The sequence below is a fragment of the Microvirga sp. RSM25 genome (genome assembly GCF_044784385.1).
In the GTDB taxonomy this organism is placed as follows: Bacteria; Pseudomonadota; Alphaproteobacteria; order Rhizobiales; family Beijerinckiaceae; genus Microvirga; species Microvirga tunisiensis.
The window spans coordinates 5,014,062-5,071,732 of sequence record NZ_CP173039.1; the positions used below are offsets into that span (position 1 = coordinate 5,014,062).

General features: G+C 61.7%; 51 protein-coding genes, 1 tRNA gene, 1 other RNA gene and 6 pseudogenes (1 of these 59 only partly in view). 41 read left to right on the forward strand and 18 right to left on the reverse strand.

The genetic code is table 11. The features are described from left to right. From ACD578_RS23785 to ACD578_RS23805, 5 genes are all read left to right on the forward strand, one after another. A protein-coding gene (locus tag ACD578_RS23785; RefSeq protein ID WP_404289089.1) for a hypothetical protein crosses the window boundary here: on the forward strand, nt 1–873 show its 3' portion. Its footprint begins 513 nt before the window's first position; only the last 873 of its 1,386 coding nucleotides appear in the window; its start codon lies beyond the left edge, outside the window; it ends in the stop codon at nt 871–873. Between the two features lie 120 nt (nt 874–993). Further along, a complete protein-coding gene (locus tag ACD578_RS23790; protein WP_404289091.1) occupies nt 994–2,802 on the forward strand; it encodes a type I secretion system permease/ATPase in 1,809 nt (602 codons plus the stop codon). Further along, a complete protein-coding gene (locus ACD578_RS23795; protein ID WP_404289093.1) occupies nt 2,802–3,830 on the forward strand; it encodes a biotin/lipoyl-binding protein in 1,029 nt (342 codons plus the stop codon). The genes ACD578_RS23790 and ACD578_RS23795 overlap by 1 nt, the downstream gene beginning before the upstream one ends. Then, on the forward strand, nt 3,761–4,150 hold the full coding sequence (locus ACD578_RS23800) for an HlyD family efflux transporter periplasmic adaptor subunit (RefSeq protein ID WP_404289095.1): 390 nt from the start codon (nt 3,761–3,763) through the stop codon (nt 4,148–4,150). Before ACD578_RS23795 ends, ACD578_RS23800 begins: the two co-directional genes overlap by 70 nt. Before the next feature lie 737 nt (nt 4,151–4,887). Further along, nucleotides 4,888–6,000 carry an NADH:flavin oxidoreductase/NADH oxidase gene (locus ACD578_RS23805; RefSeq protein ID WP_404289097.1) on the forward strand — a complete coding sequence of 371 codons (1,113 nt, stop codon included), beginning with the start codon at nt 4,888–4,890 and terminating at the stop codon, nt 5,998–6,000. Between the two features lie 78 nt (nt 6,001–6,078). Here ACD578_RS23805 and ACD578_RS23810 read toward each other — a convergent pair whose 3' ends face one another. From ACD578_RS23810 to ACD578_RS23850, 9 genes and pseudogenes are all read right to left on the reverse strand, one after another. Next, nucleotides 6,079–7,440, reverse strand: coding sequence for an NAD(P)/FAD-dependent oxidoreductase (locus tag ACD578_RS23810; RefSeq protein WP_404289099.1), 1,362 nt, complete (start codon nt 7,438–7,440; stop codon nt 6,079–6,081). Nucleotides 7,441–7,686: 246 nt separating this feature from the next. Continuing rightward, a complete protein-coding gene (rocF, locus tag ACD578_RS23815; protein ID WP_404289101.1) occupies nt 7,687–8,637 on the reverse strand; it encodes an arginase in 951 nt (316 codons plus the stop codon). Between the two features lie 203 nt (nt 8,638–8,840). Beyond that, nucleotides 8,841–9,005, reverse strand: coding sequence for a DUF1427 family protein (locus tag ACD578_RS23820; protein ID WP_404289103.1), 165 nt, complete (start codon nt 9,003–9,005; stop codon nt 8,841–8,843). A gap of 3 nt (nt 9,006–9,008) precedes the next feature. After that, nucleotides 9,009–9,251, reverse strand: coding sequence for a DUF1427 family protein (locus tag ACD578_RS23825; RefSeq protein ID WP_404289105.1), 243 nt, complete (start codon nt 9,249–9,251; stop codon nt 9,009–9,011). 1 nt (nt 9,252) lies between these two features. Next, nucleotides 9,253–10,074: an alpha/beta fold hydrolase gene (locus ACD578_RS23830; protein WP_404289108.1), complete on the reverse strand. Its 822-nt coding sequence runs from the start codon at nt 10,072–10,074 to the stop codon at nt 9,253–9,255. Beyond that, entirely contained in the window at nt 10,071–11,729 is a 1,659-nt protein-coding gene (locus tag ACD578_RS23835) for an MFS transporter (RefSeq protein ID WP_404289110.1), read from the reverse strand. The genes ACD578_RS23830 and ACD578_RS23835 overlap by 4 nt, the downstream gene beginning before the upstream one ends. Beyond that, complete coding sequence (locus ACD578_RS23840) at nt 11,726–12,151, reverse strand: DoxX family protein (protein ID WP_404289112.1); 426 nt, start codon at nt 12,149–12,151, stop codon at nt 11,726–11,728. The genes ACD578_RS23835 and ACD578_RS23840 overlap by 4 nt, the downstream gene beginning before the upstream one ends. Before the next feature lie 10 nt (nt 12,152–12,161). Next, nucleotides 12,162–14,032: pseudogene (locus tag ACD578_RS23845) on the reverse strand (amidohydrolase). Between the two features lie 193 nt (nt 14,033–14,225). After that, nucleotides 14,226–14,903 (reverse strand): hydrolase, encoded by a 678-nt coding sequence (locus tag ACD578_RS23850; protein ID WP_404294009.1) that lies wholly within the window; start codon nt 14,901–14,903, stop codon nt 14,226–14,228. A gap of 199 nt (nt 14,904–15,102) precedes the next feature. On the opposite strand from ACD578_RS23850, the pseudogene ACD578_RS23855 reads away from it, so the two are divergent. The 23 genes and pseudogenes from ACD578_RS23855 to ACD578_RS23965 form a co-directional block, all read left to right on the forward strand. Next, nucleotides 15,103–15,465 (forward strand): annotated as a pseudogene (locus ACD578_RS23855) (VOC family protein); the annotation flags it as partial. Nucleotides 15,466–15,471: 6 nt separating this feature from the next. Further along, complete coding sequence (locus tag ACD578_RS23860; RefSeq protein WP_404294011.1) at nt 15,472–16,071, forward strand: VOC family protein; 600 nt, start codon at nt 15,472–15,474, stop codon at nt 16,069–16,071. An 87-nt stretch (nt 16,072–16,158) separates the two neighbouring features. Then, a complete protein-coding gene (locus ACD578_RS23865) occupies nt 16,159–17,082 on the forward strand; it encodes a helix-turn-helix transcriptional regulator (RefSeq protein ID WP_404289114.1) in 924 nt (307 codons plus the stop codon). Nucleotides 17,083–17,451: 369 nt separating this feature from the next. Next, nucleotides 17,452–17,835: pseudogene (locus ACD578_RS23870) on the forward strand (ABC transporter substrate-binding protein); the annotation flags it as partial. A gap of 59 nt (nt 17,836–17,894) precedes the next feature. Next, entirely contained in the window at nt 17,895–18,425 is a 531-nt protein-coding gene (locus ACD578_RS23875; protein WP_404294061.1) for an ABC transporter substrate-binding protein, read from the forward strand. 8 nt (nt 18,426–18,433) lie between these two features. Further along, nucleotides 18,434–19,195 carry an ABC transporter permease gene (locus ACD578_RS23880; protein ID WP_404289116.1) on the forward strand — a complete coding sequence of 254 codons (762 nt, stop codon included), beginning with the start codon at nt 18,434–18,436 and terminating at the stop codon, nt 19,193–19,195. Between the two features lie 11 nt (nt 19,196–19,206). Further along, the gene (locus ACD578_RS23885) at nt 19,207–19,839 is read left to right on the forward strand and encodes an ABC transporter ATP-binding protein (protein WP_404289118.1); all 633 of its coding nucleotides are present in this window, start codon (nt 19,207–19,209) and stop codon (nt 19,837–19,839) included. 5 nt (nt 19,840–19,844) lie between these two features. Continuing rightward, on the forward strand, nt 19,845–21,008 hold the full coding sequence (locus tag ACD578_RS23890) for an ABC transporter substrate-binding protein (RefSeq protein ID WP_404289120.1): 1,164 nt from the start codon (nt 19,845–19,847) through the stop codon (nt 21,006–21,008). Next, nucleotides 20,996–21,958, forward strand: a complete 963-nt coding sequence (locus tag ACD578_RS23895; RefSeq protein WP_404289122.1) for a PQQ-dependent catabolism-associated beta-propeller protein — start codon at nt 20,996–20,998, stop codon at nt 21,956–21,958. Before ACD578_RS23890 ends, ACD578_RS23895 begins: the two co-directional genes overlap by 13 nt. Next, nucleotides 21,955–22,671: an ABC transporter ATP-binding protein gene (locus ACD578_RS23900; RefSeq protein WP_404289124.1), complete on the forward strand. Its 717-nt coding sequence runs from the start codon at nt 21,955–21,957 to the stop codon at nt 22,669–22,671. The genes ACD578_RS23895 and ACD578_RS23900 overlap by 4 nt, the downstream gene beginning before the upstream one ends. Beyond that, nucleotides 22,668–23,472: pseudogene (locus ACD578_RS23905) on the forward strand (ABC transporter permease). Before ACD578_RS23900 ends, ACD578_RS23905 begins: the two are co-directional and overlap by 4 nt. Before the next feature lie 112 nt (nt 23,473–23,584). After that, on the forward strand, nt 23,585–23,716 hold the full coding sequence (locus ACD578_RS23910) for a hypothetical protein (protein WP_404289126.1): 132 nt from the start codon (nt 23,585–23,587) through the stop codon (nt 23,714–23,716). Between the two features lie 126 nt (nt 23,717–23,842). Then, entirely contained in the window at nt 23,843–25,651 is a 1,809-nt protein-coding gene (locus ACD578_RS23915; protein WP_404289128.1) for a methanol/ethanol family PQQ-dependent dehydrogenase, read from the forward strand. Further along, nucleotides 25,632–26,456 (forward strand): substrate-binding domain-containing protein, encoded by an 825-nt coding sequence (locus ACD578_RS23920; protein ID WP_404289130.1) that lies wholly within the window; start codon nt 25,632–25,634, stop codon nt 26,454–26,456. The genes ACD578_RS23915 and ACD578_RS23920 overlap by 20 nt, the downstream gene beginning before the upstream one ends. Further along, entirely contained in the window at nt 26,453–27,013 is a 561-nt protein-coding gene (locus ACD578_RS23925; RefSeq protein WP_404289132.1) for a c-type cytochrome, read from the forward strand. Before ACD578_RS23920 ends, ACD578_RS23925 begins: the two co-directional genes overlap by 4 nt. 7 nt (nt 27,014–27,020) lie before the next feature. Next, nucleotides 27,021–28,025 carry a cytochrome c oxidase subunit II gene (coxB, locus tag ACD578_RS23930; RefSeq protein WP_404289134.1) on the forward strand — a complete coding sequence of 335 codons (1,005 nt, stop codon included), beginning with the start codon at nt 27,021–27,023 and terminating at the stop codon, nt 28,023–28,025. An 83-nt stretch (nt 28,026–28,108) separates the two neighbouring features. Next, a complete protein-coding gene (ctaD, locus tag ACD578_RS23935) occupies nt 28,109–30,034 on the forward strand; it encodes a cytochrome c oxidase subunit I (protein ID WP_404294013.1) in 1,926 nt (641 codons plus the stop codon). After that, nucleotides 30,031–30,666 carry a heme-copper oxidase subunit III gene (locus ACD578_RS23940; RefSeq protein ID WP_404289136.1) on the forward strand — a complete coding sequence of 212 codons (636 nt, stop codon included), beginning with the start codon at nt 30,031–30,033 and terminating at the stop codon, nt 30,664–30,666. The genes ctaD and ACD578_RS23940 overlap by 4 nt, the downstream gene beginning before the upstream one ends. A gap of 4 nt (nt 30,667–30,670) precedes the next feature. Then, nucleotides 30,671–31,021 (forward strand): hypothetical protein, encoded by a 351-nt coding sequence (locus tag ACD578_RS23945; protein WP_404289138.1) that lies wholly within the window; start codon nt 30,671–30,673, stop codon nt 31,019–31,021. 143 nt (nt 31,022–31,164) lie between these two features. After that, a pseudogene (locus ACD578_RS23950) lies at nt 31,165–31,924 on the forward strand (cytochrome c oxidase assembly protein). Continuing rightward, nucleotides 31,911–32,486 (forward strand): c-type cytochrome, encoded by a 576-nt coding sequence (locus ACD578_RS23955; protein ID WP_404289140.1) that lies wholly within the window; start codon nt 31,911–31,913, stop codon nt 32,484–32,486. The pseudogene ACD578_RS23950 and the gene ACD578_RS23955 overlap by 14 nt, the downstream one beginning before the upstream one ends. 84 nt (nt 32,487–32,570) lie before the next feature. Continuing rightward, nucleotides 32,571–32,955, forward strand: a transfer-messenger RNA (tmRNA) gene (gene ssrA / locus ACD578_RS23960). 94 nt (nt 32,956–33,049) lie between these two features. Beyond that, nucleotides 33,050–33,775, forward strand: coding sequence for a hypothetical protein (locus ACD578_RS23965; protein WP_404289142.1), 726 nt, complete (start codon nt 33,050–33,052; stop codon nt 33,773–33,775). Between the two features lie 98 nt (nt 33,776–33,873). Here the strand turns inward: ACD578_RS23965 and ACD578_RS23970 are convergent, their stop codons facing one another. From ACD578_RS23970 to ACD578_RS23995, 6 genes are all read right to left on the reverse strand, one after another. After that, on the reverse strand, nt 33,874–34,593 hold the full coding sequence (locus ACD578_RS23970) for a lysophospholipid acyltransferase family protein (RefSeq protein WP_404289144.1): 720 nt from the start codon (nt 34,591–34,593) through the stop codon (nt 33,874–33,876). Between the two features lie 191 nt (nt 34,594–34,784). Then, nucleotides 34,785–35,087 (reverse strand): 30S ribosomal protein S21, encoded by a 303-nt coding sequence (gene rpsU, locus ACD578_RS23975; RefSeq protein ID WP_404289146.1) that lies wholly within the window; start codon nt 35,085–35,087, stop codon nt 34,785–34,787. An 80-nt stretch (nt 35,088–35,167) separates the two neighbouring features. Then, on the reverse strand, nt 35,168–35,362 hold the full coding sequence (locus ACD578_RS23980; protein WP_152711394.1) for a hypothetical protein: 195 nt from the start codon (nt 35,360–35,362) through the stop codon (nt 35,168–35,170). A gap of 42 nt (nt 35,363–35,404) precedes the next feature. Beyond that, nucleotides 35,405–35,752, reverse strand: coding sequence for a DUF6481 family protein (locus ACD578_RS23985; protein WP_404289148.1), 348 nt, complete (start codon nt 35,750–35,752; stop codon nt 35,405–35,407). Nucleotides 35,753–35,798: 46 nt separating this feature from the next. Continuing rightward, nucleotides 35,799–35,996, reverse strand: coding sequence for a hypothetical protein (locus ACD578_RS23990; protein ID WP_152711392.1), 198 nt, complete (start codon nt 35,994–35,996; stop codon nt 35,799–35,801). Between the two features lie 108 nt (nt 35,997–36,104). After that, nucleotides 36,105–36,314: a cold-shock protein gene (locus ACD578_RS23995; protein WP_152711391.1), complete on the reverse strand. Its 210-nt coding sequence runs from the start codon at nt 36,312–36,314 to the stop codon at nt 36,105–36,107. Nucleotides 36,315–36,787: 473 nt separating this feature from the next. On the opposite strand from ACD578_RS23995, the gene ACD578_RS24000 reads away from it, so the two are divergent. The 11 genes and pseudogenes from ACD578_RS24000 (at nt 36,788) to ACD578_RS24050 (ending at nt 49,747) form a co-directional block, all read left to right on the forward strand. Further along, the gene (locus ACD578_RS24000) at nt 36,788–37,027 is read left to right on the forward strand and encodes a hypothetical protein (RefSeq protein ID WP_152711390.1); all 240 of its coding nucleotides are present in this window, start codon (nt 36,788–36,790) and stop codon (nt 37,025–37,027) included. A gap of 213 nt (nt 37,028–37,240) precedes the next feature. Then, nucleotides 37,241–37,591: a HigA family addiction module antitoxin gene (locus ACD578_RS24005; protein WP_152711389.1), complete on the forward strand. Its 351-nt coding sequence runs from the start codon at nt 37,241–37,243 to the stop codon at nt 37,589–37,591. Next, the gene (locus tag ACD578_RS24010) at nt 37,581–39,077 is read left to right on the forward strand and encodes an ATPase domain-containing protein (protein WP_404289151.1); all 1,497 of its coding nucleotides are present in this window, start codon (nt 37,581–37,583) and stop codon (nt 39,075–39,077) included. The genes ACD578_RS24005 and ACD578_RS24010 overlap by 11 nt, the downstream gene beginning before the upstream one ends. A gap of 2 nt (nt 39,078–39,079) precedes the next feature. Then, nucleotides 39,080–40,168, forward strand: a complete 1,089-nt coding sequence (locus ACD578_RS24015) for a sensor histidine kinase (RefSeq protein WP_404289153.1) — start codon at nt 39,080–39,082, stop codon at nt 40,166–40,168. Nucleotides 40,169–41,588: 1,420 nt separating this feature from the next. After that, nucleotides 41,589–41,686: transfer RNA gene (locus ACD578_RS24020), tRNA-Lys, on the forward strand. A 216-nt stretch (nt 41,687–41,902) separates the two neighbouring features. After that, entirely contained in the window at nt 41,903–42,532 is a 630-nt protein-coding gene (gene nthA, locus ACD578_RS24025; RefSeq protein ID WP_404289155.1) for a nitrile hydratase subunit alpha, read from the forward strand. Beyond that, nucleotides 42,529–43,187 (forward strand): annotated as a pseudogene (gene nthB / locus ACD578_RS24030) (nitrile hydratase subunit beta). The gene nthA and the pseudogene nthB overlap by 4 nt, the downstream one beginning before the upstream one ends. A gap of 4 nt (nt 43,188–43,191) precedes the next feature. Beyond that, nucleotides 43,192–43,557, forward strand: a complete 366-nt coding sequence (locus tag ACD578_RS24035) for a nitrile hydratase accessory protein (protein WP_404294016.1) — start codon at nt 43,192–43,194, stop codon at nt 43,555–43,557. A 379-nt stretch (nt 43,558–43,936) separates the two neighbouring features. Then, complete coding sequence (locus ACD578_RS24040) at nt 43,937–45,925, forward strand: HWE histidine kinase domain-containing protein (RefSeq protein WP_404289157.1); 1,989 nt, start codon at nt 43,937–43,939, stop codon at nt 45,923–45,925. A gap of 592 nt (nt 45,926–46,517) precedes the next feature. Beyond that, a complete protein-coding gene (locus ACD578_RS24045; RefSeq protein WP_404289159.1) occupies nt 46,518–46,769 on the forward strand; it encodes a hypothetical protein in 252 nt (83 codons plus the stop codon). 575 nt (nt 46,770–47,344) lie between these two features. Continuing rightward, nucleotides 47,345–49,747, forward strand: a complete 2,403-nt coding sequence (locus ACD578_RS24050; RefSeq protein ID WP_404289161.1) for a DNA translocase FtsK — start codon at nt 47,345–47,347, stop codon at nt 49,745–49,747. Between the two features lie 131 nt (nt 49,748–49,878). Here the strand turns inward: ACD578_RS24050 and ACD578_RS24055 are convergent, their stop codons facing one another. Genes ACD578_RS24055 through ACD578_RS24065 form a run of 3 tightly spaced genes read right to left on the reverse strand, consistent with a single transcriptional unit; the run spans nt 49,879 to nt 55,324 of the window. Beyond that, on the reverse strand, nt 49,879–53,133 hold the full coding sequence (locus tag ACD578_RS24055) for an error-prone DNA polymerase (RefSeq protein ID WP_404289163.1): 3,255 nt from the start codon (nt 53,131–53,133) through the stop codon (nt 49,879–49,881). Between the two features lie 18 nt (nt 53,134–53,151). After that, on the reverse strand, nt 53,152–54,654 hold the full coding sequence (locus ACD578_RS24060) for a DNA polymerase Y family protein (protein WP_404289165.1): 1,503 nt from the start codon (nt 54,652–54,654) through the stop codon (nt 53,152–53,154). Then, on the reverse strand, nt 54,572–55,324 hold the full coding sequence (locus ACD578_RS24065) for an ImuA family protein (RefSeq protein WP_404289167.1): 753 nt from the start codon (nt 55,322–55,324) through the stop codon (nt 54,572–54,574). Before ACD578_RS24065 ends, ACD578_RS24060 begins: the two co-directional genes overlap by 83 nt. 281 nt (nt 55,325–55,605) lie before the next feature. Here ACD578_RS24065 and ACD578_RS24070 point away from each other — a divergent pair, with 281 nt between their 5' ends. Both ACD578_RS24070 and ACD578_RS24075 read left to right on the forward strand, forming a co-directional pair. Next, nucleotides 55,606–56,235 carry a LysE family translocator gene (locus tag ACD578_RS24070; RefSeq protein ID WP_404289169.1) on the forward strand — a complete coding sequence of 210 codons (630 nt, stop codon included), beginning with the start codon at nt 55,606–55,608 and terminating at the stop codon, nt 56,233–56,235. Nucleotides 56,236–56,523: 288 nt separating this feature from the next. Further along, the gene (locus ACD578_RS24075; RefSeq protein WP_404289171.1) at nt 56,524–57,594 is read left to right on the forward strand and encodes a LacI family DNA-binding transcriptional regulator; all 1,071 of its coding nucleotides are present in this window, start codon (nt 56,524–56,526) and stop codon (nt 57,592–57,594) included. Nucleotides 57,595–57,671 lie beyond the last annotated feature (77 nt).

Here is a 57,671-nt window from a genome sequence, read left to right on the forward strand (position 1 = left end):
TTTGGTGGCTCCGCGACCACTGGAGACGGATCGGGTGGTAATGGTCCTGGTGGTGACGGGTCCTCGGGCGATGTTGCAACCGGTGATTCGGCGGCAACCGGCGGGGCTGGCGGAGCCGGTGGTGCTGGAACCGGCGGTTATGCCTACGGAGGCTACGCTTCGGGTGGTTCCGGTACAGGCGGTGATGGAACCGACGGAACGGGCGGAGCCGGAACAGGCGGCGATGGCACTGGTGGCGATGGCACTGGCGGTGACGGCACCGGCGGTTATGGTGGCGCGGGTGGCGATGGCACAAGCGCCAGCGGCGACGGCACTTCAGGCGCAGGCACCGGCGGCGCTGGCTCAGGTGGCGCCGGCACAAGCGGTGATTCCACCGGTGGCGCCGGCACCAGCGGTGCGGCAACATCCGGCGCTGCTACCGGCGGCGACGGCACGGGCGGCGACGGCGGCGCTGGCACAGCGGCGGCAGGCGATACCGCCGGCGGCGACTCTGCCTCCGGTGCCGCCACGGGCGGTGATACGTCCGGCGGCAACACGGTCGGCGGTTATGCGTCCGGCGGCAATGCCGGCGCCAACGGCGGCACAGCCGGCGGCAATGCCGGAGCGCAGAGCGACAACGACGCCATGTCAGACATCGACTCGACGGCTGGCGGCAATGCCGGAGCCAGCGTGAACCAGGGTGGCGGCGGGACTGCGGCCTCCGATCAGGACATCGGAGACTTCGCGTTCACCCAGGACAACGACTCTGACGCTACGTCCACGCAGGACCAGGCCGTAACAGTCGATCTAGACCAGACGATGGATGCCACGCAGGACGCCAGCCTTGCGTTCACCTTCGACTTCGGTGACTTCGACTTCAGCTTCGGAGTCTAAGCGCCGGAAACGGCAATCCGGGACCGTGACACTCCTGCGGCCCCGGATCGGCGCTCGCGTAATCTGCTCCAGCAGCGCGAGCGCCCGCCCAATCCCGACTGACGCGTCCGGAGACTGTGTATGGCTATGAACTGGATGAAGGTTCGCCACCAGACCGAGGTGGAGCACGCCTTCCGGCTCTGTCGTTACTCGCTGGCCCTGGTCGCGGGCTTGAGCTTCTTCGTCAATCTGCTCGCCCTGACCATGCCGCTCTACCTACTGCAGGTTTACGATCACGTGCTGTCGAGCCAGAGCCTCGACACGCTCTTCATGCTGACCCTCATCGTCATCTTTGCGCTCGCGCTCCATGCGGTCATCGAGGCCCTGCGGCGCGAAATGCTCGCCCGCGTCGGAGCTTGGCTCGAAGAGCGCCTGCAGGCTCCCGTGCTCACCGCTGCCGTGCAGGCGGCGCTGCGGGCCGACCCTGCTGGAGCAGCGCAGGCATGGCGCGACCTTGGCACCCTGCGCCAGTTCTTCGGCGGTTCCGCCTGCACGGCCCTCTTCGACCTGCCGTGGACGCCCATCTTCCTGCTCGCCATGACCATGGTTCATCCGCTTCTGGGTGCGATTGGCATCGTGGCCTCCCTTATCCTGTTCGGCTTCGCTTGGCTCAACGAGACGGTGACGCGCGCTCCCTTCGCCCGCGCCGCTGCAGCCTCCTCTGAGAGCCAGCACCGCTTCGAGTCGCTGATGCGCAACGTGGAAGCGATCACCGCCATGGGCATGCTGCCCGGCGTGGCACGCATCCTGTCCGACGAGCAGGCACACGCCAAGGCGGCTCAGCTGTCGGCGGGAGCGCGCGCCTCGGCGATTCAGGCCTCGGCCCGCTTCGTTCGTTTTCTCGCACAGGTGCTGGTGATGGCGGCCGCCTCGTTCCTGGTAATCCGGCACGATGTCAGCCCGGCTGCGATCTTCGCCGCATCAATCCTGCTCGGACGCTCGCTTGGGCCCGTCGAGGGCGCGATCGGCACCTGGAAGGCCGTCACCAACGTGCGGCTCGCTTATGACCGCATTCGGCGCATCATGCAGGCGGCACCGCCGCCCGTAAAAGGCATGGAACTGCCTGCGCCGAGCGGCCTCCTCGAAGTGGAGCAACTCACCTATGTGCCGCCCGGATCGATTGAACCCATCGTGCGCCGCCTCTCGATGATGGTCTGCGCCGGCAAGGTGCTCGGCGTCGTCGGACCCTCCGGAGCCGGCAAGTCGACACTTGGTCGCCTGATCGCCGGAACCGTGCCGCCGACCACGGGGCATGTGCGCCTCGACGGGGCCGATGTCGGTGTGTGGATGGCCTCTGGCGGCCATCGTTACTTCGGTTACCTGCCGCAGGATGTAGAGCTCTTCGCGGGTACCGTCGCGGAGAACATCTCCCGCCTGTCCGAGGCGAGCTCCTCGGAGGTGATCGCAGCCGCCCAGCTCGTGGATCTCCACGATACCGTCATGCGGCTGCCCAGGGGCTATGACACCCATATCGGCGAAGGCGGGGCGCGGCTCTCCGGCGGCCAACGCCAGAAGCTGGGGCTCGCACGCGCGTTCTTCGGCGATCCGCGTCTGATCATTCTCGACGAGCCGAATGCCAGCCTCGATCCCGAGGGCGAGGAAGCGCTGCGTCGGGCCATCGACGAGATGAAGTCCCGCGGTGCGACGATCATCGTCATCGCTCAGCGTCTCGGGATCCTGTCGGTCGCCGACAGCGTACTCGTGCTCGACAACGGCATGGTCAACGCCTATGGCGAGCGCCGCGAGATCGCCGAGCGGATTGCGCAGGGGCGCACCGCGATCAGAGTCGTACAGCAGGCGAAGTCGAAACCGGAAGCACGTATGCCGAAGGTCAATGACGGGCCGATGATCGCCGCGCCGAGCCAGCAGGCCGACAAGGGAGCTGCGTGATGGCCAGGACATCTCCTGTCATCGACCTGTCCGATGTTCTGCCGCCGCCGCCGCTCACACCATTCAAGCGGATCCGGTGGCTGACGGCGATCGCCTTCGGGCTCGTGGCCGTGTTCATCGGCGGCTTTGGAATCTGGTCGGTCACCGCACCGCTGGAAAGCGCCGCCATCGCGTTAGGCTCGATCGAGGCTGAGACGAGCCGCAAGACGGTGCAGCATCTGGAAGGCGGCATCATTGCCAAGATCCTGGTAAAGGACGGCGACGCCGTGAGGGGCGGCCAGCCGCTGATCCAGCTCGATGACACCAGGGCCAAGGCGACCGCGCAGGCGCTTCAGGGCCAGCTGCGCGAGGCGCAGGCCCGCGAGGCGCGGCTGCTGGCCGAACGCGACGGACATGACACCATCCTGTTCCCGCTCCCCTTGCGCCAGACGGCAGGAAAGGACCCCGCGCTCGCCGAGATGCTGGCCGGTCAGGAGCGCATCTTCAACAGCCGTCGCCAGCTTTACCAGTCGCAGTTCGCGGTACTGGTGCAGCGGCAGCAGCAGATTTCGCGCCAGATGTTCGGGCTACGCTATCAGGTTGATGCCGCCAAGAAGCGCGCAGAGATCATCAAGAGAGAGATGGAAGCCATCGCTCCGCTCGTCGCCAGGGGCGTCATTGCCCAGCCGCGCAAGCTGGCGCTCGAACGAGAGCAGGCCGAGATCGACGGACGGCAAGGTCAAGCGCAGGAAGAGATGGCGCGCGCCGAGCAGGGGTGGGCGAAGCCCATGCCCAGATCCTCAAGCTGCGCAGCGATCGGGAGGCTGAGATCGCTCAGAGCCTCCGTGAGGTCCAGGCGCTCGTCTTCCAACTCTCCGAACGCTCCGAGGCTGCTGCGGATGTTCTCGCCCGCACTCAGGTGCGTGCGCCTGAGGACGGTGTCGTCACCGATCTCCGGATCCGGACACCCGGCGGCGTCGTGGCGGAAGGCCAGCCATTGCTTGACCTCGTGCCGAAGCACGACCGCCTCATCGTCACCGCTCAGGTGAGACCCGACGACATCGATGTCGTCCATCCCGGATTGCCGGCCCAGGTGCGACTCATGCCCTTCAAGCACCGCCGTGTTGCGCCGGTCGTGGGCACGCTCACCTATGTATCGGCCGATCGCATGACAGACAAGGCCAGCGAGCGCTCATACTATACGGCGCGTATCCGTCTCAACGAGGATTCGCTGTCTTCGCTACCCGGGGTCGAGGTGATGGCCGGCATGCCGGTCGAGGTCCTGATCAAGACCGGGAAGTTCACCGCAGCCGGCTACCTGCTGCGGCCGGTGATGGACAGCTTCAACCGTGCCTTCCGCGAGGATTAAACCTCATAGGCACGATGTACCCGCGAGGATCTCTCGGCGCTCAGGATCCTATCTGCTGCAAACAGGCGCCTCCACGAAGCAACGGGCTGTGAACAAGAGGCGTTCAGCGGCCGGACTCTCCCGCATGATGAACCGCCGCTGTTTCGGATGAGATGGCTTCGTGCCTTACTCAGCAGCCGAGCGTCCTTCGTTGCTGGTTCCGCGCTCGGCGTCTCGCTTCACCTCGACTGCGTTGTGATGGTCGCCCGCCGCTTCGCTGCGAGTCTGCTCTGCACCTTGGGTCTCAGGCTGCGGTTCCAGCCCCACCTTCTGCTGCTAGCTGTTCCATAGCTGTCACAGCGAGTGGTCACCCGGTCGCCTTGGTAAACCTCGTTTACGAGCATCGTATGGGCGAGCTGGGTTTCAAGCTCGGAGCGGATCAGACGCCGCTCATGCGCCGAGCTCCGGTCGGAAACCAGCCGCCGCAAGGTGATCGGCCACGCTGTTATCAAAGATCACGGGAATGCAGATGCAGTCGGTGAGTGCTAGGATGATTCTCCAACGCACTGAGAAAATATTTACATGATGGTTCCAATGGCTCGGGTCAGCAAAATGGCTATACGGTTGACAGACACGGTTTGCGCTTCCCTCAACCATCAATTCAGGGCCACGCTGGGTCAGACCTTTTCAGCCTGAAGAGCGTTTGAGAGCCACGAGCCCGCACGAAGATATAATCATCCTCACCGAAGAGGCAGTTGATGTCACACGCCAAACTCTTCACACCGTTCCGGATTGGAGATCTCGAACTCGCCAACCGGATCGTCATAGCACCCATGTGCCAGTACTCGGCCGAGAATGGCTGCATGAACGACTGGCACATGATCCACCTGGGCCAGCTTGCGCTCTCGGGCGCGGCGCTCCTGACCATCGAGGCGACGGCAGTTTCGCCGGAAGGCAGGATCACCTATGCGGATGTGGGTCTCTATACCGACGAATGCGAGGCAGCCATGCGACGCGTTCTGGAGGGCATCCGTCGCTGGTCCGATATGCCGATCGCGATCCAACTGAGCCATGCCGGACGCAAGGCCTCCACGGAGGTGCCCTGGAAAGGCGGCAAACAAGTTTCGCCCGATCACGTCAATGGCTGGCAGACGGAAGCACCTTCAGCGATCCCCCACGAGGCTGGCGAGGTGCCTCCAATGGCGCTCGATCAGGAGGGGCTCGCGCGGGTGCGGAATGCCTTTGCCGACGCGGCGAGACGTGCCGCAAGGCTTGGCCTCGGCGCCGTTCAGATCCATGTGGCTCACGGCTACCTGCTCCATCAGTTTCTCTCACCATTGTCCAACCAGCGTGATGACAGCTATGGCGGTTCGTTGGAAAACCGGATGCGCTTTCCGCTTGAGGTGTTCGATGCCGTTCGGGCCGCGTTTCCGACCGAGCGACCGGTAACGGTGCGCGTGTCGGGCACGGACTGGGCCGCAGGTGGTTGGACCATCGACGAGACCGTGGAATTCGCAAAAGCTCTCAAGGCACGAGGGTGCAGCGCGATTCACGTTTCGAGCGGCGGGCTGACACCAGCGCAGAAGATTCCGGTGGGGCCAAGTTATCAGGTGCCGCTCGCCCGCTCCTTGCGATCAGTCGGAATGCCCGTCATCGCTGTGGGTCTCATTACGGATTATGTGCAGGCGGAATCCATCCTCGTCACGGGTGACGCCGATCTGATCGCTCTTGCCCGCGCGATCCTCTACGATCCTCATTGGCCCTGGCACGCAGCGGCCCATTTCGGCGCTGCCGTCAAGGCACCGAACCAGTATCTTCGCTCCCAACCACGGCAATACCCGGATCTCTTCAAGGTTCGGGCAGATGACTGATCGTTGCCAAGGCGAATGGGGACAGACGTTAGTTCTGGTCGTCAAAGCGACACTAGCGAGATCAATTCTGCAGCGGATCTATCGCCAGTCTGCCCTGCCGGATCGCGCCTGATCCTGACTGGAGCTAGGGCTCACCGCGACTGCCGAGGGCAAGGGCCGCACCTTCTCATCCCGAGCCATCTTCTGATTGTCGGGACTATCGACGATAAGGCGCGCTCCTCGCTGATAGGTCAGGTAGTTCCACAGCCAGCTGAACGCCACGACGGCGCGGTTCCGCAGGCCGATCAGGAAGTAGACGTGCGCAATGCCCCAGAACAGCCACCCAATGAAGCCCGTGAGATGAATGGAATTGAGCTTCACCACGGCAGCCTTGCGCCCGATCGTGGCAAGGTCGCCCTGGTGGCGATACCGGAACGGTCCGGGCGATGTCCCGTTTTCGACTCTCGAGGCAATCACGTGGGCCACATAGCGGCCCATCTGCTTGGCTGCCGGAGCAATTCCGGGCACCGTCCTTCCAGCCGCGTCGGCCGCTGACGCGGTGTCGCCGATCACGAAGATCTCGGGCCTGCCCGGAACCGTCAGATTGGGCTCGACCGTGACCCGCCCGGCACGGTCGTGGTCCACGCCGAGCCACTCGGCGGCCGGAGAGGCCACTACACCTGCGGCCCATATGACCGTGCCAGCCTCGATCCGAGTCTCCTCCAGACTGACCCCGTCCTGATCGCAGTTAGTGACCCGGGCTTGGGTCCTGACCTCCACGCCCATCCTCTCCAGCGCCTCATGGGCATATGCCGAAAGATCCTCCGGGAAGGTTGGCAGCAGGCGAGGTCCCGCCTCGATCAGGATCACTCTAGCGGCATGCGTGTCGATCCGCCGGAACTCTGACGGCAATGCATGGTGGGCCACTTCAGCTATGGCTCCGGCCATTTCGACGCCGGTCGGGCCGCCGCCCACGACCACGAAGGTAAGCAGACGGCGTTGTTCGGCATAATCGTCGGTCAACTCGGCGTGCTCGAAAGCGAGAAGGATCTTTCGGCGGATGGCCGTCGCGTCTTCGATCTGCTTCAGTCCCGGAGCAATGGGAGCCCATTCCGGATGTCCGAAATAGGAGTGTGTGGCGCCTGTCGCGAGGACGAGATAATCATACGGGACAGCCACCGTTCCCGCGTGGACGATGCGCACGTCGGCATCGATGCCGGTGACATTGGCCAGAAGCACCGTCGCATTCGTCTGCCGCCTGAGGATGCCGCGGATCGGCCAAGCGATGTCAGCCGGTGACAAGGCCGCCGTGGCGACCTGATAGAGCAGTGGTTGAAAGTAGTGGTAGTTGTGCCGGTCGATGATCGTCACATCGACAGGAGCCCACGCCAGGGACTGGGCCGCCGTCAGCCCGCCGAACCCCGCCCCGACAATCACGACCTTTGGTCTCTCAGCGGTCATAATGGGCCTCGCTTATTTTGTGTAGGAATTGCATGCGTATCAGCACATCCCATGAGCCCAATGGGTGCAGCGGCCCTGATGTTCCGCATTAAATGCAATTTTATTGCGTTTAGCCTCGTCTGTCCAGAAATCCTCCTGGTGCAAAGCCAGTCCGTAAATTGGGCCAGGATTGGCCAAAACAGGATCTGGCACCTTCAGACATCGTCCAGGTATCCTTGGCACTATGCCAAGGAGGCTTTGATAGGTTCACCCGATCTTGGGGGTATAACGGTAGCTCTGGGTCGGACGATCCAGCACCCGCCGTCCCATGAGGCTTGCGACAAGATCGACCATGAGCAGGGCCGTGCGGCCGCGCTCGTCGAGAAACGGGTTGAGTTCGACCAGATCGAGGCTGCCCACGAGATCGCTGTCGTGAAGGATTTCCATGACGAGATGCGCCTCGCGGAAGGTCGCGCCGCCAGGAACGGTGGTGCCGACGCCAGGCGCTATCACAGGATCCAGGAAGTCTACGTCAAGACTCACATGGAGAATACCATCTGCCGCTGCGACACGCTGCAAGAAGGCATCGAGAAGCGAGACAACGCCGTTTTCGTCGATGGACCGCATGTCGTGAACCGTCACGCCCGCACTTTGCAGCGCAGAGCGCTCTGCGGGATCGACACTGCGGATGCCCATCATGCAGACGTTCTGTGGCTTGATCGGAGCGGCAAGAGTGGGGAAGTAACCTGCGAACCCGTCAAGGCCTGTTGCGTAGGCCATCGGCACGCCATGCAGGTTGCCGCTCGTGGTCGTGCCAAGGGTATGGAAATCCGGATGTGAGTCGAGCCATAGAACGAAGAACTCACGGTCTTCTTCCGCCGCACGGCGGGCAAGTCCGGTCATCGAGCCGGCCGAGAGGCTGTGGTCACCGCCGATGAAAATCGGCATACCGTCGCCGCTAGCCTGATAGGCCGCTTCGGCGATAGCCTCGGTCCAGGCGACGGTTTCCGATAGAGCCTTGATGGCAGTGTTCGGATGCTGCAAATCCCGGAGCGGCTTAGGCACGATGTTGCCTCGGTCCTCCACAACATAGCCGAGGTTTTGCAGTTCGGTGAGCAGGCCGGCGGTACGAAAGGCGCTCGGCCCCATATCGCAGCCAAGGCGGCCCGCGCCCTCCTGAACTGGCACGCCCAGAACGATACACGGCTTCGATGTCATTCTGTTCTCCCTCAGGCTCTGCCATGCCGACACGCAGCCATAGTGAGTGGAACAGTAAAGTTTGACAAAAGGATTCTGCCGGCGGATCGCATCGATAAGCCCGAATTATCGTGCGATTCACGGATGGCGTGCGCAGGCGTCTTCTTGCATTGATTGCTCAATGATGGGGCGTGTCGAGCCCAGGAAGAACCAAAGCTCAGTGCTCACCGAACTCCGATGAGCCGTTTTGTGAGCAGGAAGCCGATGGTCATGGCAACCACCAACAGGGCCCCGACAAGCTTGGGCGGGGCAGGAGATGGGATGTCGAACCAGCGGCAGAAGGCTCCGATGGCAAAGGCCATCAGGAGTCCGGCAAGAAGTTCAAGCATGGATCACCCCGACTGCCGTTTCTGCACAATACGCGCAGCCCCTGTGTGGCCATCGGGCCCACCACAGTTTCCCCGCTGGGATGCCTCGCGGTGGGACGCGAGGCGATCCACGATCTCATAGCCGGCCGACATGGTCAGAACGAGGGCTGCTCCCGTGAGAGCCAAAGGTGCCGGAAGAGGCAGCCCAGCAAGACCGCACACGATTCCGACACCGAGCGCAAGGAGCAATCCAAGCAAGACCTTCATTCTAGCCTTTGATGAATGCGAGAACGTCGGCGTTGAACTTGTCCGCTTCGGTCTGCGCCAAGCCGTGGGGGCCGCCCGGATAGATCTTGAGCTGGGCTCCCTTAACGATCTTCGCGGTCTTTTCCGCCGACGCCTTGATCGGGACGATCTGGTCGTCATCGCCATGGATCACGAGCGTCGGCTTGTCGATCTTCTTCAGGTCCGCGGTGTAGTCGACCTCCGAGAATTCACGGACGCAGTCATATTCACCCTTGATGCCGCCCATCATGCCCTGAAGCCAGAAGGATTCACGCAAGCCTTCATTGACCTTCGCGCCATCCCGATTAAAGCCATAGAACGGAATGGTGAGATCCTTGAAGAACTGCGAGCGGTCGCCGCCGGTGTTCTTGCGGATACCGTCGAAGACCTCGATCGGCGTGCCTTCGGGATTGGCTTCGGTCTTCAGCATCAGGGGCGGCACTGCACCGACGAGAACGACCTTCGCGACCCGATCGGAGCCGTGGCGGCCGATGTAATGCGCTACCTCGCCGCCACCAGTGGAGTGACCGATCATGATGATGCTTCTGAGATCGAGCTTCTCAATCAGTTCGGCCAAGTCATCGGCATACTGATCCATGTGGTTGCCGTCCCAGGTCTGGTCCGAGCGGCCATGGCTGCGGCGGTCATGCGCGACGACGCGATAGCCCTGCTGGCCGAAGAAAAGCATCTGGCCGTCCCAGGCATCAGCCATGAGTGGCCAGCCGTGCGAGAACAGAATCGGCTGCCCGGTTCCCCAGTCCTTGTAAAAGATCCTGGTGCCATCCTTCGTCGTGATAGTGCTCATGATGTGCTCTCCTTCTGCTTGTTTTGAAGTTGCTGCCGTCGCGGCTTGTCGACCGCCAGGAAGTGCTGAACCAGGGGAGGGTCCGTGCCCTGGTGAAATCGCCGGGCCTCGGCCTGGATATCCGCGTCGGCCTTCGAGATCCGCTTGTGCTGACGTAGATGTTCGGCCCAGGATTCGACGAAGAACCACTCGACGATGCGTTCGGGATCGGCGGCATCCTCGGAAATGCCCCACGAAGAGGCGCCGTCACGCCAGCGCTCCTCCGAGAGCCGCTCGAGAGCCGCGAGGAAGGCGGCGCGATCTGCCGGCAGGATGCGGTAGGTCACCATGACCATCACCGGCCCCCTGTCATGCGAGATGGGTTCGGCCATGGCCGGTTCAGGCCAGTGCAGCGACGGCGTCAGATCGCCGTCGCCGGTCGGCAGAGGAGCGCGGTGAGCCAGTACGGCAACCACGACAAGACTGAGACCAGCAGCGATCAGAGTGGCATCCGTGCCGATCTCTTGCGCCAGGAAGCCCCAGCCCAGGCTGCCTGCCGCCATCGCGCCATTGAAGGCGGTGAGATAGATCGCGAGACCCCGGCCCCGAATCCAGTTCGGCAGGATCGCCTGCATGGTGCTGTTGAGCGTGGTGAGCATGGCGATCCAGGAGGTCCCGAGCACGAAGGTCGCAATGATCGCGACGATCTCGGAATTCGTCAGGGCGAGAAGGGCCGTCGAGCCGGCGGTCACGAGTGTTGCGGCGAGCACCAGCCGATCCTGTCCGAGCCGGGCGCGGGTCCGCGGCAGCAGGATGGCTCCTGCGATGGCGCCTGCCCCGACGCTGCCGAGCAACAGGCCATAGAAGCCCGGTCCCCCGCCAATCTCCTGTCGCGCCACGATGGGCAGAAGCGCCCAGACGGCGCTGGCGAAGGCGAAGAACAGTACGGCCCGCCACAGGATGCGGTGGAGATCCCTGCTCGCCCGGGCGTAGCGCAATCCGGCGCGCAGCGCCCCGCCGAAATTCTCCCGCAGACCGTCATCCGCGTCCGCTTCGCGTCGCCACCACAGCAGAGCGCCTGCGACGAGGACATAGGTGAGGACGTCGAGACCGTAAACGGCAGCGGCTCCCGCAAAAGCGAGCAGAAATCCACCCAGGGCGGGCCCGATGGACCGCGCAATGTTGATGCCGAGCGAATTGAGCGCCACGGCGCCTTTCAGGTCGGATCGGGGAACGAGTTCCGGCGTGATGGCCTGCCAGGCCGGCGTCGCCAAAGCAGCGCCCACGCCGCCGAGGAAGGTGAGGACGACGAGGCTTTCGACCGAGACCGCGCCCGTCCAGGCCAGAATGGCGAGCAGGGAGCTTACGCTTCCGAGAACAATCTGGAGAACGATGAGAAGGCGGCGCCGGTCAAGGATGTCGGACAGGACACCGGCCGGAATGGCCAGAAGGAAAAATGGCAGCGTCCCGGCCACCTGAATCATGGCGACGGAGGCGGGCGAGGCGGAGATTCCCGTCACGAGCCAGGCAGATGACACGTCCCGCATGAAGGTGCCGATGTTGCCGAGGACCGTCGCCGTCCAGATTACCGCAAAGAGGCGGTGACGGAGAGGAGCAAAGGTGCCGGGGGGCGGAGACGCCGACGCACCGGTGATTCGGGTCGAGGATTCCGTCATGACCGAACGCCCCGGCCATTGGCGAGCAATGCTGCCAGAGCAAGACCTCCCATGATGGCGACATGCTCGAAGAACGTCGCAGTCTGGCGACCGCGATCAGGTCCCTCGAAGGCCCAGAAAGGGTGAGCCAGGAGGGTTGCCAGGAGTGTGAACACTGCCAGGACGCCTGCGCCGAACCAGCAGGCGCGACGGGTGAGGAACAGAATGGACCCGCCGAGTTGCGCGCCAATGACGAGGGCTGCCATCAATGCGGCGGGCTCGAGGCCGAGGCCCGTGATTTCGTTCACAGCTCCAGCGAAATCGGTGAGTTTCACGACGCCGCTGATCAGGAACGGGGATGCAAGAGCAAGGCGCGCCAGATAGTCGAACCCGGGTAGGGCCAACATCCGGGTGATCGGTCGGGGAGCGGCGATATCGATCATGGCGCGTTCCTCAGAAAGCCCAGCAGGAGCAGCCGAGAGCGCCCCAGAAGGAGCGCGAGTCCGAGGTGGGCGGATTGGAGCCCCAAGCGCCGGCATGGGAATGGCCATGCACCCCGCAGTTGTTGGCGCAGCCGCAGGCCGCCGCGAAAGCATATTTGCGATCTCCTTCAAGACCGGCGCGGCGCTGCTGATAGCCCCCGAAGGCGCGAACAGGCGCCCAATCCGGCATCGGCGGGGGTAGCGACGGCGCGAGATCCTTGAACTCGGCATCCCCATGAACCGGTCTGCCGCCGAGCAGCGTGAGAACCGAGGTGATGTCCTGGATCGCGTCTTCCGGAATGGAGAAATAATCGTCGGACAAGACCGCCAGATCTGCCAACTGACCAGCTTTGATCTGTCCCTTCTTGCCTTCTTCCGTGGAGAACCAGGCGTTGGCTTGTGTCCACAGGCGCAGAGCGCTTTCCCGATCGAGACGGTTCGCGGAAGGATAAAGTGTCAGCCCTCCCAGGGTCTTTCCCGTCACGAGCCAGGATAGCGACACCCACGGATTGTAGGAGGCCACGCGGGTGGCATCAGTGCCTGCGCCCACGGGAACGCCGGCTTCCAGCATGCGCTTGATCGGCGGCGTGCGCTCCGCCGCCTTGTTGCCGTAGCGCTCGACGAAGTCCTCACCCTGGAACGCCATCCGGTGCTGGACCGCGATGCCGCCGCCGAGAGCTGCGATGCGGTCGATGTTACGGTCGTCGATGGTCTCGGCGTGATCGATGAACCAGTGCAGGCCTTCGAGCGGCACGTCCCTGTTCACTTTCTCGAACACGTCGAGAGCCCGGGTGATGGTTTCGTTATAGGTGGCATGCAGCCGCCAGGGCCAGCGGTTCTGGGCAAGCAGCCGAACGACGGGCTCGAGGTCTGCCTCCATCGAGGGCGGCATCTCAGGCCGCTCGACCTTGAAGTCCTCGAAATCCGCAGCCGAGTAGACCAGCATCTCGCCGGCGCCATTGTGGCGGTAGAGATCGTCGCCCTGGCCTGGCTTGACCTGCTTCGCCCAGGAGTCGAAGTCGTTCAGCTCTTCCTTTGGCTTCTGGGTGAAGAGATTATAGGCGAGACGTACCGTGAGCTGGCCTTCGCGGTGCAGTTCCTCAATGATCTGGTAATCGTCCGGATAGTTCTGGAATCCGCCACCAGCATCAATGACACCGGTCACTCCGAGCCGGTTCACCTCCCGCATGAAGTGGCGCGAAGAGTTTTTCTGATATTCAGGCGGGAGCTTCGGGCCCTTGGAGAGGGTCGCATAAAGGATCGTGGCGTTGGGCTTGGCAATCAGCAGGCCTGTCGGATTGCCGTGTGCATCGCGCTGGATCTCACCTCCAGGAGGGTTCGGCGTGTCCTTCGTATAGCCGACGGCGCGCAGTGCAGCGCCATTCAACAGCGCGCGGTCGTAGAGATGTAGGATGAAGACGGGCGTGTCGGGCGCGACGGTGTTGATCTCGTCGAGCGTCGGCAGCCTCTTCTCGGCGAACTGATGTTCCGTGAAGCCGCCGACCACGCGGACCCATTGCGGAGCCGGTGTGCGGTCCACCTGCTCCTTGAGAATCCGCATGGCATCGGCAAGGGAGCGAACGCCGTCCCAGCGCAGTTCCATGTTGTAGTTGAGGCCGCCGCGGATGATGTGCATGTGGCTGTCGATCAGCCCGGGAATGACCCGACGGCCCTTCAAATCCACGCGCCGTGTTTCGGGGCCGGCGAGGGCCATGACCTCCTCTCGTCTCCGACGGTGACGAAGCGCCCATCCCGGATGGCCAATGCGGAAGCTTCGGGGGTCTGACGATCGAGGGTCGTGATCCGGCCATTGAACAGGATCAGGTCGGCGGACGTATTCATCGTCTGGGCCTCCAAGCTTTTGGGGAGAGCAAAGCCGGCCCCGAATGCGCCAAGTCCAGCGAGAACCGTACGACGATCATGAGACATGGACATAACCGGCTTTCGCTCGCTGCTGCCGTTCATGGCAGTCAAAGTAACGGGAGAAGGATGGAACGAATGCAGGGGGTTCTCCTGCATCCGCCAGAAATGATGGTTATTCAGCCGCGACGGTCGACGTGCCGTGAGCGCCTTCGCTCGCGCCGAACATGGTCTTAGCGTAGATGATGCCAAGGCCGTAGGCGCCGCCGTACTTCTTCGCGATTCCGGTCGTCATGTCGTAGGTCTCAGTGCGGGCCCAATCGCGCTGGAGCTCAAGGAGATATTGCAGGGCGGTCATCGGCCGGGCGCCGGCCTGAATCATGCGCTCCACCGCGCGCTCATGTGCCTCGGTTGAAACATCGCCACATGCGTCTGTGACGACATAGACCTCAAAGCCTTGTTCGAGCGCGGAGAGCGTCGGTCCGACGATGCAGACCGAAGTCCAAAGACCTGCAAAAACGAGGCGGTCCTTTCCGATCCGATTCACCTCATCGATGACGGCAGTATCCTCCCAGGTATTCATGGACGTACGGTCGAGAAGCTTCTGACCTGGAAAGGGATCGGTGACCTCAGAGAACATCGGTCCCGAAAAGCTCTTCTCCGCAACGGTCGTCAAGATCGTCGGAATCTTGAAGCCGGCCGCCGCCTGAGCGATCATAGCCGCATTGTTACGAAGGTTCACAGCATCGATGGACTTCGTCGCAAACGACATCTGCGACTGGAAGTCGATGAGGATCAAAGCATGATCAGTGTGGTTGATGAGCTTCGAGCCAGGAGTGGGAGATGCTTTGATGGCCATGATCGATCCTGTTCTGATGGGAGTTTCCGGAGAACAATCGAGCCAGCGGCCCTCAGAATCTTGTCGAAATTGAAACAGATTTGGAGGATTTGGTCGTGCTGTTGTGGAATGGCGTGTCCATCGGCAAAAGAGGACAAGACAAACGACTCCCGTGACAGATAGGGTATCGGAAACGATACGCTGGGGTATAGATATGGCCGGACGCGGCCTTCATCACGTCACGCTGATATCGAGCGATGCTGAGCGGAGCTGCCGCTTCTACGCGTGTTTCCTCGGGATGAGGCTCGTGAAGCGAACTGTCTCTCACGAGGATCCAGGCACATTCCACCTCTGCTTCGGGGACGAAGCCGGTCGGCCCGGCACGTTGTTCACCTTGTTTCCATGGCAGCGCGTGCCTCGCGGGAGGCGCGGGGCCTGTGAGGCATGGCGGACATCGTTCCGCATTCCATCGGGCTCTCTAGACTGGTGGTCGCGGCGCCTCAGTGAGGCAGATGTTCCTTATCGTTCGGATCAGACGGCGTTCGGCGAAAATTGCCTGACCTTTGAAGATCCGGACGGGGCGATGCTTGCTCTCGTGGAGGCAGATCCATTCATTCAGCCCGCAGTTTGGAATTCATCTGAAGTTCCGGCTGCCCATGCTCTCCAGGGACTTCACGATCTTGTGTTGAAAGTGCGCGAGGCTGATCCACTGAGCGAGTTGTTTCGGGAGGTCCTAGGCTTTACCGAAATAGGCCGTAACGGCAAACTCGTTCGGCTCGCAACCCATGATGGAGCGGGCGGCACCATCACGCTGGACGAAACAGGGCGCCTCGCACGGGGGCAGCTTGGAGCAGGAAGCATTCATCATGTTGCAATCCGCGCGCGTGACGCCGCAGACCAGGATGCTCTGGCTCAAGCACTTCATGATCGGTACGGGATTGTCACGACAGAGCCCAAGGACCGGATCTATTACCGATCCGTCAATTTTCGTTCGACCTGCGGTCTTCTCCTGGAGATTGCGACGGATGGACCGGGCGTCGACGTGGATGAGAGCTTCGAGACGCTGGGTATGGGCTTGAAGCTGCCTTCCTCCCTTGAGGAGCGACGGGGCGAGCTTGAACTGCTCCTGCCTTCGCTGCCGGCCCCGACATGCAAGCGACATGTATTTGAGGAGATAACATAAGCGCCAAGACCTCCGTCGTACAGGAAACGTGGACCGCGGCGGGTCCAAAAAGAAGGCCACGGCTCCAATCGATTGAAGCGAGTTGACATGACAACCGTTCAGGAAAACACACAATCCGGGTTGTTCGGCCAACGGCTTGGAAACCATCTTGAGATGGTCAGTCAGAGCATTCTACACGTCTCGAAGAAGGATCGTCTTTCACTCGCCGTGACTCGGCTGACCTGTACCCGTCGGGATCGGGACAGAACAGCCTCGATCGAGCCCGAGACTGCGTTCAGTGTTACCTACAAACTGAATGACGTTGAAGAGCACGAGTTCTGGTCGGAAGGTCGCATGCGGTATGCGCGAGGCTTCGGGGCAGGGACGGTGAACGCCATCGATCTCTCGGAGGATCCCCGAAGTCGCGTCCGTGGGCCATTTGATACGTTACAATTCTACCTGCGTAAGGAGGCGTTGGACGAACTGGCCTACGAGCGCGGGGCTTCGCCTGTCTCGGCTCTGCGCTCGTCACCGGATGCTAAGGACCCAATCCTCGGCGCAATGTGCGGGTTCCTCCTGTCGACGCCGCCGGAACTGGCTCAAACCAATCAGCTTTTCGTCGATCAGATGGCGCTGAGCCTGCTGACCTACTTCGCTGAAGGTTATGGGGGCATGCATATTCCCCCGATCCCCTCCAATGGCGGCCTCGCACCATGGCAGGAGCGTCGCGCCAAGGAGATCATGCATTCTCGTCTTGCAGCTCGCCTGGCGATTGCCGATATCGCGCGTGAATGCCGTCTCACGCCGAGTTACTTTGCCAAGGCCTTCCGCCGCACGACGGGAATGAGCCCGCACCAGTATTTGACACATATTCGCGTGCAGGAGGCCAAGAGCCTTCTCTTGTCCTCGACCTTGCCTTTGGCTGACATTGCGCTCATCGGTGGTTTCGGAGATCAGAGCTATTTCACGCGTGTTTTTACCCGCTCCGTTGGCGCGAGCCCTGGCGCTTGGCGAAGGGCAATGCTCCGCTAACCGAATACGATGCAGACTTCTGATCCAGGAGCCAGCGGCAAGTTCATTCGATCACGGAGACAGCCCTGCCAGCTATGTCCGCTGAGGTTCGGATTGCGAATCTAGTGTCAAGCTCGGGCACGGAGCGAAAGGAAAGACCGTCAGCATCTTGCGCGGCGAGCAGGCCTTTGAACGACCGTTCTCATAGGCTGCTTTGGACTCGGTCCGATATTCCGAAGATCTGGCGATCAAGAATCGCCTGCTGTGGATCTTGATGAGGAAACTCTTGTGCCCATTGCTCCGCGGGAAGCTCCTGAAAAAGCAATGCAGGTTCGGAACTAAGCTGAAGCTTGACCGTTGACTTGGGCCATTGCTTGCCAGAGTTCGGCCATGTGTCTCAGAATTGCTTGGATCATCCTTGCCCTGATCATCTTAGGACCTGCGCAGGCTCAAGATGACCGCGAGCTTAGAGTCGGCCTGCTCAGGTTCGGAACCGTCGCTTGGGAGATCGATACTCTCCGCCATCACGGAATCGACAGAAAGCACGGGATCACCGTCGTGCCGGTCGAGTTCGCTTCCAACGAAGCGGCCAAGGTGGCGCTGCAAGCGGGCGCGGTGGACATGATTGTCACTGACTGGCCTTGGGTCGCTCGCCAGCGGGGTGAGGGGTCTGATTTCAGTTTTGTCCCCTATTCGAGAGCCGTAGGCGCGCTCATGGTGCCGCCCGCTTCCGACATCGGCAGTCTCAGCGACCTTAAAGGCAAGCGGATCGGCGTTGCAGGGGGCCTCTCGACAAAAGCTGGCTTCTTCTCCGAGCCTATGCACAGAAGGAATTGGGAATCGATTTTGCAGGGGCAGTCGAGCCTGTCTTTGGAGCCCCGCCACTTCTCAACGAGGAACTGGCGCGCGGACGCATCGACGCCGTTCTCACCTATTGGCATTATGCCGCCCGCTTGGAGGCGAGCGGCGCCAGAGTGTTCCTGTCCGTCACCGACATGATCCGCGGCCTCGGCATCGATAGTCACGTGCCGATGCTCGGCTATGCCTTTCGGGAGGAGTGGGCCGACCGTGAGGGCGTCGCCTTGCAGGGCTTCGTAGCGGCTTCCCGTGAAGCAAAGACGCTGCTTGCAAGCTCGAAGGAGGAATGGATCCGCCTTGCCCCCCTCATCGGGTCCGACGATCCGGCAGCGCTGGTCGCGCTCCAAGCCGGATTTCGCGTAGGAACTCCGGATCGGTGGTCCGAGGTCGAGCGGCAGGCGGCATCCGATCTCTATGCTATCCTGGTCAGGATCGGAGGCGACAAGCTTGTCGGCTCGGCAAAGGTCCTCGACGTGAAGACCTTTTGGCCCCCTGTCTCCTATTGAGGCTGCCGATGCGTGCTGCTGGTGCCGAGCGCAAGGGGACATGGCAGGAGATTGCCTCTATCCTGCTGCTCCTTAGCCTGTGGCAGATCGGGGCAGCGCTTGCCGCGAGCAGGCTCTTCCCTGGTCCTCTCAGGGTGCTGCAGAGCCTCGTGCATGAGGCCATCAACGGGCCCTTGTTCCATCACCTCAGCATCACCCTGGCGCGGGTTGGCGTCAGCTTCGTTATCGCGATGGTCATCGGCACAGCTCTGGGGATTGCCCTCGGCCGTCTGCCGTCGCTCGACCGCTGGCTCAATCCCTGGCTCGTCGTCCTGCTCAACCTGCCGGCGCTCGTGGTCATCATCCTGACCTATATCTGGCTTGGTCTGGTGGAGACTGCACTTCTGGTGGCGGTGGCCCTCAACAAGATCCCCAATGTCGCTGTCACGCTTCGGGAGGGCGCGAGAGCCCTCGACCGGGACTACACGGAAGTTGCGCAGGTCTACCGCTTCGGCCACTGGACGACACTTCGCGAAGTGATCGTCCCACAACTGGCTCCCTACCTTCTGGCCGCCGCGCGCAACGGGCTCGCACTTGTCTGGAAGATCGTTCTCGTGGTCGAATTGCTCGGACGCTCCAATGGGATCGGCTTTCAGCTGCAGAGCTATTTTCAACTCTTCGACGTGCCGCGGGTCATAGCCTATGCGGCGGCCTTCGTCCTCTGTGTTCTGCTCATCGAAATCATGCTGTTCGCGCCGCTCGAACGCCGATCAGGACAGTGGCGGCGATGACGATGCGGATCATGATCGAGCGGAAAGTCTATCCAGCTCACGGAGGTGCCCCGGCTCGGGTGCTGTTCGAAAATCTGACCTTCGAGCTGGCCGATGGCGAGGTTTGTGCCATCGTGGGGCCATCCGGCATCGGCAAATCCAGTCTCCTGCAGATCGTAGCCGGGCTGGATACAGACTTCGAAGGATCTATCACGGGATTGCGGCAGCCCGTCGGCTATCTCTTTCAGACGCCCCGTCTCCTTCCATGGCGGACAGCTCGCCGGAATCTGGAGCTCGTGGTTCCGGACCGCCCCGGAAGAGCTGCGGAATGGCTGGCCCAAGTCGGATTGACCGGGTCGGAGAATGTCTATCCGCAACGGCTTTCGCTTGGGATGGCGCGGCGCGTGGCCTTGGCCCGGGCACTCGCGATCGAACCGAGACTTCTTCTGCTGGACGAGCCCTTTGCATCTCTCGACGAAGATACGTCTCGTGAGATGCAGGGCCTCATGGCAATCCATGTCCGGAAGCTGTGTCCGACGACGCTCCTCGTCACGCATCATTGGCACGAGGCGGCGGCTCTAGCCCATCGCGTGATCACGTTGGACGGTTCTCCAGCCCGAATCGTGGATGACCGGCTTCTTCAGAGGTCGAGGGCCGCCGAATGAGGTTCATGCTGGTCCTACTCACGATGCTTCTGTCCATCCCTACTCTGGCTGGTGAGGGTGTCGTCACCATCGCGGTCGTCACGCAGGAGCGCGATCCCGTCAAGCCGATCTCTCCGCTCGATCAGGAGATCCGGGACGAGGGCGTTGCAGGCGCACGCCTGGGGATCGCCGACAATACGACCACGGGTCGGTTCACAGGGCAGGGTTTCAGGCTCGTCGAGCGCGTTGTGATGAAGGACGGCCAGCCGGAGGACGTCATCCGTAAACTGGTCAACGAGGGGATCAGGCTTGTCGTCTCCGATCTCGATGCGCCGCTTCTTTCGGCTGCTGCTTCTGCTCCGGAAGCGCGTGAGATTCTGCTTCTCAATACCCGCGCACCGGATGACGCGCTTCGCAATGGGTCCTGCCGCGTCAACGTGCTCCACACCATCCCGAGCCGGGCCATGCTGGCTGATGCCCTCGCCCAGTATCTGATGACGAAGCGCTGGCGGCGTTGGTTTCTCGTGATCGGCAGCACGCCCGGCGATAAACTGCAGGCTGAGGCCTTCCGTCACGCAGCCTCGCGCTTTGGGGCCGAGGTCGCCGTCGAAAAGGAATGGACCTTCAAGCCTGGTCATGGGCGCACGGATACGGGACATGTGACGCTGCAAACCGAAATTCCGACTTTGACCCAGGCTGCGGATCATGACGTGCTCGTCGTTGCGGATGAGATGAACGAGTTCGGCGAGTACCTTTCCTATCGCACGGCACGGCCTCGTCCGGTGGCTGGCACCCATGGGCTCGTCGCCACAGGCTGGAGCGCCGTGTCCGAGCAATGGGGCGCAACGCAGCTTCAGTCCCGGTTCGAGAAATCTTATGGCCGCAGGATGACTGCTGTCGATTACGCCGCCTGGGCAGCGGTCCGCGCCATCGGCGAGGCCGCCATCCGGTCCCGCAGCAGCGCTCCAGTCGAGATCATGACTTATCTGCGCAGTCCTGATTTCATTCTCTCAGGCTTCAAAGGACAGGGGCAGAGCTTCCGTGCCTGGGACGGGCAGATGCGCCAGCCGATCCTCATTGCGGGGCCACGGCTCCTCGTGTCGGTTTCCCCGCAGGCAGGCTATCTGCATCGCGGATCGGAACTCGATACCTTGGGGACGGACCGGGAGGAGAGCCGATGCAAATTCTAATTCTGGTTTTGCTTGGATTGGGTCTTAGCCTGCAGGCTGCTTTCGCTGAAACGGTGTATGTTTCAAACGAGCAGGACAACACAGTGTCTGTCATCGATGGAGCCACCCTGAGGCATGTCGGTACGATCCCTGTCGGTCGGCGGCCGCGGGGCATCGGACTGAGTGCCGACAAGCAAAAGCTATATGTGGCGCTCGGCGACGATAACCGCATCGATGTGGTGGATCTGAAGACCGGAAAGGTGGAGGGATCATTGCCCTCCGGCGAGGACCCGGAGCTCTTCGTGCTGCATCCGGACGGCCGCCGGCTGTTCGTGGCTAATGAGAACGACAACCTCGTCTCCGTTCTGGATATCCCGGAGCGGCGCATCGTCAATGAAGTGGAGGTCGGCGTCGAGCCCGAGGGACTGGGGGCAAGCCCGGACGGGCGCTTCGTCGTCAATACGTCGGAGACGACGAGCATGCTCCACGTAATCGATGCCCAGACACTCGAACTCGTCGACAACGTGCTCGTTGGCACGCGCCCGCGCGTAGCGCAGGTCTCGGCGGACAGCCGTCAGATCTGGGTTTCGTCCGAACTGCGCGGGACAGTAGAGGTGTTCGATGCCGAGACGCGTGAGCCCCTGGCCAAGATCGGTTTTGACGTGCCTGGTGTTCCGCGTGAGCTCATCCAGGCGGTCGGAATTCAGCTGGGGTCCGACGGCTCTCGAGCCTATGTGGCGTTAGGCCCCGCGAATCGGGTTGCCGAGGTCGATGCAAAAACTTTCAAAGTGCTGCATACCTACCTCGTCGGTCAGCGGGTCTGGCACATCGCGCTCTCACCGGATGAGAGGCGCCTCTACACGGCCAATGGCAATTCGAGCGATGTCTCGGTCATCGATCTCGAAAATAGCGAGGTAGTGAAGACCATTGGCGTCGGCCGCTCACCTTGGGGACTCGTCGTAGCGCCATGACAGCCCTTGCTATCGAGAACTTGAGCCACGGCTTCGGTGCTCGTCGAGCCCTGACCGATGTGAATCTGTCGGTCAAGCCCGGCTCCTTCGCGGTTCTCCTGGGTCCCAATGGCGCGGGCAAGACGACCCTTATCTCGTTGGCAACGGGGCTCTACAGCGCGCAGCAGGGCGACATCCACATCTTTGGCCGCTCGATCCGCCGTAATCCGCTGCCGGCACTTGCGAGCCTTGGCGTGGTTTTCCAAATGCCGACCTTGGATCTGGATCTCACCGTCGATCAGAACATGACCTATCATGGCGCTCTGCACGGGCTCTCGCGCCGGGAAGCGCGGGAGCGTGCGTTTGAGGAGCTGGAACGGTTCGGCGTCAATGATCGCCAAGACGATAAGGTGCGATCTCTCTCGGGCGGCCTGCGTCGACGTGTGGAGATCGCGCGGGCGCTGCTGCATCGGCCCAAGCTCCTGATTGTCGATGAGGCTACCGCCGGTCTTGATGTTGCCGGCCGCCAACTGCTCCTGACACACGTGCGCTCCCTCTGCCTTCATGGTTTGAGCGTGCTCTGGGCCACCCATATGCTCGGCGAGGTTGAGCCTTCCGATCAGCTCATCATTTTGCATCAGGGGAAAGTTCGCTGGGAAGGCGAGGCGAGTGGTCTCGCACCGGATGGAATACTCGAATCTACCTTTCTGCAGATCACGGGCCGATCGGCATGAAGATGCGCTACGCCTTACGCGCATTGATCGGGATCATGCGCCGGGAGATGTTGCGCTTCATCGGACAGCGCGGGCGATTTGCGGCGGCCATCGTGCGACCGCTCGTCTGGCTTGGGATCTTCGCCGTGGGTTTTCGGTCAGTGCTCGGGCTCTCGATCATCCCGCCGTACCAGACCTACATTCTGTATGAGGTCTATATCGTCCCTGGACTGGCTGGAATGATGCTGCTGTTCCACGGCATGCAAAGCTCGCTCTCCATGGTCTACGATCGGGAGATGGGGTCTATGCGGGTGCTCCTGACGGCACCATTGCCGCGCTGGTGGCTGCTCGGTGCCCGCTTGCTTGCCAATACCGTAACGGTACTGCCCATGGTCTATCTGTTTCTTCTGTTTGCCCGCTTCTGGGAGGTCCGGCCCCCGGCTCTCGGCTATCTAACAGTGCTGCCGGCACTCGGCATCGCCGGGCTTATGCTGGCGGCCTTCGGCCTCGCCCTCTCATCCATGATCCGTCAACTTGAGAATTTCGCAGGCGTGATGAATTTCGTCATCTTTCCGCTCTTCTTCGCCTCGACGGCGCTCTACCCCCCTCTGGCGCTTGGAGGAGGTGAGTCCAACACTTGCTGCGGTGGCTTGGCTCAACCCTTTCTCCCATGCAGTCGAGCTGATCCGCTTCGCACTCTACCTCCAGTTCGAACCGATAGCGCTCGTTGTTTGTGTCCTGGCCTTGGTTATCTTTTTCGGTCTTGCAATCTGGGGCTACGATCCAGGTCGTGGCTTCTGGGCGCGTCGGGTCGCCGAATGATCTTGAGCATACCTCGCGGAACACCGGCCTCGCCTTCCAGTTGCCTCCATGGCACAAACCTCGCTGGTGATCGACGATGACAGAGCCACCCGCCAACTCGTTACGAAAAGATATGCGCATTTTTCGGGACCCAGGTTTCCTGGTTACCCTTCTCCTGATCGGCCTTCTGGCCGCGGTGGGCGCCTACATTCTCGTTCGCGCCTCCAACGATTATGGCATTCCCCTACAGGAGTATTGGCGGTGACAGGCTGAGGCTTTCGGTCTGGTTCCCTAAGGTCAGGATCACATTTTCGGGAACATAGCAAAAGCTGAACGGTTAGAGTCGAGCCGCTGCTGATGCGGTGCGTCCAAGTGTTCCGGAGAACCTATCTTGGGTGGAGCTCGTCTTGCCCTCGTTCTGGCCATTTCGCTGATCTTTCAGCCTAGTTCCCCGATTCTGGCCCAATCGGCGCCGCCTCAGCCTTCTGCGCCGTCCTTTGCCTCGGCACCCGAGGATGGGCAATGGATGGTTCCACAGAAGAATTTCGCTTCCACGCGCTACAGCAATCTGTCTGAGATCAACGTCGAGACTGTCAAAAACCTTCAGGTGGCTTTCACTTTCTCGACCGGGGTCAACAAAGGACAAGAATCTGCGCCGCTCGTCATCGGCGGCACGATGTACGTGCTCTCTCCCTATCCCAACATCCTCTATGCTCTCGACCTGACACAGCCCGGCGCTCCAATGAAGTGGCAGTACAATCCGAAGCCGGCCGCGGCCGCGCAGGGTGTGGCCTGCTGCGACGTGGTCAACCGTGGTCCCACCTTTGCCAATGGTCGGATTTTCTTCACGACGCTGGATGCCCATGTGGTGGCGGTGGATGCGGAGACGGGGGAGGAGGTCTGGAAGACGAAGCTAGGTGACATCAACCGGGGCGAGACCATGACAATGGCACCCTTAGTCGCGAAAGATAAGGTGTTCGTCGGCATCTCGGGTGGCGAGTACGGAGTGAGGGGCTGGATCCAGGCTCTCGACATCAATTCCGGGCAGAGCGTCTGGAAGGCATACAACACCGGCCCGGACCAGGATGTGAAGATCGGTCCGAACTTCAAGCCATTCTACGACAGTGACAAGGGCAAGGATCTCGGCGTGACCACGTGGCCGGCGGATGCCTGGCAGCAGGGCGGGGGAACGGTTTGGGGGTGGCTATCATACGATCCAGATCTCAACCTTCTCTATCACGGGACCGGTAATCCAGGTCCTTGGAACCCCAACCAGCGCCCCGGCGACAACAAGTGGACCGCCGGCATCTTCGCCCGAGACGCCGATACGGGCGAGGCCCGATGGTTCTACCAGACAGCCCCGCACGATCTTCATGACTGGGATAACATCAACGAGTTGATCCTGCTCGACATGGATTGGGAGGGTAAGCCCCGCAAGGTGCTCGTCCACCCGGGAAGGACAGGCTTCCTCTATGTCATCGACCGGGCAACAGGAGAGGTACTGTCCGCAAAGCCGTTCCATGCCTTGACCGCCGTAACGGGTGTCGACCTCAAGTCGGGGCGCATCCAGTACAATTCCGAGAAGGAGCCGGTGAACAACCGCGTGGTGCGCGACATCTGTCCGACCGCGCCCGGCGCGAAGGACTGGAACCCGAGCGCTTTCTCCCACAAAACCGGTCTCCTCTACATCCCCCACATGAACATGTGCATGGATTGGGAGAGCGTCGAGCCGAACTACATCGCCGGCACGCCTTACGTGGGCGCCGAAGTCCGCATGTATCCCGGCCCCGGTGGCCACATGGGCGAGTTCACCGCCTGGGACCTCAGGGAAGGCAAGGAACTCTGGACCATCAATGAGCGCTTTCCGCTCTGGAGCGGCGCTCTCGCAACCGCAGGTGATGTCGTCTTCTACGGCACCATGGATGGCTGGTTTAAAGCCGTTCACGCCCGGTCGGGCGAGGTGCTCTGGCAGTTCAAGCTCGATTCCGGGATCATCGGCCAGCCGACCACCTATCGCGGGCCGGATGGCAAGCAATACGTCGCCATTCTCTCCGGCGTCGGCGGCTGGGCTGGGGCCATCGTCTCCAACGATCTCGACCCTCGCGATGGCTCGGCGGCCAAGGGGTTCGTCAATGCCATGCGGGAGCTCAAGAACGTCACCACCAAGGGAGGAACGCTCTATGTGTTCAAGCTTCCTTAGGGGGGCGGCTTTTGCCGGTCTGCTGGTGATCGCCAGCGGCATTCAGGCGCGCGAGCTTCGCGTCTGCGCCGATCCCAACAACCTGCCGTTCTCCAACGAAGCGGGCGAGGGGTTCGAGAACAAGATCGTCTCCTTGGTTGCACAAGAACTCAATGCGGAGATTCGCTACACTTGGTGGGCGCAGCGCCGGGGCTTCCTTCGCAACACGCTCAAGGCTGAGACCTGCGATTTGGTGACGGGCCTTCCTGCCAATCTCGAAGGCGTGCGTACGACCACGCCCTATTACCGCTCGTCGTATGTCTTTGTGACTCGGACCGACGGACCCGACGTTCAATCCTTCAACGATCCGGTTCTCCATCAGGTGAAGATTGGCATTCACCTCATCGGCGACGATGGCTCGAACACGCCTCCCGCCCATGCGCTGTCCCGCCGTGGCATCATCGATAACGTGCGCGGGTTCATGATTTATGGAGACTACAACGATCCCAACCCCCCAGCGCGAATTATCGAGGCGTTAGGAAAAGGCGAGATCGATGTGGCCATCGTCTGGGGGCCTCTTGGCGGCTATTTCGCAGAGCGCGAGGGCGTTCCGCTCAAAGTGACGCCCGTGCGGCCGATCTTCGATGGCCCGCAGCTTCCTATGATCTTCGATATATCCATGGCTGTGAGGAAGGAGAATGAGACGTTGCGCCAGGAGGTCAATGCGGCGCTTGCCCGGCGGCGGCCGGAAGTGGATGCGATCCTTGCAGCTTATGGGGTTCCGCGTCTTGACACCGGCCTGAAACAGGCGGGGCGCGTACCATGAGATGGCTCCTGATCCTGTCCCTCGCTGCTTTCAGCCTCGCCGCCTGCGAGAGGGAGGATCGTGAATACCGCTCCAATCCGGTCACAGCCGAGACGAACGAAAAGATTGCGCTCTCGCCTCTGTCCGCCGGGCCTGGCAGCCCGAGCGAACAACGATCGGGGCTGGGTCAGCAATACGAGGAGAACGCCTATCACATCTCTCAGGGTCAGCGGCTCTACACGTGGTTCAACTGCAACGGCTGCCATGCCAATGGGGGCGGCGATTCCGGGCCCGCGCTCATGGATGATCGCTGGATCTATGGCGGTCAGATCGAGAACATCGTGCAGACGATCCGTGAGGGCCGGCCGAACGGCATGCCGTCGTTCCGGGGTAAGATCCCCGACGATCAGATCTGGCAGATTGCGGCATATATCCGCTCGATGGGGCGCAATGTGCCGAAGCCGGCAGCTCTGAGCCGCAGGGATGACATGAGTTCTGTCCCGGCCGAGCAACGCAGGCCCCCGGGCGAAGTGATCGACGGAGGGCAGATTCCACCTTCCGCTCAGATGCCGCAGTGAGGCGGGCATGAGAAGGGTCGGCCCATTCGCACTGTTCGCCGCTCTGCCTCTCGGAGGCTGTCAGGGCTGGCAATCGGCACTCGACGCACATGGGCCGTCGGCGCGCTCGCTTGCCGACATGTTCTGGATCTTCGTCGCCGTTCTGGCTACGGTCTGGGTCCTGACCATGATCACTCTCCTCCTCGCACTGCGCAGGAGGCGCCCCGCCGACACGGATCCGCTGGCGACGGATCCCCAAACCGAACGGCGGATGACCATCACGATCTCCGTTGCCATCGGTCTGACGCTTGTGACGGTCGTTTCCCTGACGGGCCTAAGCTATGCGGCTCAGAAGGTACTGTTCGCCCACAAGGGCGGAGCGTTGACGCTGCTGGTCACCGGGCAGCAATGGTGGTGGGAGGTCACCTACGAAGACCCCCAGCCGAACCGCGTCTTCACCACGGCCAACGAAATCCACATTCCGGTCGGCGAGCCGGTGCTGATCAAGCTTGAATCATCCGATGTGATCCACTCTTTCTGGGTCCCGAGCCTCACCGGAAAGATGGACGCGATCACCGGGCGTCAAAACCTAATTCAGATTCAGGCGGATCGTCCTGGCGTGTATCGCGGACAATGTGCGGAATATTGCGGTCTTCAGCATGCCCATATGGGTTTGCTCGTGATTGCGGAGAGCAAAGAGGATTTCGAGCGCTGGCGGGAACACCAAATCTCTTCTGCCATTCCGCCCAACGATGACGAGCGTCAGCGCGGCATGGAGATCCTTCTCTCCAAGCCCTGCGTCATGTGCCACCAGATCCGCGGCACGGATGCCGGCGGCAAGGTTGCTCCGGACCTCACTCATGTGGGAAGCCGGCGGTACATCGGGGCCGGGACCCTGGAGACGACGCGGGGAAACATCGCGGCCTGGATCGTCGATCCTCATGGCATCAAGCCCGGGGTGAACATGCCGACGATCCAGCTCGAACCGGATGAGGTTCAGCCTCTCGCAACTTATCTGGAGGGGTTGAAGTGACTCGGGCGATCACATCCCACGACCTCGATGCCGTTCCTGAAGTCTCGCGTCTCGCAACAGGGGAGCGTGGTGGTGTCCCGGGCATCCAGAGCGAAGCGGATGCGCCTCCGAGCCCCGACGAGTTGCGCGACGATCAGGTGGACGGTCCTGAACTGACGGCTCGTCTGGCCAAGACCTGGGGCACGGACAAGGGTCTCATCGGCACCTTATCTACTGTGGATCATAAGATCATCGGTCGTCGCTTCATCGTCACGGCCATCATCTTCCTGTTCCTGGGCGGTCTGTCCGCCGTTGCCATGCGCATGCAGTTGGCCCTGCCCGAGAATAGGTTGATCGGGCCGGATCTCTACAACCAGCTCTTCACCATGCATGGCACCACGATGATGTTTCTCTTCGGCGTGCCGATCGGCGAAGCCTTCGCTGTCTATCTCGTGCCGCTCATGGTGGGCACCCGCAACATCGCCTTCCCACGCCTGAATGCCTACTCGTATTACGTCTATCTCTTCGGCGGCCTCATGATCTGGGTCGCCTTCATGCTCAACATCGGGCCCGATGTCGGTTGGTTCGCCTATGTTCCGCTCTCTGGTCCGGAATTCTCGCCGGGCAAGCGAGCGGATTTCTGGGCGCAGATGATCACCTTCACGGAAGTGTCGGGCATCGCGGTGGCGATCTCCATCATCGTGACGGTCTTCAAGCTGCGCGCGCCGGGCATGACGCTGGATCGCATTCCGCTCTTCGTCTGGGCGGAACTCGTCAATTCCTTCGTCATCATCTTCGCATTGCCTGCGGTGGTCACCGCTTCCGCCGCGCTGATGATGGACCGTCTCGTCGGCACGCATTTCTTCAACCCAGCGGAAGGGGGCGACGCGCTGCTCTACCAGCACCTGTTCTGGTTCTTCGGTCATCCGGAGGTCTACATCATCTTTCTGCCGGCCACAGGCTGGGTATCGGCCATCGTGGTCACCTTCGCCCGCCGTCAGGCCTTCGGCTACATCGCCCTCGTGCTGTCGCTCATCGCAACCGGGTTCCTGTCCTTCGGCCTATGGGTGCATCACATGTTCACCACCGGCCTGCCGCAACTCGGCGCCAGCTTCTTCACGGCCTCGAGCATGTTGATCGCCATCCCGAACGGCATTCAGATCTTCTGCTGGATCGCAACTCTGTGGGATGGCAGGCCGGTGTTCCGCACGCCACTTCTCTTCATCATCGGCTTCTTCTTCATCTTCGTGGCCGGCGGATTGTCGGGGATCATGCTTGCCTCCGTGCCGCTCGATACCCAGGTCCACGACACCTTCTTCGTGGTCGCCCATTTTCACTATGTGCTGATCGGCGGCAACGTGTTTCCGCTGATCGCTGCAGTGTACTATTGGTTCCCGAAATTCACCGGTCGCATGATGAGCGAGCGGCTGGGCAAATGGCATTTCTGGCTTGCCTTTATCGGATTCAACGTCACCTTCTTCCCCATGCACATCACGGGACTGATGGGCATGCCGCGTCGGGTCTATACTTATCTGCCGGAGATGGGCTGGGCGAACCTGAACCTCGTCTCGTCCATCGGCGCCGTCCTGTTTTTCGGAAGCTTCGTCCTCTTTCTCTACAACATCGTGTCCAGTGCCAGTCGGGGTCCTTTGGCCGGCGCCAACCCCTGGGATGCCGGGACGCTCGAATGGGCGGCAGCGTCGCCGCCCATGCCGCAGAACTTCGACCGCATTCCCGTCGTGACGAACCGCGAGCCGCTCTGGGCCAACCGCGACAGCCTGCCCGTTGTGGCAGGATTGAGCGTCGAAAACCGGGAACAGATCGTCTCGACGATCACGCATGGGCGGGCGGATCTGAGGGAATCGTCGCCCGAGCCTTCGATCTGGCCCTTCGTGGCGGCGATTGCGACGGCGATCCTCTTCGTCGGCTCCATGTTCACCCCTTGGGCGTTGGTGTGGGGCAGCATCCCGCTTGCGGTGGCTCTCATGGGCTGGTTCTGGCCGAAGCCAAGCACGGAGGACGAGAGATGACCCTAGGCTCTCACTCTAGCAGCAACATGCTGCCGCATCGGGTCGTGCTGAACGCCAGGCACATGCCGGGCTATGCGTTTGGCTCACGCAGCCCGATTTGGTGGGGAACGGTGGGGTTCGCCGCAGCCGAAGGCATGGGCTTTGCCCTTGCTGTGGGCATGTATTTCTATCTCGTCTTCATCAATGGAAACTGGCCGCTGAGCGCGCCGCCGCCTGATCTCCTCTGGTCGAGCATCTTTACCGTTCTCCTGCTCGGCAGCATCTGGCCGAACCAGCGCACCAAGAGGGATGGGGAGCGGGAGGACCTTGCGCGAACCCGACGCAATCTCGTGCTCATGAGCCTGATCGGCGTGGCCCTGCTGGGTATCCGCGTGTTCGAGTTCGGCACGCTTCACGTGCGCTGGGACCAGAATGCTTACGGGTCCGTGGTTTGGCTCCTTCTCGGCCTGCACACACTGCACCTTCTCACAGATCTGGGTGACACCATCGTTCTCACAGTGCTGATGTTCACCCGCCACGGTCATGGCAAGCGCTTTTCGGACGTGGGTGACAACGCGTTCTACTGGTATTTCGTCGTCGCCTCATGGCTGCCGATCTATGTGGTCATCTATTGGTTCCCAAGGTGGTGGTGAGATCATGGCGGCATGGCTCTCCCGAGGCGTTCCATCCGCAGGCATCTATGCCGGACCGGTGGCATGGATCATCGACACGCAGTTCAATTATGCTGCAGTGCCGTGGGTCTGCGCCCATCAGGTGCCGCTCATCCCCATCTTCGCCCTCGCCATGGCGGCCCTGAGTCTCTTTGGCGGCTTCCTGTCGTGGCGCGGCTATGCCAGTGCGGCACCGACACCGATGCCTGACTCCACCGGGGCAGGCCGCCCACACCGCTTCATGTCTCTCATGGGAATCGCCATCGCACTTCTGTTTACAGTCATCATCCTGCTCCACGGTGCAGCCGGGCTCGTCTTTCATGGGTGCGAGCGATGAGAGCGGCCGCCGTCCTGCTGCTGCTTGTGTGGGCCGGCGAGGCGCAAGCCCATGCAGGCCATGTGCATTGGACCGATACAAGCACCACCTGGACTTGGAACCCATGGGTCACCGTTCCTCTCGCGGTTTCGGGCTCGCTGTACATGATCGGCACGGCGCAGCTCTGGAGCCGCGCCGGCTTCGGACGGGGCGTCAGGATATGGCAGGCTCTGTGCTTCGCCTCCGGCTGGCTCCTGCTTGTCGTCGCGCTCGTTACGCCGCTCCACTGGCTGGGCGAGCGCCTCTTCGTTGCTCATATGATCGAGCATGAGATCCTCATGACGGCCGCGGCACCGCTCCTCATCGTGGGCCGCCCGGTGGCTATGCTCTTGGGCATTCCCAGGGCGCGTCCGCTCCCGCATTGGCGGATGGGGGCAATCGCCTTGGATCGCAAGAGCATGGCTTTGGCTCACCACCCCTCTGACCGCCACCATGCTCCATGCGGTGGCACTCTGGATCTGGCATGCTCCAGGCCTTTACGAGGCGGCTCTGGCTGATCCCTGGATCCACTGGCTGCAGCATCTCAGTTTCTTCGTGACGGCTCTTCTGTTCTGGCGTGCGCTCCTCATGGGACGAGAGCGTACCTATGGAGCGTCGGTGTTCTACCTGTTCATTACCTCGCTCCATACGGGCTTCCTCGGCATCCTGCTCGCATTCTTCCGCAAGCCGATCTATCCGATACAGACCTCCCAGGCTGCGGAGTGGGGGCTCACCCCGCTTGAGGATCAGCAACTTGCCGGCCTCTTCATGTGGATTCCTGCCGGGATGGTCTACGCCGGAGCGGCTCTGATCCTGGCCGGCTTGTGGATTGCCCGTTCGGGGCCTCGGCAACAGAGAGGAAGGCACGCCCATGCCGCGCGCTAGGGCCCTGCTACCATTGGCAGCCACTCTGGCCATCGGAGCGGCAGGGCTCCTTCTTGGCTTCCAGCGCACAAGCTCCGCATCTCGCTCCAGACCAGGACAACGTGCCCTCTTCAACCCTGAGGATCACCTGCAGGGCATGCGCATTACCGGGCCAACCCGCTTCCGTTCTCGCTCTGTCCATCTGGTTCTCATTCTGCTTCTGCTGATCGGCGCAGGCATCTATGCGGGATATCAGGTGAAGTTCGACCAGGATGCCCGCATCCGCGCGACGGCTCTCACCATGGGCGACCCGGACCTCGGGCGTCGCCTTGCGCAGCGCTATGGCTGCGCCGGCTGCCATCACATCCCCGGTGTTCCCGGAGCTCAAGGCATGGTGGGGCCAAGCCTCCAGGGATTTGCGGCTCGGGTCTATATCGGCGGCGTTGCCACCAACTCACCGGATACTCTCATCCAATGGATCGAGAACCCACGCTCCATCGATCCCAAGACAGCCATGCCCGTGACTGGCATCCCCCGAGCCGAGGCGAGGCATGTCGCGGCCTATCTCTACACGTTGCGCTGACCAAGTCGCTGTAAGCAAATGACATGGGCGCTTCTGCAGGCAAGTTCGGTTTCTCGACATATCCAGGAGGCGGAATCGCAATGAAGCCTGGAAATCAGGTCAGGTTATGCCTATATCAAGGATGTCAGGTTCGCCTGACTATGATCGTAGAGGCAGAGTGGAATAGGCGTTTAGGACGCGGGTTCGATTCCCGCCGCCTCCACCACAAACACACCGGCCGTCCAGGTACCGCAAGACGGATTTTGGGCGACCGACCTTTCGTTGGGGTCAGGCCGCGCCCCGATGTGTTTGTGATGGGGGCGACATGGGTTCGACTGGGCGCGATAAAGGCTAGGCTGCGATTAGGCTGAGCTACGGCCTTAACAGTGCAAATTCACAAATGCCAACGACAACGTTGACATGGGTGCGGTGCGCCTCGCGGCGTAACCATCCGGGGCTCGGGATAGCCTAGCAACAGAAACGGCACCTTCGGGTGCCGTTCCCATTTTTAAGCTGTCTGCAGCTTCTTGCGAAAGCGCTGCTTCATACGAAAGAAAGACCCAATTGAAATGTCGGAGATCCAAGTGAACGGCTACGTCCGGGTTCCGAAAGGGACCATAGTTTACCCGACGGGCGATGGCGTAGAGGCTCCGTCTACCCGCGATCAGGTGGTGAAGGTCGCCAGAATCTTCGACGTGGACGTCAAGAGTGATAGTTTCTACCTGCTTCTTCCTGACGAGATGCGGCTGCGGTATTTCGACGCTAGCGGCAGTAAGCGCCCCATCGACCCTGACATTCTGGAATTTACGGACCGTCTGACGAAAGGTGATTATCGGGCTGTCGAATGGTCGACCAAATGGGCATTGATTGCCGGTCTTCAGCCAGCAGAGGCTCCCGCTCGGGCCAAGGCTGGAAAGAAACTCGATGCTCCTGAGAAGAAATCTCCCACCAAGCAACAACAGATGGTCACGGGATCCGTATGGCGGTTCACCGAAGACACGGAGCTTCGCTACAAGGTTCGAAATCCAGCTTATGCCGCCGTGCGCGATGATATCGAGAGCGGCCTCCGACAACTGCCTTCCTATGTTCGAACGCAAACGGTGGAGGCCAAGCTGAGCGAACTTGGCGTCATCGACCATCTTGATGAGCCCTGGGGGACTGTTAAGGCGGGTGAGACCTTCACGGTTCGTAGCAGGCTGACGTCTGGTTTCGCAGGCGGGCAGGATGTGCCGATGCTTTTTCGGGGCGAGAAGTTCACGTTACCCTATGCAAGCCTCGAACCCGTCATCGAGTTGGTGACTGATCGTTAGGTCCGGATCGGCACAGGTGGTCTCGCAACCGGTCGACTGTGCTGGTCATTGGCATGTCCGACAACACCCATGGTTGTCGGACTGAATGGCAATCTGCTTCACGCCGCCTGCAGCCACGATTGTCTCCTCTCGGTTTCGAGGAGTTGCTCCGCTTTACGGGTGAATTCGCTTCCCGAGAGCCCTGGCTCGATCGGATCGAGATAGGAGACCGAAATCGTGCCGGCCCGTTTATAGGCACGATCAGGACCCCAGAACAGGCCCGAATTCAAAGCCACCGGCAGAACCACCCGGCCGAGCCTTGTATAGAGCAACTCCACCCCGCGCTTGAATTCGATTGGCACGGAAGCCGACTTTCGAGTGCCTTCCGGAAAGATCAGCACGGAGCGGCCTTCGGCAAGCGCCGCCTGGCTTTCGTCGATCATCTTCCGGACCGCTTTCGAGCCGCTCTCCCGGTCGATCAGGATCATTGGCGACTTGCGGAGGAACCACGAGAAGACGGGTATCGTGAGCAGTTCCCGCTTTGCAATGATCGCCACATCCGGGAAGAGCGTCAGGAACGCCAGAGTCTCCCATGTCGATTGGTGGTTGGCGATGATCAGGCATGGTTCGTCGGGAATGTTGTGCCGACCCCGTTCGGCGTAGGTCAGGCCGACAAGCCATTTAAGGCCGACGAGGACCCCGCGAGCCCACAACCGGGAGGTCAGCCGGACTGCACGCTCAGGAGAGCCAATCAGCCACAAGACTGCCAAAACGGGTGCGAAGAGCCCGGTCCAGATGGTCAGCAGAATATCGAACAGAGTTGAACGGACGCGCTGCACGGCAAAGTTACTTCTTTAAGTGGGTTGCCATATGAATGAGGAATGAGAACTCGTTGATCCAGTGCTCTCGGCAGATAGTCCAGGTTGCCGAGTGACTGTGCTGGATCAGCTTGAGTACAGAGCACGAAGCGGCGCCAGATCGATGCTGCGCCGCTTGTCGGCCTGAGAGCGACTCCGATGCTCTGATCCCGCTAGACCTTCGCCTCTGTCGTCTCGGTGCGCGGGCCTGTATTGGGAGCCGCAGCGGGCTTGCGCGGCCCGGCGAAACGGGGCTTGGGCTTGGGAGCTGCAATCAATCCTTCTCGGATAGCCTGCTTGCGGGCCAGTTTGCGGCTGCGGCGGACAGCTTCCGCTTTCTCGCGGGTCTTTCGCTCAGAGGGCTTCTCGTAAGACTTCCGCGCTTTCATCTCGCGAAAAATTCCTTCGCGCTGCATCTTTTTCTTGAGAACTCTGAGAGCCTGATCGACATTGTTGTCGCGTACTAGAACTTGCAAGGTATGTCCTTTCTATATTCGATGGCGTCATTTCGCCATGATATGGTCGATGGATCGACGAACGATGCGCTTGAGAGGGGCTATGTGCTCCGAATTTCGCTCTCGCGCACCGCTCTCTCGATCACTCCGGATTTAATCCGGTATGAAACCTCTCCGCTCTGGTCAGCCGGCATAAGCCGCACGACCTCGTAAATGCTGGCGGCGCTCGTTCTGGCGTCAGAGAATCCCGGCTGCGCCAAGCGGACCATCTGTCGGACTTTGAACTTATGAGACATCAGTAAATCTCCTCGCGGCTGGGTAGACTGGATCAGGCACAGTTACTTTCGTGCCTTGCGGGCAGCGTAACGAGCATCGCGTGCCGCCTTACGCTCCGCCTCGAGTCGGGCATCGCTCGCTTCCTTTTCGGCTGCTGCGCGCAGTTCTTGCGCCGCCTGATCCGCCGCATGGGCCTCACGCCTCGTGGCGAGGTCGGCTTCGTCCGCAAGGCGCTTGGTCTCGCGTTCAGCCACGCGAACGTCACGCGCCGCGCTCAAAGCAGCCCGGGCCACCCGCCGTTCGGAAACAGCCGGGTCGTCGGGTCCAGGCCGCTGACGGAACTTTGCCATCATGGCCTCCTTCGCGCTCTGAGAAGCCTGGAGCCGCTCGTCGAAATCTTTTTGCTTCATGTCACCTGTCGATCTTATGGAAGCTGCCAACCCCGTCCTGTGCCGGTTATCGGACACGCCTGATGCTGGTGATGGTGCCTTCAGGAAGTGTACCCTGCTCCTGTTGGGCCCGGGCCGTCATTTCGACAATGCGCGTGTTGGAGGCTTTTTCTGGATTGTCGATCCAGAGATAAGCTCGGCGAGCATCGTCATAGTCCACCACGAACATCACCGATTTGGCGGGAGTTTTTCGAAACGTATACATCGTTTTCTCACCAGTCCGGCCATTGGGTCGTTGGCCATTGAAAAGAAAAAGCCGCCCCACCCGGGAGCGGCTCCATAGGCTGCACTTATGTGAAGTGCCTTAGCATTCTCAGTCGGCCTGGATGTTGTTGACGGCGACCTTGCCGGAGCGGCGGTCTTCGGCGGTGTCGAAGGACACCTTCTGGCCTTCGCGCAGGCCGCGGATGCCGGCACGCTCGAGCGCGGTGGCGTGGACGAACACGTCCTTGCTGCCATCGTCCGGCTGGATGAAGCCGAAGCCTTTTTGATCGTTGTAGAACTTAACGGTGCCCGTAATCATGGGAGTATCCTTGGTTAGGCTAGAAGTGCACGTGAGCAAAGGACGTGCCTTCGCACGACCTCAGGCTCGGGTTCGTCGATGTTTGGAAGAGTGTCTGAACGTGCGCCTGGAAGGCCAAGGCGTAACGGCCCGATTGTCCGGCCAAATGTCGATAGAGGGTTATCTAGCGCCCACTTGCGGCGAATACAAGGCATGTTTGCGTAGTTATTTTCCAGGTCAGTCGCGATCATAACCCAGAACTATATGTCCGATCCGGGTTTTTTGGAAGTGAAGTGTCGGCCAGCAACACTCCTCAATAGCTCTCATCTCGCGGGTTTGTCATTATTTTCCCGTTCTGTCTTGTAATTCGGGGGAAAGTAGTTCATATTGTACCAATCCAACCGATACGTTCGGCCTGCTCTCTGAAGCTCATGATTGAGCGCCGAGCCCGCTTTCCGCACCTTTGAAGCTTGGTCGCTGCGTGGAACTACGCGGTGGATCCGTCGTTTTGCTCTGCACTCGACTTCATCAACAATCAACAGCAGTGGCACGGCTCGCCGCCGAAGTCGCTCAAGGACACTATGTACACAATTCCCTATACAAAGCCGGTAAAGGTGCTCTCTCAGCCCTCGCCGAAGAAGCAGCCACGCAAGTCCATCTCGACGTGGCAGCCACAGCAAACCAGTCTTACCCGAGAAGAAGTCAGAGCGATTATTCTCGAACAGATCGGTTAAGATCATCGCGATTAATTCAATCGGCCGGGTCTTCCGGAGTCCCCGCCTGCCAGCGCAGCTACGGTCCATCTCTAAAGACGTTCATGGGGACCGAGCTGCCCTCAGCTGTCTCTGGCCACCGTACCGATAACCCGGACTCAGGTCTGCTAGAGCCCTTGTCTTTCCTGACCTGTAACCCATAACGCTACAGTCGGCTTAACCAAGGTAAGGACCATGCCCTGCTCCCGAGAGGCTCTCCCGGTAGCTCCGCCCCATCCGGGTTGGATCCTGCGCGACCGAGTCCTGCCCGGTCTTGGCCTGTCCGTCAGCCAGGCTGCACGGGAGCTTCGCATCGCCCGCCAGACACTCCACCGGATTCTTGCCGGCAAGGCTGCGGTCAGTCCTGAAATGGCGACCCGCCTCGCCCGTCTCTCGGGCACGATGCCCCGCTTCTGGCTGGAGCGGCAGCAGCAGCATGACCTCTGGCATGCGGAGCAGGCGCTCTCAGGTTTGCTCGGGCTGATCCCAACTCACACCCTTCCGGCCGCTCTTCAGGCTGAGATTGGACTTCCCCATGACCGCTAAGCCTCAGGCCATCCCCAAAGCACGGACCGGGGTTGCGGGTCTCGATGACATCCTCGTGGGAGGCCTGTCGCCCGGGCACGTCTACCTTCTGGAGGGCAGCCCGGGCACTGGCAAGACCACCATCGCTCTCCAATTCCTGCTCGAAGGGGCAAAATCTGGAGAAATCGGCCTCTACATCACCATGTCCGAGACCGAGAAGGAGCTGCGCGACGGCGCGGCCTCTCATGGCTGGGCCATTGGCGATGGAGTTCATGTATTCGAACTCGTCCCTCCGGAGAGCCTCCTCGACGATGAGCACCAGCAGAGCCTGCTCTACTCGTCCGATCTCGAGCTTGGCGAAACCACCAAGGCGGTATTCGACGCGATCGACCGGACCAAGCCGGTCCGCATCGTGATCGACAGCCTGTCGGAGATTCGCCTTCTGGCGCAAAGCTCCCTGCGCTACCGCCGCCAGATCCTGGCGATGAAGCATTACTTCGCCAGGCAGGGCGCGACCGTTCTCCTGCTGGACGATCTGACCACGGACGTGAACGACAAGACCGTTCACAGCCTCGCCCACGGGGTGGTGCGCCTGGAGGAGCTCACGCCGAATTACGGCGCCGAGCGCCGCCGCCTGCGGGTGGTCAAGTATCGCGGCCAGTCGTTCCGGGGCGGGTTTCATGACTTCAACATCGTGGAAGGCGGCGTCCGGGTCTTTCCGCGTCTCGTTTCCAGCGAGCATAAGACAGGCTTTGCCCGCGACGTCCTCACGAGCGGAATCGGCGAGCTCGACGCACTCCTCGGCGGCGGCGTCGAGCAGGGCTCGAGCACATTGGTGATGGGACCTGCCGGGACCGGCAAGTCCCTCCTGACCGTGCAATTCGCCGTCTCTGCGGCCGGACGCGGCGAGAAGGCGGCTTTATTCATCTTCGACGAGGAACTCGGCCTCCTGATCGATCGGGCCAAATTGATCGGCATCGACCTGGATGCGCTGTGCGCTGCTGGCAATCTGTTTATCGAGCAGGTCGACGCAGCAGAGCTCTCGCCCGGCGAATTCACCGACAGGGTGCGCACCAAGATTCATCGTCACGGTGTGAAAACGGTCGTGATCGATGGCCTCAACGGCTATCAGGCCGCCATGCCGGAAGAGCAGTTTCTGACACTCCACATCCATGAGCTGCTGCAATACCTGAACCGCCAGGGCGTCTCGACCTTCCTGACCGTTGCCCAGCACGGGCTCGTGGGCGACATGAAGTCCCCTGTCGATGTCACCTATCTCGCCGACACAGTGATCCTGCTGCGCTACTTCGAGGCGTTCGGGCAAGTTCGGCGGGCGATTTCGATCATCAAGAAGCGGTTCGGCTCACACGAGAACACCATTCGCGAGATGCGCATCACCAGCAAGGGAATTGCCCTTGGCGAGCCTCTGGAGGGCTTCCAGGGCATTCTGCGAGGCACGCCGGTTTTTGCAGACCGCCATCGCGCGCAGCTGCTCAAAGACCGCTGAGCATGAACGCCATTCTCCACCCGCATTCGGAGCGCGCGATCATCCTGGCGCCTCATGGACGGGACGCGACTATCGCGGCAGACATTCTGAGGAGTGTGGAGATCGCGGCGGAGGTCTGCCCTGACATGCCGGCGCTCGTGCGTGAAATGGCGCAGGGTGCAGGCTTCGCGCTCGTCACGGATGAGTCTCTGCGTTCGGCGGATTTGAAGGACCTCTCCCGCTGGCTCTCGGATCAGCCTCCCTGGTCGGACTTTGCTTTCGTGTTGCTCACTCTTCGCGGCGGAGGAATTGAGCGCAATCCAGCCCTGGCACGTCTCTCCGAAATTCTTGGCAACGTCGTCTTCCTGGAGCGCCCCTTCCACCCTGGCACATTGGTGAGCGTCGCACGGTCGGCTTTGCGGGGGCGGCGAAGGCAATATGAGGCACGAGCCCGGCTGGAGGACCTGCATCAAGGCGAGGAGCGCCTGAGAGCCGGTCTCGGCAACGAGAAGCGCGCCGCCGAGCATCAACGTTTGCTCATCGACGAGTTGAACCACCGGGTGAAGAACACGCTGGCGACCGTACAATCCATCTCGGCCCAAACTCTGCGTACGGCGGAGACGAAGGAGGATGCGCGCGATGCGCTGGAGAGGCGGCTTCTCGCCCTCTCCCGGGCACACGACGTGCTCACCCGCGAGAGCTGGGACGGGGCCGACTTGGTGGAAGTCGTCGAAAAAGCCCTTGAGCCTTATCAGATCTCGGGTGAGAGCCGATTTTACATCAAGGGTCCGCACGTGCGCGTAACGCCCCGCATGTCCCTCGCTCTGGCGATGGCGCTGCACGAATTGGCAACCAACGCGGTGAAGTACGGTGCTTTATCGAACAAGACCGGCACGATCGAGGTGTCATGGAAGGTGAGGAACGGGGCTATGCCGCCCCAGCTGACCTTGAGTTGGATTGAGGTCGGAGGGCCGCCCGTGGTCGCTCCCCGCCGACGAGGCTTCGGATCGCGCCTTATCGAGCGCAGCCTCGCACACGATCTGGATGGCCAGGTGGAAATTACATTTGCGCCAACGGGAGTCGTTTGTACCGTCGATGCCCCCGTCGCCTAGAGGATATCCAAATACTGCATCTCAGATTTGGTAACGTTTGCGATGATCAGCTCCGGCACAGGAACCATCGTCGATGAATGTCTTCTTTCGCAGAGACGTTTCGGAGGATGGGAAGGGACTATTGCTTTCGATGCTATCAGCCACGGTCTGCCGTCGGTCTGGGCATGACCAAGCCGAAGAAACCTTGGGCTCTACCGCTCCAGAGTAATTGCTGCTGTTGATGGGCAAGCGACAGCCATCGGCGTCAGACTGAAACTGGATTTTCAGATCCGGCTCACCGACGGATTGCAGAACTGCGGAACCTTATATCTCCAGTGGTATTCTGGCGAATTATAGTAGACTGACCGTCCTGAAGATCATGATGTGCTTGGAGCGTGCTGCCATCCTATGCCGCAGGGAGGGATCAACACTGCCATCAGATGCCCAAGAACTGGAGACCGGTTCTCTACGAAATAAGGAAACTGGCTGGTCAGCTCGGATCAGGACGAAGGTCGGAAGCTCCTTTTGGATCTCGTCCGATGCCTTCTTCCGGGTGTCGGCTGGAGAGGTATAGCTGTCATGACCAAGTCAAACGCGCCGATGCTTTCCCGGACGGCACGCCGGAGCGCTACGTTCGAGCGTGTGTTCACCAAGCGCCTCCATGATTGTACTCTTCCCGACGTCATTGCAGCGATGATAGAAGTGAGATCGCGACGCCGATTTCCGTCCGCTCCCGGTAGCCGCGGAAATTCTCGATGATGATTCCTGATCGGGCGCATGCTGCCCAACCCTGATCCTTTGCGGTGGATAGTCTGCTTGCCGATTTCCATAAGCTGAGCAATAGAATGAGCCTGGCCTGTTGCAACCAGGGGTGGCAGTTCACGACTCTATAGATGCCTTGAGGGAGAAAGGCCTAGTTCCGGTGCAAAGGGAACCTGCGGATTCTGTCTCTAATGCCAAGCCCATTGTTCTCGAGGCTAACGCTTCCAATCCGCATCGGCGCATATTTGTCTAAGAGATGCTCTCAGGGAGGGGCATCTGGGAAGGGGCGCTCAGTGGACTTCGAAGAGCGGATATTGATCAGCCTTCAGGTTACAAGTATGGAATTACCCGTTGTGCCGCAACCAGACTGGGGCGCCTCATGGTGGAGAATGGGGTAGTATTTAGCGCCTCGACGGCTCTCTTTGACGCCTAAAGAGGCTCGCAGAGAAAACTGCTATCCTGAAATTAGTAAAAGAAATCCCGCACCTAAGAGCAAGAGAATTTGAGAAAAGCAATCTGCAATTTCAGTGACTTGGATAGTGGCGGAGAGGGGAGACTCTCCTCCACTTCACAAAATCCAGGCTCTGCAAGGGCTTCAGACCGTGCCTCTGAGCCCTTGTGGACCACCGGAGTGGACTACAGTCCAGCCGACCTCCGGTGCTACTGGGTGGGCTGAGGCGGGCGTTACAAGTCAGTTTCAGGTATCGCAGTTTAGAACCACAGACCTGCTGACTTTTAATCAGAGGGTCCTGGGTTCGAGTCCCAGCGCGCTCACCATACCTTCCAGAGACTTAGCGCGTGTGTGGCCCTCCGGCAGGTCGCGCGCTTCAAGCCCAGTAATCACATAGTGAGCACCAGACGCACTTCGCGGCTGCAGTTGCTTTTGGCCTGGGGTTGATACTTCCCAGCCGATGCCGGGTCCAACGGCTGGCGTTGCTGTCGTCCTCCGGTTAGCATGCTGCCCCATGCAGAGATCCGGGCAGGTCTATCCACATGAGCCAGCACCATCACCACCACGATCATGACGACCATAGCCACCTCTCCGAGATCGAGCTGCGGGTGCGCGCTCTCGAATCGCTTCTGGTGGAGAAGGGCTATGTCGATCCAGTGGCCATTGACGCTCTGGTCGAGACCTATGAGGTCAAGGTGGGACCTCGCAACGGCGCCAAGGTGGTGGCGAAAGCCTGGGCGGACCCTGCCTATCGCGAGTGGCTGCGCAAGGATACTACGGCCGCGATCGCCTCCTTGGGATTCATCGGCCGCCAAGGCGAGCACATGGTGGCGATCGAGAACACACCCGACGAGCATAACATGGTCGTGTGCACTTTGTGCTCCTGCTACCCCTGGCCGGTGCTCGGCCTGCCCCCGGTCTGGTACAAATCCGCCCCTTATCGCTCCCGCGCCGTGCTCGATCCGCGCGGCGTCTTGGCTGAGTTTGGTGTCAGCCTGCCGGAGACCACCCGCATTCGGGTCTGGGATTCGACGGCGGAGATCCGTTACCTGGTCATTCCCGTGCGGCCCGAGGGGACAGACGGCATGGGCGAGGAGGATTTAGCGCAGCTCGTGACCCGCGATTCCATGATCGGCACCGGTCTCGCTCGGCAACCGGAGGCCGTTCGATGAATGGCGCTCAAGACCTCGGCGGTATGATGGGCTTTGGCCCGATCGCCATCGAGCAGGATGAGCCGTGGTTCCATGCTGAGTGGGAGCGACGGGCCTTCGGCCTGACCCTGGCGATGGGTGCCACCGGCAGCTGGAACCTCGACATGAGCCGGCACGCCCGCGAGTCCTTGCTGCCTGCCGAGTATCTCACCTCGAGCTATTATGAGATCTGGACCAAGGGTGTCGAAAAGCTGGTGGTTGCGGCAGGCCTCGTCTCCCAGGAGGAACTGACGCGCGGCCAATCGCTTGCGAAGCCTGCGCCGGTCAAGCGCGTGCTCAAGGCGGAGAATGTGCCGGCCGTGCTGGCCCGCGGCGGCCCGACAGAGCGCCCGATCGAGCAGCCGGCGCGCTTTGCCGTTGGTGATCGGGTCCGCACCCGCAACATGCACCCCACGGGCCACACACGTCTGCCGCGCTATGCCCGTGGCAGGATCGGGGTCGTTGAATGGGTCCATGGCGCCCACGTGTTCCCGGACGCGAATGCGCGGGGTGACGGCGAGCGGCCGCAATGGCTCTACACCGTCTGCTTCTCGGGCCGGGAGCTTTGGGGGAGGAGGCCGATACGACCCTCACCGTATCCATCGATGCCTGGGAGAGCTATCTTGAGCCAGCATGAGGAGATGGCTCGCGCGGCCGCCGAGATTGCACCGATCCCCCGCGGCGATGATGGAGCACCTGTCTTCCGGGAGCCTTGGGAAGCCCAGGCCTTCGCGATGACGTTAGCCCTGTACGAGCGGGGCCTGTTTACCTGGACCGAGTGGGCTGCAGCCCTCTCGGTCACGATCAAGCGCGCCCAGGCGGCGGGGGATTGCGACGACGGTTCGACTTACTATCAGCATTGGCTGACCGCGATTGAGCAGTTGGTCAGTGACAAGGGCATTGCAACCGAGCAGGCGCTGGCGGAGCGCCGTGGCGCATGGGACCGTGCGGCACACGCGACCCCGCACGGGCAGCCGATCCTGCTCGAGAACGATCCACTCCGCTGACCTGCGAACCACGAAGGCGTGCGTGGCGACGGTGAACCGCTCGCACGCCTTGCCCTCCCGCTTTCGCGGGCGACCGAGGGCTAAGTCTCTCACTGAAAGCAGCTCCTGACCAGACTTCCGCATCGACTGGAAAAGCAGACATTCAGGTGGCGATGCCTCGCGTCGCATTTGACCCGAAGGCGGACCAGCCAAGCTGTAAAATCGGAGAGTGCCGGACAGAGCCACCGACGACTTCGTCTCTTGGCGAGGAAGCCCATTCGGCATGAAGTCACCGGGTTTGATCGCTCGACTTGCTCGTCAACAGCGGTATTTAATCCGCATGTTCCCTGCGCGACATTACACAATTCGTCAGTGCCTAATAGCGTTCGGCGCGGCCCTCGTGCTGCCCAGCCTGATGTTCGCGGCCGTCCTGTTGTGGCGCTACGCCAGCGCGGAGCGCGGTCGCTATGAGGAGGAGGCGCTTGCCACCGCCCAACGCATCACGGCCGCTGTCGACCGAGAGCTCGTGGGCCTCCAGGCAGCCGCTCAGGCGCTCGCGACCTCCTCGTCGCTGTTGGAGGGCAATTTCGAGGCCTTCCAGCGCCAAGCCCAGATGACCCTGCAATCCTGGTCGCAGCGAAGACCGGACGACTACGCTGTCGTGGTGCGAGACACCAGGGGCCAGCAGGTGGCCAACACCCGTTTGCCTTGGGGCAGTCCTTTGCCGAAGGGCGCCAATCTGCCGATCGACCAGCAGGTGATTGCGACGAAGCGCCCGGTGGTCCAGGATCTCTTCACGGGGGCCACGGCAGCGCGGCCGATCATCAGCATCCGGGTTCCGGTTTTCAAGGACGACACGGTCACGCATGTTCTTTCCATGGCTGTCGAGCCGCGGCGGATCGCGGATACTCTGCTCACCCAGAATTTGCCTGCGTCATGGGTCGCCACCGTAATCGACCGGGCCGATCGCGTCGTGGCCCGGTCACGGCGGCACGACACCTTCATGGGAACGCCGGCGCCCGAGGAGTTCCTGAGGGCACCTCGCGAGGCCGACGGCATCTGGGAAGGGCGCAACCTCGAGGGGACGGAAGTGCTCGGCGCCTATGCCCGCTCTGGCGTGTCGGGCTGGACGACGTTTGTTGGTGTTCCGGCCGACATCGTCCGAGCCCCGCTGCGCCAGTCGCTGTGGACCTTGCTCGGGTTGGGGGTCAGCCTGCTCCTGCTTTCGATTCTTCTGGCCCGGGCGTTCGGACGGCGCATTTCCGTCCCTGTACAAGGATTGGTCGGTCAGGCACAGCGCGTCGGCCGAGGCGAGCCTTTGACAGTGCCAGACACGGGGCTGGTCGAGATCGACCGGGTCAGCATTGCGCTCGCCGCGGCATCGACGGAACTTCGCGAGCGGGAGGCCGCACTGGGCCGGAGCGAAGCCCGTCTGCGCGCTACCCAGGACAACGCCGCCGTGGGCATCGCGGAAGTCGACCGGGATGGACGCTTCATTTCGGTGAACGAGGCCCGCTGTCGGCTCACCGGCCATACCCGGGAGGAGCTGATTGGTCTGCACTTCGGCCATGCGACCGACCCAGCGATTCTGGATCAGGATCTCGGTCTCTTCGGGTGCCAGGTCGCGGGTGAACTGAACGCCTACACGACCGACAGCAAATTCCGGCGTAAGGACGGTAGTCGCGGCTGGGCGCGCGTGACGAGCACGGCGGTGCGGGACGCGGCCGGTGCCTTCCTCTATGCGGTGCGGGTGGTCGAGGACATCACCGAGCGGAGGGAGGCCGACCGGCGCCAGAGGCTGCTCATCGACGAGTTGAACCACCGAGTGAAGAACACGCTCGCCACGGTGCAGTCGCTGGCTTGGCAATCCAGTCGTTCGGGAATGCCGCCGCAGGTGGCGCAGGAACGCTTCCAGGAACGCTTGCTGGCGCTCTCACGTACGCATAATCTACTCAACGAGACGCATTGGGAGGGAGCTTCCCTTAAGACAATTCTGGAGACGGAACTCGGACCTTATCTGACGGCTCCGTCTCGCGTCCGGCTGAGTGGTCCTGAGGTGCAGCTTCCGCCCAAGCCCGCGGTGGTCTCGGGGATGGCCTTTCATGAGCTTGCCACCAATGCTGCCAAGTACGGAGCCCTGTCGTCAGCCGCGGGTCAGGTAGAGGTTGACTGGAAGATTGACCGCAAGGACGCCCTGCTGACCATCGCCTGGAGGGAGTTGAGCGGACCCTCAATCGAGACGGAGCCAACTCTGGGATTCGGCTCGCGCTTGTTGCGGCAGATCATCACCCGGGAACTCGCCGGACATCTCGACATCCGGTTCGAGCGGGAAGGGGTAAGCTGCACGATGGTTGTGCCGATGGAATCCGCTGGCCAGCGGACGGCCTGAGCCGAGCCTTGCGAACGGGTCCACGCTTCTGGCGAACTGCGTTCCCGATCCATGGAGGCTCGTGCAGCTTGGGCGAACTCGCCTGCGACATCACTCAACGGCCTATGATCAGCAGGCTACGAAACGGTTCGTAGCAAGTCGGCAGGAACGAGTTTCATCGATGCAACTTCGTTCATGCCATTCTGGCAGGTGAGGCTCCGGGGCGATGGCGTCACGAAGTACTTCGTGCAAGGACCGAGCCGATCCCACTCGAGCTTCTCTGGTGGAATTTCGACACATGTCCTCTCCTGACCTGATCGCTGGGCATGCTGATATGTTCTCTGAACTGCTGAGGGAGCCTCATGTGAGAGCTGGCCAATGATCCGGTTTCGCGGTGATGTTCGGACGGAATCTGTCAATGTCTAGGTTACGAATTCCTCAGCGCGATCCGGCGGCGTTTACCTTGTGGCTTAAGCCTTTGGCGATCTCGTGCTGCTAGGGAGGCGTCGGATCGAAGATCCAAATCACAAGGACAAGAACAATGGCTATGACGGGGCGTTTCAACCTCCGGAAATCCTTTTCCGGACGGATCATTTTGCAGGTGGAAGAGGAAGTGAAGAGCGCTTGGGGGCTCTTCTCAAGCAAGCCCAAGTTCCGTAGGCGTTGGCGGGACGCCAAGGCGATGGATCTGTCGGCGACCGAGTTGCGTGCGCTCATGGATCTGCGCAACCGTTCCCGTTCCTTCTCTCAGGCCTTCGAGCCGACCCAGATCGTGCGTTCGGCCTCGCATTCGGCCGATGCGGCCGTGCCGACGCTCAACAACTCAGGGTTAAGAGAAGAAGCACAGGTAGTGACTGCGCACTGAGATTGCCCGTTGCCTGCCATGGTAAGCGGTCAGCTACCCCAGGAGGTTGGAGGTTGAACGGCAGCTCGAATGGACCTGCCGCACCTCACACGATTGCCGACCAAGCCTGCTCTCCGGCAGGGCAGACTCTCCGGGGCGCGGGTTCATGACGATCGCTGATCCTTGTCATCGGCCTGCAATGCGGTGGCGCCGCGTCCGGGTCAAGGAGGACCACCCCCAGCGATCGGCCCGCCAATAACTCTCTCTTTACCCCGATGAGTGACAGTCCCGGACGGCAGCAGCACCCCCGGTCTGCCTCAACGGAATCAGAAGAACTCATGCATAAGTCATTCAAGCCTAATGATTTTCTCCCTGCTGCAATCCAGAACGACGGTCGGGATGCCGCAAGTGCATTGGAGGTTCGAAGGAACGGGAACGTGGAACCCGGGAACAGCATGCAGCCGGTTTGGCAAGCTCCGTGGTCGTCAGTCGGAGAAGCGGAACCCGGTTGGTGGCAGGCTTTTGAATTGTCGAAGGATGTCAGAGCGACACGGACCCCTGACCGTTTTATCAAGAAGCAGTCGGACACGAATGTGGTGACCCTGAGCACCGACGAGGCTACGGAGATCGCTCGCGCTGCTCGAGAGGAAAGTCAGGCGGGGCAGGAGACGATCCGTGATCGTCTTGAAAGACTTCGGGCAGCAGTCGAAGCAAGGGTATCCGATGCTCTTGATGCTGAGGTGAAGACGGAGTTGGCTCCCACGACGAAACCTGTGTCGGAGGACGTCGGCGTCGAGGAAGCAGCTGCCATGATAGAGATCGTCATTGCAGAGGACGAGGACCTATCGATCAATAGCGATCCTGTTAGGGTCGAGCGGTTCCCGGAGGTGAGCCTTGAAATCGTGTCGGATCCTGCTGTGGAAGCGGAGGTCTCCCAATCGATTGTTGAGGCGGTTTCCGATTTTCATACGGAAACGCTGCTGCCTGTTCCTGTAGAGCGGGCGAACCTGACCTTCTCGGCCTTCGCTTTCCAATCCGCCCTGTACCGGATCGTTGTCGCACCTGGGTCTGTTGAGATCTCCGGCCCGTTGACGGAGGCTGATCAGGAGCCTTCCGTAGAGGAACAGCGCGAGGTGGATGATAGCACTCGACCTGAGGAGGCCGTGGTTGAGCTCGCATTCTCTGAGATTGATACGGATGATGCACTCGCCCAGGAGCCGTTGGAGGTTGCTTCAGACGTGGCGGCTGTCATTGATCAAACGGGGAGCTTCGACATGGCATACCTCGCCCTGTACGGGAATGAGTTCGCGCCCGTTGAATCCGTGAGCGAGGTTGTTGCTGTTGCGCAGGCCCCAACATACGCCCCTAAGGCGCCCGCTATAGATGCCGTAGAAGTCGCACCTGTGCTTCCGTGCCAGACAGGGCAGGTGATCGATTTCCCGATCAGCGAGCGTGCGGTTCAGGAGCAGGGAAGGAGTGCCGGGTACGAGCTTCCCTCCATCGAGCTTCTCGCCCCGCCACCGCAGCGTCAGGGAGAGATTCTTACCGAGGATATTCTCGAGGAGAGAGCCGGACGTGTGGAGAAGGTCATCCGCGACTTCGGTGTGAAGGGTGAGGTGATTCATGTCCATCCAGGGCCAGTGGTCACTCTTTACGAACTTGAGCCCGCGCCTGGCGTCAAATCCTCGCGTGTCATTGCGCTCTCGGAGGATATCGCGCGCTCGATGAGCGCGGTCTCGGCGCGCGTGGCGGTGATACCGGGGCGCAATGCCATCGGCATTGAGCTGCCGAACGAGACCCGTGAGACGGTGTATCTGCGCGAAATGCTGGAAGCGGCGGATTTTCAGGCGTCAGTTCAGAAACTCCCGATCTGCCTGGGTAAGACCATCGGCGGCGAGCCGGTGATCGCCGACCTCGCCCGCATGCCGCATCTCTTGGTCGCCGGCACCACCGGGTCGGGCAAGTCGGTGGCGATCAACACCATGATTTTGTCGTTGCTGTACCGCTTCACGCCCGAGCAGTGCCGCCTGATCATGGTGGACCCGAAGATGCTCGAGCTCTCAGTCTATGACGGCATCCCGCACCTGCTCACCCCGGTGGTCACGGATCCCAAGAAGGCGATTGTCGCCTTGCGCTGGGCAGTACGCGAGATGGAGGACCGTTACCGCAAGATGTCGAAGCTTGGGGTGCGCAACATCGACGGCTTCAACGCCCGCGTGGTCGACGCCAACGCTAAAGGTGAGGTGATTACTAGGACTGTCGAGACCGGCTTCGACAAGGAAACGGGAAGGGCTGTCTACGAGGAGATCACCATCGACCTGACGCCCATGCCTTACATCGTGGTGATCGTCGACGAGATGGCCGACCTGATGATGGTGGCCGGCAAGGAGATCGAGGGCGCGATCCAGCGCCTGGCCCAGATGGCGCGCGCGGCCGGCATCCACGTGATCCTGGCGACCCAGCGCCCGTCGGTGGACGTGATCACCGGCACGATCAAGGCGAACTTCCCGACCCGGATCTCGTTCCAGGTCACCTCGAAGATCGACAGCCGCACGATCCTGGGCGAGATGGGCGCCGAGCAGCTCTTAGGCCAGGGCGACATGCTGTACATGGCCGGCGGCGGCCGGATCACGCGCGTACACGGGCCGTTCTGCTCGGACGAGGAGGTCGAGAAGGTGGTCAACCACCTCAAGCGTCAGGGTGAACCAGTCTATCTCGACGCCGTCACAGCTGACGATGAGGCACCGGAGGAATTGGAAGTTCCCGGGTTGCTTATCGATGAGGACGATGCCGGTTTCGCGTCAGGTGATGCCTACGAGCAGGCCGTCAGCATCGTCCTGCGGCACAGAAAGGCGTCAACCTCCTACATCCAGCGCCGGCTGCAGATCGGTTACAACCGGGCGGCTTCCATCATGGAGCGGATGGAGAAGGAAGGGATCGTCGGCCCAGCCAACCATGCAGGTAAGCGAGAGATCCTGCGTGGAGAATTTGAGGACTAGCAAGGACATCCGCTGCAATGCCTCGAGAAGAGGTCCCGTGCTTCCATGGGACCTCTTCTTTTATGGGAAGATGGCTCATGGCGGCCCTTGTGTTCCCACGCATGTGCCGAGAGGTCGTGGCATGATCCCCATCAGCGGAAGTCCCGGGTCGCCACCTTGATGACCGCTTCGTTTACGAGATCCGGCCTATCAGACTTTGTCTGCTCGCTAAACTCCTGTGTGCCGCTGCGGAGCCAATCGCGCGTTCCAACCCTTGCCTCGTCACCTCGTCCATAGGGTAGCCGCAGAGACTGATCGCGATCCGCCACGGAGCGCAGGAGATCCGACAGGTCGATGAAATGCTCTGTGATGAGGTGGGTGATGCCGCCCTCACGTTGAAGCCGGCCGCGGCACCCGATCATGCCGGACGAGAGGATCAGCCGCCGATGCTTCTCGAACACCGTGGACCAGATCACGAGATTGGCCACATCGGTTTCGTCCTCGATGGTCATGAACGTCACGCCCTTGGCGGAGCCGGGCTTCTGACGCACGAGGACAAGACCCGCCACCGTGATACGCTGCCCATCCCGGAGTTGGTGAAGATCGGAGCAGGACAGGATCCGGCGCTCGGTCAGTTCCTGGCGCAGGAAGAACAGCGGATGCCGGCGCAGTGTCAACCCGATGGAGCGATAGTCCTCCACGACTTCGCGGCCTTCGGTCATGGGAGCGAGTTCGATCTCGGGCTCGATCACCTCAGGTTGGATTGTGCGCTCGCGCTTGTCCGCGGCAGCGAACAGCGGCAATACCTCGTCCGCCATGCCTTCGATGGTCCAGAGCGCTTCACGCCGGTCGTCACCTAGAGAGCCGAAGGCGTCGGCCTGAGCAAGGTGTTCAAGGGCCGCCGCAGGAAGACCAGCACGCCGCCGGAGATCCTCGATCGAGGAGTAAGGCTGCTCCGCCCGGGCGATCGAGATCATGGCGGCATCCGTATTGGAGAGACTATGAACCATCCTGAGGCCGAGGCGGACGGCCAGCCGCCGCGGGTTTCCGGTCGGCTCTAGGGCGCAGTCCCAGCGCGAGTGGTTGACGTCGACAGGACGTACCTCGATTCCATGAGCCTGTGCATCCCGCACCAGTTGAGCAGGCGCATAAAAGCCCATGGGCTGGGAATTGAGGATGGCACAGCAGAACACGTCCGGGTGGTGGCATTTCATCCAGGACGAGGCATAGGCGATCTTGGCGAAGCTCGCGGCATGACTTTCCGGGAAGCCGTACGAGCCGAAACCTTCGAGCTGTTTGAAGGTGCGTTCGGCAAAGGCCGCGTCGTAGCCGCGAGCGGTCATGCCTTGGATCAGCTTGTCGCGGAACTTGGACACGCCGGCCGTCAACTTAAAGGTCGCCATGGCGCGCCGGAGCTGGTCGGCTTCGGAGGGAGTAAAACCTGCACATTCGATGGCCACCCGCATGGCCTGCTCCTGGAACAGAGGCACACCGAGCGTCTTGTCGAGCACGCGCTTGAGCTCGGGCCTTGGATACTCAGGCTCCTCGCGTCTCTCGCGGCGGCGCAGGTACGGATGCACCATGTCGCCTTGGATCGGCCCCGGACGCACGATCGCGACTTGGATGACGATGTCGTAGAAGGTCTTTGGCCTGAGGCGCGGCAGCATCGCCATCTGGGCGCGGCTCTCGATCTGGAACACGCCGACCGTGTCAGCTTTCTGGATCATCGCATAAGTGGCTTTATCCTCGCTCGGGATCGTCGCGATGTCGACGTCCTCGCCCTTGTGCTCGCGCAGCAGATCGAAGGCACGGCGCATGCAACCCAGCATCCCTAAGCCCAGCACGTCGACCTTCATGAATTTCAGGGTGTCGATGTCGTTCTTGTCCCATTCGATGACCTGGCGGTTTTCCATCGCGGCCGGCTCGATGGGGGCAAGATCGTCGAGACGCTCCTCCGTCAGCACGAAGCCACCCGGGTGCTGCGAGAGGTGGCGCGGCGCGCCGATGAGCTCTGAGGCGAGCTCCAAGGTCATGCGCAGGCGCGGATCGTCGAGGTTGAGGTTGAGCTCCTTTGCCTCCTTGTCCGAGACGCCATCATTGCCCCAGCCCCAGACAAGGCCGGAGAGACCGGCTGTCACATCCTCGGGGACACCGAGCGCCTTGCCGACCTCGCGCACGGCGCCTCGGGCGCGGTAGCAGGAGACAACAGCGGTGAGTGCTGCCCGATGGCGGCCGTAGGTGTCGTAGATCCATTGGATCACTTCCTCGCGCCGCTCGTGCTCGAAGTCGACGTCGATGTCCGGTGGCTCACGTCGCTCCTGGGAGACGAAGCGTTCGAAGAGCAGGTCATGCTCGGTGGGATTGATCGACGTGATGCCGAGCACGAAACACACGGCGGAGTTCGCCGCCGAGCCGCGCCCCTGGCATAAGATGCCCCGCGATCGGGCGAACGAGACGATGGCGTGGACGGTGAGGAAGTACGGCGCATATCCCAGCTCCTCGATTAGGCGTAACTCATGGCGGCAGGTCGTCGCGACCACATCGGGAATGCCATCTGGATAGCGCTTCCTTGCCCCCTCCCAGGTCAGGCGTTCCAGCTTCTCCTGGGCGGTCTCGCCGGGCTCCGTTTCGGACGGGTACTGGTAGCGCAGTTGGTCGAGGCTGAACGTGCAGCGATCGAGGACTTCATGCACATGCCGGAAGGCCTCGGGATGTCGCTCGAACAGACGTCCCATCTCGACCGGATCCTTGAGATAGCGGTCGGCATGCCGTTCCAGCCGGTAACCGGCCTCGTCGATGGTGCAGCCTTCACGAATGCAGGAGACGACATCCTGCAAGCGGCGGCGGTCCGGGTGATGATAGAGCACGTCGCCCACGGCGATCGACGGCACTCTCGCTGCCTGTGCCGCCTGCTCGATGGCATGAAGGCGCAGATGCTCGTTGGGCGCAAAGCGCCGGATCAGTGCCATGTAGGCACGGTTGCCGAAGGTGCTCTTGAGACGTGCGAGGTTTTGATCGATGACAGCATCCGCTTCATCGCCCAGGAGAATGGCGATCAGGCCTTCGTTCCAGGCTGCCACGTCATCCCAGGCAAGATGGCACTGCCCCTTGCCGCCGCGGCTCTTGCCGATGCTGAGTAGCCGGCATAGGCGCGAATAGGCTGCCCGATCCGTCGGATAGACGAGAAGCGACGTGCCATCAATGAGATCGAGCCGGCAACCCACGATAAGACGAACGCCGGTCTCCCGCGACGCTTCGTATGCGCGCACGATGCCGGCCAGCGAGTTGCGGTCGGTGATGCCCAGCGCCGTGATGCCCAGAAGCTTCGCCTGCTCGAACAGCTCCTGCGGGCTCGAGGCGCCGCGCAGGAACGAGAAATGGGTCGTGACCTGGAGTTCAGCATACATGCGAGGGGTGGTCGTCCATCATGAGAAGAAGCCGTGCATCCACCAGCGTCCGCCTTCGGCGGTGGGTGCATCGCGGAAGATCCAGTAGCGCCCGCCTTGCTCGGTCTCGACGCGGTAGTAGTCCCGGGCGAACGAACCCTTGTCGCCGTTCCACCATTCCGGCGTGATGCGCTCAGGGCCATCGGCCTTGGCGACGGAGTGGCGGACCTTGCGCCAGACGAAGAAGCGTGGAGGATGATCCGGGAGCAGGGCAGTGGCCACCACGGGCTCGGGCGGATTGAGCAAGCGCGTGGGCCGCGGCAGGTTCTCCGGCCAGACTGCACCTGTCGGCGGCGCGAGTGCCGGGATCCTGCGTGCCATGCGCTCAGGCACGAGACTCTGAACGGGTGCAAGACGGTAGACCTTCTTCAGGCCGATGCGAGCGCCGAGACGGTCGACGAGCTGGCCCATATCCGCGTTGCCAGCGTCCTCATCACCGAGGCCTTGCGCCTGGACCTGCGTCTCCGTCAGCGGCTCGATCTTGCTGGCGACAAGGACAACCTCCTCGATCCCGAACCCGGGATCGATCGTTTGCAGCCGCTCGTCGAAGAGTTTGGCGAGATGCGTCGCATCCCGATTGGCCCTGGCGGTGCCGACGCGCAGGCAGGCGCTCTTCTGATCGACCCGCTGGACAAGGAGGTCGAGCCGGCGCGCCCCTTTCCCGCGGCGCTCCAGTTGCCGGCACAGATCTGTGGCAAGGCGCAGCACCACGCGGTTGAGATCCTCAAGCCGGCCGATGGGCTCCGCAAAGGCAAGAGACGCGGTCGGAGTGTCCTTGGGGATCGTCGGCGTGATGGGCTCGAACTCATGGCCAAGAGCCTGATCGAGGCGCAACGCCACATCCCGGCCGAAGCGCCGGACCAGAGGCGCGCGCGGCATGGCAGCCAATTGACCCACGCGCTCGATGCCGAGCCGGTGCAGGGCGCTGAGCTTGTCCGGGGCGATCCGCAAGGCCCGGATCGACAGGGTCGCCACCGCGTCCACGGTCCGGCCTGTCGGGACGACACCGCCGGCTCCGTAGCGGACGACGGCCCAGGCGGCTCCCGGGACATCGGCGACGGCCGCTTTGGCAGCGATCCCCTGCCGCGTCAGGCGGCTGATCAGATCCCGGAGCAATTCTTCCTCGCTGCCGAAGAGATGCGCCACGCCGGCAATGTCGATCCACAAGCCATCGGGAGGATCGAGCGCCACCACGGGCGAGTAGCCGATGGCCCAGCGCGCCAACTCCCGCAACGAGGCGTCGTCCTCGTCCGGGGTTGCCTCGACCATGTGCAGGTTGGGCACCAAGGCCTGTGCCTGAGCGAGCGCCATGCCGGTGTAGAGGCCGAGTTCTTGCGCAGCCGCACAGGCCGCACGCACGACGCGGCGTGACCCGACCGTGTGCACGGTCACGAGGGGCTCATGACGCGGTGGCTCGCCGGTCCGCCGCCTGATCCGATCGGTCGGCCAGGTCGGCAGGTAGAGCGAGACGACCCTTCGCATCGCAGGCCTCCAGAATCCAGGTACGGGGTTCGGCGCCACGGCAGCGCAGGAGCTCGACGTGCCAGCGTTCCCGTCCAAGACCGGGAGCGGGCATAAGTTCGGATAAGGCAGGAGCAATCCGCCAGCGTGTGACGGCTGCAGTTGGCAGATAGACCAGATCCTTCTCCGCCAGAGTCCACCAGCGCCGGATCACCAGGGCAGTGACGCCCGTGGCTTCAGCCGCCAGTTGCAGACGGCGCGAGGCGGTCAGGCCGAGGCGCGTGACCTCGCCGACAACGGCCGCCAGCCCTTTCTCGCGCAGGCCTTCTTCGATGAGCGGCAGGATCTCTCCCTCGCGCTCCGCCTCGGCATAGATCACACGGTCTGGGTGCAGGCCGGCGCGCAAGAGGCCGGGCGCGAACAAGTCCCGGCGAGTCAGGCACCAGAGCACAGGCCCCCTGAGGCGGGCTGCGATGCCTGCGGTGAACAGGGTCGTGCTGCCGGCGAACTCAGAGGCGAGCCCCGCCTCGATCATCTCGTGCAGGGCACCCCGGGCAAAGCCGCCTCCTGGCAAATGACCGTCGATCTCGCGAAGACCGAAGGGCAGAGGTTTGATCTTCTGAGAGCCACCTTCGAGCCGGGCAATCCGGTGCCGCAAATCGGCAAGCCTGTCCTGTTGCCCGGCATGCATGATTCCGTGCCTGTTCAAGTTTGTGTCGAGAATGTTCTTATTATGTTCCCATACGGAAATGAGTCAAATGCACGTAGTGGTAGTTGTGAATTTTGGGGAGAAGAATGTTTCGTACAGCCTTGCTGGTCGCCTCAACAAGGGGCAGCTTCTGGCATGAGGCTGACCTTACCCCAATGTCCGATGTTGAAGGGATAAGTGGACCTTCCTAAGGAAAGGAGTGGTCTCTTGTCCCGATCACCGAGATGTGGCTTGCTCGCAGAGCTACGTGAGGACAACAACCTATGCCCGATCTGACCCTGTGGGGATTGTTCATCGTCGCGTCCGTGGTGCTGCTGCTGACGCCCGGCCCGGCGGTGCTCTTTATCGTCGCTCGTTCGGTCGAGCAGGGGCGGGCCGCCGGGCTGGTCTCGGTGCTTGGGATCCATCTCGGCACCATCGTCCACATCACCGCGGCGGCCGTTGGTCTCTCAGCCCTCGTCGTGTCATCGGCGCTCGCCTTCGCGATCATCAAGTATCTCGGCGCCGCCTATCTCATCTGGATCGGCATCCGCACCCTCTTGGCCAAGGACCCTGATCCCGAAGCGCCCGCAGTGCCAACTGAGCCTTTGCGCCGGGTCTTCCGCGACGGTTTCGTGGTCAATCTTTTCAACCCGAAGACGGCGATCTTCTTCCTCGCCTTCCTGCCGCAGTTCGTCGATCCCGCGCGAGGCGCGGTGCATTGGCAGATCCTCATCCTCGGCCTCACCTTCATGGGGCTCGGGATCATGAGTGATGGGATGTTCGCGCTGGTGGCCGGGGCCACCGGCGATTTCCTCCGCCGCAACCGGCGCTTCCTGCGCTTGCAGCGCTGGTTCGCGGGCATCTCGTTCATCGGTCTTGGTGCCACCGCAGCCCTCGCGACGCGCAAGTAACCAGCATCCGTCATCGGTGACCGGACTGACGCGGGTCGACCTAATGTCTGCTCATGACACGCACTGAAGGAGGCCGAACGCCCGCACCTGCGCGGCAAGCGGACCTTTACACGGCTGCGCTTAAAGACCCAATTGACCCGGAACGGACCCTCGGCTCCCGCAAATTTGGGTGCACAGGTTACCGTTCTCAACGCTTGCCTAAGCTGAACACGTGTGCATAGATTTTCATGTGAGGTTTGACGCAAATCCGTCTTTCCCGCACAGCCGTCGAATTCACGCAGAGCATCAATGGACGCGGAGCAAGTCCCAATAGAGGCGCCTTCAGATCGTGAAGATCATCTGAAACGCGACCGCGCAGTGCGTAACTTCGTGACGGCAGAAGACGTGGCCCGCCTCGCCGGCGTCTCCCGCTCGGCCGTGTCGCGCACGTTCACGCCAGGGGCCAGCGTCTCAGCCGATGTGAGGCATCGGGTGCAGGAGGCCGCTAAGACCCTGGGATACCGGGTCAATCGCCTGGCCCGAAGCCTGATCAGCGATCAGTCCAACCTAGTCGGCGTCGTCGGCGCCAATCTGTCCCTGCCCTTCATGGCGCGCCAGCTCGACGAGTTGAGCCGCGCACTTCTTAGGCGCGGCATGCAGTGCCTGCTCCTGAACGCCGCAGAGGCGGAGCAGGGGATCACGCCGCTGATCGAACTCATTTTGGAGTTCCGCGTGCGGGCCATCGTGGTGATGTCCGGCTCGCCGCCCTCGTCCATCATCGACGAGTGCGTGGCCAACGGCGTGCGGGTGATCCTTGTCAACCGGCAGGCCGACGATACCGAAGCGGACACGATTGTCAGCGACGATCTTGGTGGCGCGCGCATCGCGGCCGAGCGGCTCCTCCGGGCCGGGTGCCGGCGCATCGGCGTCGTGGGCAGCGGGGCCCGCACGCCAACCCAGATCCGCCGACGCGTTGCCTTCACGGATTGCATTGAGGAAGCCGGGATCAAGCCCGCTGTCTGGGCATTGAACGAGACCACCTACGAGACCGGCATGGAGGCCGCCAAAGGTCTGCTCGCCTCCCATGACCTTGACGGCGTGTTCTGCGTCACCGATCTCTTGGCGCTCGGCTTTCTCGATGGCGCCCGCGGGATGGGACGGCGCATACGCGAGGATCTCTCGGTCATCGGCTTCGACGATATCCCGCAATCGGCATGGGCTCCCTATCGCCTGACGACTGTCAGGCAGTCGATGAGCGATCTGACCGGATCCGTGCTGGCGGCCATTGAACGAGAGATGCACGGGAAGGGTACGGCCCTCGTGCATGAGATCCTTCCAGTAGAACTCGTCGAGCGGGCGACCGTCCGGTTCAACACCTGATCCGATTGTCCATTCCTTATTCAGAATGCCTCTTGCAAGCTTTGCACACGTGTGCAAAGCTTCCGTGACTTCTCTCC

Coding starts and splice junctions, on each gene's coding strand:
- rocF (WP_404289101.1), bottom strand. CDS start 8,637: ATGACATCGAAGCCGTGTATCGTTCTGGGCGTGCCAGTTCAGGAGGGC.
- ACD578_RS23830 (WP_404289108.1), bottom strand. CDS start 10,074: ATGAGCACTATCACGACGAAGGATGGCACCAGGATCTTTTACAAGGAC.
- ACD578_RS23920 (WP_404289130.1), top strand. CDS start 25,632: ATGTGTTCAAGCTTCCTTAGGGGGGCGGCTTTTGCCGGTCTGCTGGTG.
- ACD578_RS23945 (WP_404289138.1), top strand. CDS start 30,671: ATGGCGGCATGGCTCTCCCGAGGCGTTCCATCCGCAGGCATCTATGCC.
- ACD578_RS23810 (WP_404289099.1), bottom strand. CDS start 7,440: ATGACCGCTGAGAGACCAAAGGTCGTGATTGTCGGGGCGGGGTTCGGC.
- ACD578_RS23880 (WP_404289116.1), top strand. CDS start 18,434: ATGCGTGCTGCTGGTGCCGAGCGCAAGGGGACATGGCAGGAGATTGCC.
- coxB (WP_404289134.1), top strand. CDS start 27,021: ATGAGAAGGGTCGGCCCATTCGCACTGTTCGCCGCTCTGCCTCTCGGA.
- ACD578_RS24010 (WP_404289151.1), top strand. CDS start 37,581: ATGACCGCTAAGCCTCAGGCCATCCCCAAAGCACGGACCGGGGTTGCG.
- ACD578_RS23820 (WP_404289103.1), bottom strand. CDS start 9,005: ATGCTTGAACTTCTTGCCGGACTCCTGATGGCCTTTGCCATCGGAGCC.
- ACD578_RS23925 (WP_404289132.1), top strand. CDS start 26,453: ATGAGATGGCTCCTGATCCTGTCCCTCGCTGCTTTCAGCCTCGCCGCC.
- ACD578_RS24015 (WP_404289153.1), top strand. CDS start 39,080: ATGAACGCCATTCTCCACCCGCATTCGGAGCGCGCGATCATCCTGGCG.
- ACD578_RS23985 (WP_404289148.1), bottom strand. CDS start 35,752: ATGAAGCAAAAAGATTTCGACGAGCGGCTCCAGGCTTCTCAGAGCGCG.
- ACD578_RS23840 (WP_404289112.1), bottom strand. CDS start 12,151: ATGATCGATATCGCCGCTCCCCGACCGATCACCCGGATGTTGGCCCTA.
- ACD578_RS24065 (WP_404289167.1), bottom strand. CDS start 55,324: ATGCATGCCGGGCAACAGGACAGGCTTGCCGATTTGCGGCACCGGATT.
- ACD578_RS23940 (WP_404289136.1), top strand. CDS start 30,031: ATGACCCTAGGCTCTCACTCTAGCAGCAACATGCTGCCGCATCGGGTC.
- ACD578_RS23980 (WP_152711394.1), bottom strand. CDS start 35,362: ATGTCTCATAAGTTCAAAGTCCGACAGATGGTCCGCTTGGCGCAGCCG.
- ACD578_RS24075 (WP_404289171.1), top strand. CDS start 56,524: ATGGACGCGGAGCAAGTCCCAATAGAGGCGCCTTCAGATCGTGAAGAT.
- ACD578_RS24005 (WP_152711389.1), top strand. CDS start 37,241: ATGCCCTGCTCCCGAGAGGCTCTCCCGGTAGCTCCGCCCCATCCGGGT.
- ACD578_RS23895 (WP_404289122.1), top strand. CDS start 20,996: ATGCAAATTCTAATTCTGGTTTTGCTTGGATTGGGTCTTAGCCTGCAG.
- ACD578_RS23865 (WP_404289114.1), top strand. CDS start 16,159: ATGACAACCGTTCAGGAAAACACACAATCCGGGTTGTTCGGCCAACGG.
- ACD578_RS24060 (WP_404289165.1), bottom strand. CDS start 54,654: ATGCGAAGGGTCGTCTCGCTCTACCTGCCGACCTGGCCGACCGATCGG.
- ACD578_RS23900 (WP_404289124.1), top strand. CDS start 21,955: ATGACAGCCCTTGCTATCGAGAACTTGAGCCACGGCTTCGGTGCTCGT.
- ACD578_RS24055 (WP_404289163.1), bottom strand. CDS start 53,133: ATGTATGCTGAACTCCAGGTCACGACCCATTTCTCGTTCCTGCGCGGC.
- nthA (WP_404289155.1), top strand. CDS start 41,903: ATGAGCCAGCACCATCACCACCACGATCATGACGACCATAGCCACCTC.
- ACD578_RS23995 (WP_152711391.1), bottom strand. CDS start 36,314: ATGATTACGGGCACCGTTAAGTTCTACAACGATCAAAAAGGCTTCGGC.
- ACD578_RS24070 (WP_404289169.1), top strand. CDS start 55,606: ATGCCCGATCTGACCCTGTGGGGATTGTTCATCGTCGCGTCCGTGGTG.
- ACD578_RS23990 (WP_152711392.1), bottom strand. CDS start 35,996: ATGTATACGTTTCGAAAAACTCCCGCCAAATCGGTGATGTTCGTGGTG.
- ACD578_RS24035 (WP_404294016.1), top strand. CDS start 43,192: ATGGCTCGCGCGGCCGCCGAGATTGCACCGATCCCCCGCGGCGATGAT.
- ACD578_RS23795 (WP_404289093.1), top strand. CDS start 2,802: ATGGCCAGGACATCTCCTGTCATCGACCTGTCCGATGTTCTGCCGCCG.
- ACD578_RS23860 (WP_404294011.1), top strand. CDS start 15,472: ATGCTTGCTCTCGTGGAGGCAGATCCATTCATTCAGCCCGCAGTTTGG.
- ACD578_RS23885 (WP_404289118.1), top strand. CDS start 19,207: ATGATCGAGCGGAAAGTCTATCCAGCTCACGGAGGTGCCCCGGCTCGG.
- ACD578_RS23835 (WP_404289110.1), bottom strand. CDS start 11,729: ATGACGGAATCCTCGACCCGAATCACCGGTGCGTCGGCGTCTCCGCCC.
- ACD578_RS23910 (WP_404289126.1), top strand. CDS start 23,585: ATGCGCATTTTTCGGGACCCAGGTTTCCTGGTTACCCTTCTCCTGATC.
- ACD578_RS23825 (WP_404289105.1), bottom strand. CDS start 9,251: ATGAAGGTCTTGCTTGGATTGCTCCTTGCGCTCGGTGTCGGAATCGTG.
- ACD578_RS23955 (WP_404289140.1), top strand. CDS start 31,911: ATGCCGCGCGCTAGGGCCCTGCTACCATTGGCAGCCACTCTGGCCATC.
- ACD578_RS23890 (WP_404289120.1), top strand. CDS start 19,845: ATGCTGGTCCTACTCACGATGCTTCTGTCCATCCCTACTCTGGCTGGT.
- ACD578_RS23790 (WP_404289091.1), top strand. CDS start 994: ATGGCTATGAACTGGATGAAGGTTCGCCACCAGACCGAGGTGGAGCAC.
- ACD578_RS23805 (WP_404289097.1), top strand. CDS start 4,888: ATGTCACACGCCAAACTCTTCACACCGTTCCGGATTGGAGATCTCGAA.